This window comes from Nocardia vaccinii NBRC 15922 (genome assembly GCF_001613305.1).
Taxonomy (GTDB): Bacteria; Actinomycetota; Actinomycetes; order Mycobacteriales; family Mycobacteriaceae; genus Nocardia; species Nocardia vaccinii.
The window spans coordinates 1-57,671 of the sequence record NZ_BDCC01000077.1 but is presented as its reverse complement, the minus strand read 5'-3'; the positions used below and the strand labels follow the sequence as shown (position 1 = coordinate 57,671).

The window sequence follows — 57,671 nt, the reverse complement described above, 5'->3', positions numbered from 1 at the left end:
GGAAAGTTCCATCGGTTCATGCTTGCTTTCGCACCCGACTCGGTCATCGAGTTCCACGACGTCACCGCGATCGGTGGTCGCTTGTACGCCCAATGGGATTGGAGCGGCTCCTTCGCGGGCAAATTGCGCCTTCGCTCGGGCAAGATCGTGGATCCGGCCGGTGCGCGGTTCACGGTCCCCGGAGTAGCCGTTTGCCGCTACGACGAGTTCGGCTTGCTTACAAGCCACAGCGATTTCTGGGACCTCGGAACAGTCTTGAACCAGGCAGGCGTGTCGATCGGCTGACCATCTCGGTCGGCCGATCGAAACCCGGATCGCTACGACGTGTTACTGCCCCGGCTACTGCGCGATTCCGATTCAGGCCGATGCTGCGACGCGGTCAGCAGTGGACAGACCGACCAACTCCCTGTTTGCGCGGATCGTCATCAGACACATCGCCACAAGGAAGATGGCATAGGTAGTCAGGCGCCAACCAGAAGACGAACACGCCGTTCCACGCAAATGGCCCCGAAAAGAAGAAGTATGAGGTGCCCGAAGGTTCTCGGACAGTGCCCCAAAGTAGAATTGGGGTAACTGAACGGAGTTGTTTGTGGCACAGAAGAAGTCGCGTGATTCGACCCCGGAGTTTCGGGAGGCGGCGGCTCGTGAGGTGGTGGAGAAATCGCGGGAATTGGGTGAGGGAGTATCGGGCGGCTCGTGCCGATGGCGCGGGGTTGACCTCGGACGAGCGGAAGCGTTTGCGGGAGTTGGAAAAAGAGAACCGCAAGCTTCGCGAGCAGCTGGAATTCATGGGAAAATCGAGCGCCTTCTTCGCATCGAGATACCGGTGAGTGTCCGTTACGAGTTCATCGCCAGTGAAGAAGGCAATTATGACGTGGTCGACATGTGCCTGTGGTCGGGTGTATCCCGGTCTGGGTATTACGGCTGGAAAACGCGGAAACCATCCGCGACGGCGCAGCGACGCGAAACAGTCGAAGCGGAGGTGAAATTCGCATTCCAGCATTCCGACGGCACCTACGGGTACCGGCGCGTACACGCCTGGCTGGCCCGTCGCGGCACGGTGGTCTCCCCCGGAGACGGTTCGATCGATCATGCGTGAGCTGGGCCTTGTGCCGTGTCAGCCGCGCCCGTGGCGGCTGGTGACCACCGTCGCCGGTGACGCGGCCGATCTGCCGGACCTGATCCGTCGCGATTTCACCGCCGCTGCGCCGGCGACCAAACTCGTCGGCGATATCACCTATATCCGAACATGGGAAGGATGGTTGTATCTGGCGACCGTGCTGGACTGCTTCTCGAAGAAGGTAGTCGGCTACGCCATGGCTGAACATATGCGTGCGGAATTGGTTTCCGATGCCCCGCTCATGGCCGCAAGAGATCTTCCGTTCCGGCCCGATGAGACAATCTTCCACAGCGACCGCGGCGCGCAGTACCTTTCCGCTGAATTCGCTTCTGTCGCCAGGGAACTGGGCGTGAAACGTTCCGTTGGCCGCACCGGGGCATGCTTCGATAATGCGTGGGCGGAATCGTTCAACGGGACCCTGAAGAACGAGCGAGTCAACCGGACCGTGTACCCCACACGCGAACACGCGAAGAAGGACATCATCGCCTATATCGAGTTGCGGTACAACCAGATTCGACTTCACTCCGGAATTGACTACCGAACACCGAACGAAGTAGAGTCCGACTGGTTCGCCCGGAACAAGGCAGCATAAGAAAACAAAAACCCAGCTGTCCGAAATCTTTCCGGCCCCTCACATCGTCGGTCTCTACACGCAGCCACCGGTCGGGGCCACGGTAGTCTGCGCCGACGAGTTGGGTCCGGTCTCGCCCCGCACCTTCGGCCCCGCACCGGGGTGGTCGGTCGATGGAGATCGGATCAAGGCGCCGCTGGAGTACTCGCGAGGCCCGGACAAGATCTGGGTCTATGGATCGATCCGCGTCCGTGACGGCCAAGCCGTCACGCTCACCGCGTCATCCCGCAACAGCGTGAACTACCAGCGCTTTCTCGAGCTGGTAGAACAGGCCAACCCGAGCGGCGATATCTACGTCGTGACCGACAATCTCTCCAGCCACAACAGCAAATCCACCCGCGAATGGCTCGAAGACCACCCCAGGATCAAGCATGCGTTCATCCCCGTCGGCGCGTGCTGGCTCAACCTGCAAGAAGCATGGTGGCGGATCTTTCGGCGAGAAGCACTCGCCGGCCAGACCTTCGCCGACCACACCGAGATCGACCAGGCCACCCACCAAGCCACCACCGCCCTCAACGCCCGCGCACGACCATGGATTTGGGGCCGACCAGCACCGAAACCGAGGACCCTACGCCGCCGTTTTATCTACCACCTTTAAGGAACGCAGCACTAAGACCACCTCTTCCACCGCACCGAACAGTGTGAAAAACCCAGCCCGGCAAACCAAACCGACACCCCACCCATTGAACTGAGTTTTGAAAGGAGCCGTACCCTTCCTCGATAGCAATCTTCGGAGAATCTGCGCCCGCAGGGCTCGTCACACACGCTCGTTCTGCTACATGGAAACCTCATGGGCAGAGGACTGGCGGGGTTCGAATAATCGAGGCATGCCAACCGGTCAACATCCCATGCGCCAACCCGATCTTCGTCTCGACGACATCGCCGATCATGTGGGTGAGGAGTACGGGCCCGGAAACTGGATCACTCTCGATCAGCGGTTGATCGACGAATTTGCCACGGCGACAGGCGACGACGCCTGGTACCATGTCGACACCGGCCGCGCCCGTGACGAACTCCCCGATGGCGTAACCATCGCCCACGGGCTCCTGACTCTCTCGCTTGTACCAAAAGCTCTCACCACCGTACTAAAACTGCACTTTCCGACGCGCGCAGTGAACTACGGCTACGACAGAATCCGGTTCCCCGCTCCAGTCCAGGTCAACGACCGCATTCGATTCGTATTCCGACTGAACGATGTCGACGCACACCCGGGAGGCATCCTCATCCGGCTTGGGGTATCGGCAGAGATCGACGGGGATGAGCGGCCTGCGCTCGTCGCGACCCAGCTGATTCTCGCATTCGACAGTTCCCCTCTTCTGGGGAAATGACTATTCAGCGGTGTGCGAAGAATCCACACACACGGGGCTGCTGCATGGGCTCGTCCGGCGCGACGAATGCGTCGTCGGCGACGCCGTCGACGATCTCCTCGACCGATCGGTGGGGCAAGGGCACAGGATCAGGCCGGTGCGACCTGGAAGGCGTGGGTGGCGCGCAGTTCGAGTTCGGTCATGAGCTGGTCGAAGGTGATGCAGCCGTAGCAGGGCGGGATGCCAAGCGCGGACAGGGTCCGGATCGCCAGGGCGTTCTGCTCGCTGGTGGTTTCCTTGTTGAACCGGTTCAGGATCGAGGGGACGCCGCACTGTACACCGAACCGATCGACTTGCAGAGGACAACATGGAACGACGGTCGCTCCGCACTGCCACGCCCCAGTTTCGCCGCATGGAAATACCCGGCAACTCACGATCTGAATCGGCCTAGTCTGCGTCGACACTGCTCGCCCACCAAGGAGATCAGCATGGATCCCTGCTTGCAACCGGCCCGCGCTACGAAGGCAGCCGTGCTGCGATCGCCCGAGGGGCGGTTCGAGCTCGAGGAGGTCGCGCTCCCCGAACTCGGTATCGATGAGGTGCTCGTCCGGATCGCTGGCGCCGGCTTCTGCCACACCGACTTGCTGCCGAGAACCCGTGGCAGATTCGGCCAGCCACCGGTCATCCTCGGCCACGAGTCATCGGGGGTGGTTCAGAAAGTCGGCCCGCAGGTTACCGACCTTCGGGCGGGTGACCATGTCGTCGCCTCCTATCGTTCCTGCGGATCCTGCGTCCGATGCCGAAACGGGCGACTCCCCTATTGCGAGCGATTCTGGGAGCTGAACTTCAGCGGAGCGCCCCGAGGGGAGGCGGTCGCGCATGACACCGCCGGCGACTCCGTCGCGAGCCGGTGGTTCGGTCAGTCGTCGTTCGCCACCCATGCCGTAATCCGAGCAGAGTCGCTGGTGCGGGTCGACAACAATCTTCCACTCGAACTGCTGGCGCCCCTGGGCTGCAGCGTACTGACGGGCGCGGCGTCGATCCTCGAGGCGCTCGCGGTCGCACCAGGGATGTCGGTGGCTATTTTCGGCACCGGCGCGGTCGGCCTCGTCGCAGTTATGGCGGCCCGTATTGCCGGTGCGACCACGATTTGCGCCGTGGACGCCAACCGCCACAGGCTCACACGAGCTGAGCAGTACGGCGCGAACCTGACCGTGGATTCGCGGGCCGGCAACCTCGACACGCTCATGCGTAGGGCCACGCCAGCGGATGGATTCGATGTCTGTCTCGACACTACAGGTGCCGCCGACATAATCTCCTGCGCCGTCGACGCACTCAGCGTAGTGGGTGTATGCGGTCTGCTCGGCTCGCCTCGTGGGGACCTGCGGTTGGGAGCGACGGCACTGGCCAGTGGTCGAACCATCCGGGGCCTACTGTTCGGAGACGCCGTGCCGCGTCGTGATTTACCTCAGCTGATAGAGCTGTGGAAGGCTGGCCAACTCCCTTTCGATGAACTGGTCCAGAAGTACCCGCTGGCGGCGATAAACGAAGCCGAACAGGACTTTCGTTCCGGGCAGGTGATCAAACCCGTTCTGCTGCCGGACCATACCGCCAATCCTTAATGACATCGGACTCGTTGCCATGTGGTGGAAACCAGCGGCGTGCCGGACAGTTCGATTGGCGACGATGCGTGCAGGTCCGGCTAACTCGAGCCGGTACCGAGGAAGGAAGCCGCCATGATGACCGCGTCGTCCGGAACTGCCGGTACGCAGCTGATCTATCCCCGCGACCACCTCGACTATCCGCAGGTGCCGCTGTGGCATGCCCTAGCCGGGGCACGTCGCCGCTGGCCGGACCGGATCGCGTTCCAAGTGGACGAGGCTACGATCACCTGGCAGGAGCTGTGGGACAGCGCATGCCGGCTCGCCGCCGGATACCGCTCGAGCGGGCTGCGGCCCGGTATGGTCCTCGCGCTACAGTTGCGTAACAGCATCGACATGGCGGTCGCCTATTGGGCGAGTCAACTGGCAGGGCTCGTCATCAGCCCCGTCAACCCTGCGCAGCCACCGGACAGCATCGAGAACCAACTCTCCGATTGCGGCGCGACAGCGGTGATCTCCCGGAACACAACGGGTGTTGTCATCCTGACAATGCGCAGCGACGCCGCGGTGATTCCGCTCACTGAAGTCGCAGCAGCAGCCTCCGGCACCGAGAACCTCAGCCCGCACACCCCGTCGGACCTGAGTGCCGCGATTGCTCACATTTCCTATACAGGCGGCACGACCGGCACCCCGAAAGGAGTCGTCCTTTCACAACGGGCGCTGGTCTGCAACGCCCTGCAATTCTGCCATTGGATCAGCTCCTCCGTGCCCGACCGCGATGGCGACGGGGCCCTGACACTGTCGCAACCCGGTTCACCGCAGGAATGGCCCATTCGACTCGGAACCGGTGTCGTTATCGCCAGCGCACCGTGGTTCCACGCCATGGGCCTCGGCGGTGGCCTCATAGTGCCCGCGCTCCTCGGTAACCGCTCCCTCATCCTCAGCCGCTTCGATCCGGCGGTTTACCTCGACACCGTCGAGCGCGAGAATGTCACCTCTGTCAGTGGAGCCCCAGCGCTACTCGCCGGTCTCGTGCGGGAGCAAGAGACGAACCCCCGAGACGTGGCCAGCATCCGCCTTATCTCGTGCGGAGGTGGTCCGCTTTCCACAGTTCTCGCCGACCGCCTGGCCCGAGCGTTCCCACCAGCAGTCGTCACACAGGCCTACGGTCTCACCGAGGTGGCAATGGCGGCCATCGGATATCCGACGGCTACGACCGCCCCGCGCCGCACGGGACGAGTCGGACTTCCGCTGGCCGACACAGAGGTTCGCCTCGTCTCGGCAACTGAACACACCGGGCAGGGCGGCGAGATCTGGGTGCGGGGTCCCCAGCTGATGCTCGGCTACCATGGCCGACCAGCGGAAACAGCAGAGGTGCTGCGGGACGGCTGGCTGCGCACCGGCGACATCGGCATGCTCGACGAAGATGGCTTGCTGGCTGTGGTCGACCGTAGCAAGGATATGCTGATCTACAAGGGGTACAACGTATATCCCTCCGAGCTGGAGGCCCTGTTGCGAGAGCAGCCAGGTGTCCAGGATGCGGCCGTGGTCGGAGTCCCCGAGGCGGATGACGGTGAGTACCCGGTCGCGTTCGTCGTCGCGGAGGGCTCACCAGATCCGGACCTACTCCGCGAGGCGGTCAACACCAAAGTAGTTCACTACAAGCGGCTGCGGGCCATCTACTTGGTCGCCGAGCTGCCAACCTCGCCGTTGGGCAAGACCGTCAAGGACCCGCTGCGGAAGGAAGCCGCCCGGCTGACAGGAGCCGATCCGGTCGTGTCAGAACCCGCCGCGTCCACAACTCCCGTCCCCACTGATCCATTAGCGCGGCTGAACCAGCACAGTGGCGAGCTGGTGCGCGCAATGGGCATCGTCTTCGAACACGCTGACGCAACACGCGTCGTGGCTTCCATGCCCGTCGAAGGGAACCGGCAGGGCTACCACCTCCTGCACGGCGGCGCCAGCGTCGTGCTCGCTGAGACCGTCGGATCCGCTTTGGCCGTCCTCGCAACGGGCTTCGCCAAAAGCGCTGTCGGTTTGGAAGTGAACGCCACCCACCACCGTTCGGCACGAGACGGCCGAGTCACCGCAGTCGGTACGATCGCCTCCGTCGGCCGAACGACAGCGACGATCGAGATCACTGTCGCCGACGCCGAAGGCCGCCGCGTGTGCACCGCCCGCCTCACCTGTTCGCTGCGAGACCGGAAATGACCCGGTCACACCACGGTTCGAGAACCGTGGTGTGACCTTGATTCGGCGATTCTGTTTCTACGCAGTTTCGCGCATTTGTCCCCCGTCACTCCGGAGTTGACTCGATTCATCAAGCGACTCCGGAGGACGGAAAATGACTGAGATGCTCGAATGGCCAGCGGCGACGGTGAACGGCGCCACCGACCTGGGTGGTCCCAACGCGATCGAGAAGGCACTCGCGCTACTGGACGCGCTCGGAACCGGCCGGCCGGCCGAACCGCTCTCAGGTCTGGCCATCCGGACCAGCATGCCGAAGAGTACCGTGTGCCGAATCCTGAAGACGATGGAGCGGCAGGGCTTCGTCGCGCGGAAGGGGTCGCTGTACTGCCTCGGGCCGCGAATGTCCGAACTGGGGCGGCAGGCCGAACTGTCCCCTTACAACGACCTACGCAACCTCAGCGTCGGAACCCTCGAGCGGCTGTTCGCCGACGTCCGCGCAACCGTCCACTTAGCGGTCGCGACGCCCGGTGATGCGCTGCTGGTGGAGAAAATCACCGCTCCTGGCGCGGGCCGGGTCCCCACTCGGGTGGGGTTCACACTTCCGTCGGCCTGCACCGCTGTCGGCAAGGTGCTACTCGCCTTCGCCGACGCCCGCACGATCGAGAGCGCAATGCGCGCCATCTCGCCCGCTCCGACGCCGCACTCGGTGCGCGGTCACTCCGAATTGTCCGCACAGCTTCATGATGTGCGCCGCGTTGGCGTCGCGTTCGACAACGAGGAGTTCCGTGTCGGCGTGACATGCGTGGCCGCGCCGGTGCTGCTCGGGGGCCGGGCGATCGCCGCCGTCTCGTCTTGCAGCACACAGGGCCGCCGAACGACACAGCACACCCCGTATGTCGTGGCCGCGGCGCGGCGGCTCTCCGAGGTCGTCGAACGCAGGGCCGCTTTCGCCGAATGACGAAAGCGTTGTCCCTCGTTGGACCGGCCGCTCAGCGGCCGGTCCAACGAGGGACGCGCTTCTCAACGAACGCCTGAGCCCCTTCGGCCGCGTCGGCGGATCTGCGCACAGCCTCCACCAGTGGTTCCTGTAGTGCGAATGCTTCGTCGGGCCGCCAGCAGAGGCCGGCATCCAGGAGATGTTTGGCCGTTCGAAGTGCCAACGGTGCGTTGTCGGCCACCTTCCGTGCCAGCCTTTGCGCGGCGGCGAGCGCCTGACCGGGCTCAACGAGTTCGTTGACGAGACCCCAGCGCTCGGCGGTGGCACCGTCGATCGGATCGCCGGTCAACACCATGGCCATGGCACCGCTGCGAGAAATGCGCCGTGGGAGTCGCAGCACTCCCCCGGCCGCGGCCACCAGTCCCCGCTTCACCTCGGGTAGCCCGAATCGGGCCTCGCGGCCAGCGACAAGCAGGTCACAGGCGAGAACGATCTCGAAGCCGCCGCCGAGAGCGAGGCCCTCCACGGCCGCGACGAGAGGTTTGACCGGTGGACGATGAACGATCCCGAAAGCACCCCGGCCCGGTACGACGGGTCGTTCGCCTGTCGACGCAAAGGCTTTCAGGTCCATGCCCGCGCTGAACACCGGTCCTATGGCAGTGAGCACTCCGACAGCTAGGTCGTCACGATTATCGAGTTCGTCGAGCGCGTCCGCGATCTGCTGTGCCATCGCTCTATCGATCGCGTTACGGGCGGCGGGCCGATCGAGCGTGATAGTCGCGATGGGACCGTCGACGTCGAGCCGGACGGTACCTCCCGTCGTTCCTGGTGCGGCCGCCGCGGTCATAGCGGTGCCATCCGGATGGCACCGTCGAGCCGGATCGTCTCACCGTTGAGCATGCCGTTATCGATGATGGCCAGGGCGAGCCGGGCGAATTCGTCGGGCTCACCCAACCGAGCCGGGTGCGGTACCGCCTTCGCCAGCGACGCGCGGACCTCGTCGCGTAAACGGGCCAGCAGCGGTGTGTCGAACGTGCCGGGGGCAATGGTGTTGACCCGGATACGCTTTCGTGCGAGGTCGCGAGCAGCCACGATCGTCATGCCCGCGATCCCGGCCTTGGCGGAAGCGTAGGGAATCTGTCCGATCTGTCCTTCGAACGCAGCGACCGAACTGGTGAGGATACAAACGCCACGATCACCGTCGTCGGGCTCGTTGCGGGCCATGCTGGCTGCGGCCAACCGGAGCACGTTGAAGGTGCCGACAAGGTTGATGGAGACGATTTCGGTGTAGGTCTCGAGCGACCCGGGGGATCCGTCCTTCTCGACGAGCCGTACTGGGCCACCGCGTCCGGCGCAATGGACCAGAATCCGCAGCGGCCCTTCCTGCTCGGCCAGTCGGATCGCTGCCGCAAGGTCGTCCGGGCTTCGCACGTCAGCCGGCGCGAAGTGGACCCGGCCGAGTTCGTCGGCCAACTCGGCACCGGCCGAGCCGGGCAGGTCCGCGACCACGACGGCTTTCGCGCCCGCATCCACGAGGCGACGGACTGTGGCCAAGCCGAGGCCCGACGCTCCGCCGGTGACGAGAGCTACGCGCCCCTTGACGTCCATATCAGATCCTCTCGATGATCGTGGCGTTGGCCATACCGCCGGCCTCGCACACAGTTTGCAGCCCGTATCGTCCACCGCTCTCCTCCAAGCCGTTGACGAGCGAGGTGAGCAGCCGGGCACCGGAGGCGCCGAGCGGGTGGCCCAGTGCGATCGCGCCGCCACGGGGATTGAGCCGGGCGAGGTCGGCGGCGAAGTGACGCCGCCAGGCCAGCGGCACCGAGGCGAACGCCTCGTTCACCTCGTAGTGGTCGATTCGGTCGATCGTCAGACCGGTACGAGCGAGGACCTTTTCGGTAGCGGGCAGCGGCGCGGTAAGCATGGTCACCGGATCATCACCGGCGACGGCGAAGCCGCGGAACGCGGCGCGTGGCTGTAGCCCGAGTCGCTCGGCGCAATGGGCGCTCATAATCAGTACGGCAGCGGCGCCGTCGGTGATCTGTGAGGAGTTCCCCGCAGTGACCTTCCAGCTCAGCTCCGGAAACCGCGCCGCCAGCTCGTCGGTGCGGAACGACGATGGCAAGGTGGCCAGCCCCTCCACCGTGGTGCCTCGACGGATCGTCTCATCGGCAGCGACAGTGGTACCGTCCGGAAGTGTGACAGGCACGATCTCGCGAGAGAAGTCGGCGGCGGCGGCGCAGCGGTGCGACCTGGCGGCGTACTCGTCGAGCGCTTGGCGGTCGAGCTTCCAGCGGTGAGCGACGATCTCAGCGGAAACCCCCTGAGACACCAGCCCTGGCGCGTAACGGTCGGAAACCGACGGCCCGTACGGGTCCTGTCCGATCCGTGCCGAGAGCATCGGGATTCGACTCATCGATTCCACGCCCGCGACGACCACAATGTCGTATACACCGGCGATGATGCCCTGAGCCGCGAAATCTGCGGCCTGCTGGCTGGAGCCGCACGCCCGGTGCACCGTTGTGGACGGCACGTGGTCCGGCAGTCCCGCCCCCAGCCATGCCCATCGGCCAACTGGGCCGGACTGCTCGCCGACCTGACTGACACAACCGACGATGACGTCGTCGACTTGACCTGGATCGATACCGTTACGGTCGATCAGCGCACGCATCACCTGGCCCAGCAGCTCGACCGGGTGCAGTTCAGATAGTGCACCGCCGGGGCGGCCGTCTTTGGCGCGGCGGCCTTTGCCCAGCGGCGAGCGCACCGCGTCGATGATGACGGCAGTGCGGTTCATGGCGCGAGCCGGGTTTGTGGTGGTCATCCGTAGGCTCCGATTTCAGTGATGAATCCGTCAGGCCGAGATCCTGACCTCGACCGGAACGTTGCCGCGTACCGCATTGGAGTAGGGGCAGACCTGCTCCGTGGTCTCCACCAGTTCTCGCAGTGTGGGCTTGTCGAGACCGGGAACGGACACCTCGAGGACGACCGCGAGTTCGAAGCCACCGCGCTCGTTGGCACCGAGAGTCACCGCCGCCGCGACGGAGCTGCCCTCGACGTTCTGCTTGGCACGGCGCGCAACCAGGCGCAGCGCATTGTGGAAGCACGCGGCGAAGCCAGCGGCAAAGAAGATCTCGGGATTGGGCAAACCGCCGGCACCGTGCATCTCCTTCGGGACGGCCAAGTCGGTGTCGACCGTCTTGTCCAACGAACTGACGTGGCCGTCGCGGCCTGCGCCGGTGGCGACCGCGTTGGCTGTGTATAGAGGCTTGACCTGGTCTGACATTGCGCTCCTCGAAGAATGGACTGCTCGAATCGGTGTGGTACGGCTCACGCTACGGAGACCGCCCGGAGGGCCGCAGGACCGATACCGTCTGACGGAACCGAAATCACCGACTTGTTCGCTCGCATCGGCGAATACCTCACGGGGCCTAGCTATCTCGGCAAGGCCGTGGTGACACGGTCTCCCGAATCAGATTTCTATGAGACCGCGCGACGTGACTCGCAGGCCGCCGTCACGCTCCACATCCCAGGTGCTCTCGGAGTTCCCCTTGTCCCGAAGAACGAACTTTTGGACCTTCGTGGTCGGGTTCTTCGGGAGGGCGTCGATCAGTTCGTAATAGCGCGGCACCATAAAATGAGGAACATTCTGATGCAATCGCTTTACCAAGCCCACGAAATCGACCGTTGTTCCTTGCTCGGGCACGATCCACACCTTGATTTCGTCGTCGGCACCGACTTCGGAGGGATGCGCGACACCAGCGACCTCCTGGACCCCCGGGCACTTCAGCACAGCCTGTTCTATCTCGAAACAGGAGATATTGACCCCCCGCCGACGCACCGCGTCCTTGGAGCGGTCGACGAAATAGTAGTGGCCGCTCTCATCCTGCCTGAACAAATCGCCGGTATGGTACCAACCGTTTCGCCACGCTTGGGCGGTTGCCTCCGGATCGCCCACGTATTCGGTCGAGATCGCCCAGGGGTGGTCGTGCCGGAGCACCATCTCACCGACGGCGCCGAGGGCGACGGGAAAGTCGTGCTCATCCACGATGCGCGCGTGATAGCCAGGTATCAGGCTTCCGCAGCTGTTGGGGATCAATGGCTCACCTACCCGGTTGGTCATGACCGTGCAGGGCTCGGTGCCGCCGTAGGCGGTAACAAGTTCTGGGATGTTGAACCGCTTCTGAAACTGCTCGAGATCATTGGGCAGGGGAATTGCGATCAGGAATCGGATCCGATGGTCGGTGTCCGTGGGACTGGGCGCGCGCCCGAGCAGGAAACCGACCATCGAACTGATGAGCACAGCAGTGGTAGCGCCGGTCTCCTTCATCGTCTCCCAGTATCGGTTGAGATCCGGACCGCTGCGGACGCTGATAGGGGTACGGGTGCTGAGGCAACCGCCGACCATGCCGAGCGCGGCTGTGTGATAGAGCGGGAGGTCGATCAGGAATACGTCGCTCTCGTCCAGCCCGCGAAACACCGTTCCGTAAAGGCCCAAGTTGTGGAAGTGCAGGTGGGAGCACCTAGCAGCTTTGGAAGGGCCGGTCGTACCGCTTGTGAGCATGATGTGGTGGGTGTCCCACACCTCGATATCACGCTCGCGCGGCACTGCCCGATCAGCGCCGCCAGCGAGCTGCGTCGGCGCAATGAGCGGAACATCGCTGACTGCGCCGAGAGTGCTCGCGAACGGCTCGATGGTGACGACCACCTTCGGCATCGTCTTGGCCACAAGGCTGCCCAGCATCGTTCCCTTGAACGAGAGGTTCATCGGAACGAATACGGCACCGAGCGCCGCGATGCCGAGCCAGGCGGTGAGAAATTCCTTGCCGTTCGGGAGCAGCACGCCAACATGGTCGCCTTGGCGTACCCCCTGGTCGTACAGCGCGTTCGCGGCGCGGCGAGCTACCGACAACGCCTGGGCATAGGTCCAGGTGCTGCTGTCTTCGAAGGTCGCCATCAGCCCGTCGGCCGCCTCGGCGGCATTGCGTTCGAGCAAGTATGGCGTGACGATGTCCTCGCGACGTGCGATGTCCATGTCCGATCTCCAATCCCGCTTCACTGCGGATCAGCAATATTTCGTTCTGTAGCGGCTTGGGTCACAGCCGATCAGAAACATGACCTGAGTCACATCATGTGCGGGGTTCGGTCTCGAAACAATCGGCGATTCTGCCTGGTAGAACGGCGCTCCCATGATGAGACATCGCTCCTTGTGCCGACGCCGGGACCTGTTAGCGGGCCACCATCGAATCGGCGATTTTCTCGGCAACCATGACGCAGGTCAAATAAGTGTTGCCAGACGGGATTCGGGGCATCGCGGAGGCGTCGACGATGCGGAGACCATCGAGTCCGTGAACACAACAGAAGGGGTCTACGACAGCGGTCGACATATCGGCAGGCCCCATGGAGCAACTGCTGGTCAGGTGGGCGTAGCTGACCGGCGGTCGCAGCCAGACGGCGGTGGCGTCCGCGTCGGAAGATGGCGCGGCGGGCTCGACTCTCTGCAGACCAATCGATCGTGCGGCCGTGCTCTGCTCCCAGGCGCGGAGCACGTCGATCGCGGCGCGGTGAGCCTGGAACTCACGCTTGCCCGGACGCGGCAAGCGTATCAACGGTTTCCGGGCGGGATCAGCGGGATTCAGTGTCACGGAGCCCCCGACGTCTGGCCGCATCGAAAAGACCAGCACGGCAACGCGTCCTGGCAACGCGGTGCCCTCAGGACCGGGCAGGAGTACCGGAAAGACATGGGTGTCGGTGGCCGCTCCGCCGCCACCGCCGCCGATCCAAACGGTTTGAGCCGGACTGCCGCGCCCCACCCCTCGATCGTCGAGCCGGTAGTCGATCGCTGACCCGAGATGGTCCCGCAGACCCCGGCCCACGCCCGGCAAATGGTGGATGGGCTCGATCCCGATCGATGCCAACTCGTCCGCGGGGCCGATCCCCGACCGCAGCAGCAGCGCCGGGGACTCGACGGCACCGCAGGCGAGCACAATGTCGTCAGCGCGGACCAACGCGCCGTCATCGGTGCAGACACCGACTACACGACTGCCTTCGAACGCGAGGCTCACAACGCGGGTTTCGGTGTGTATGGCCAGATTAGGTCGTGCCCGGACCTCGTCGGTGAGGTATGCGCGGCTGACCGTCAGCCGGTCCCCCGCTGGCGTGAGGCTCGCTGGGAAGGCTCCGACGCCCGGCAGCGCCGCTGGATCGTTGAGATCGTCCGCGAGAGGAACGCCGATTTCGGCCAAGCCGTGGAGAAAAGCAGCCTGGGCAGGGGCAAAGGTGGACTCCGTCCATCGTCGCACTGTCAGCGGACCACGGTCGCCGTGCAGCGGATATCCGGGGTAGTCGAGATCGGTCTCGATCCGGCGGAACACCGGGAGCACATCGGCCCACGACCAGCCGGGATTGCCCAGGTCAGCCCATTTGTCATAGTCAGCGGGACATCCGCGGACTGCGGCAAGGTAGTTGACCGCCGACGTGCCCCCGAGCACGCGGCCGCGGGCAAGCGGGACAGCGATGTCATCGAGGTCGAGCACCAGGCTCTGGGCGAAGCGTTTGTCCCGTGCGACGTGCTGGCCTGCTGTGGGTGCGGTGACCGTGACGTCGTAAAAGGTGTCGTCGCGGCCCTCCTCGAGCAGCAACACCCGCCGTGCCGGATCTTCGCTCAGCCGGGCGGCGAGAACGCAGCCGCTCGTGCCGCCGCCGACGATGATCACATCCGCCGCCGACGGCTCGCCGGCGCGGATGCCAGGCTCGCGCACAGCCATCAGACCGGGATAGCGGCAAGATCGTGCGTGCGGGTGATCACCATCCGCTGGATGTTTCCCGTGCCTTCCCAGATGTCCTGGATCTTGATATCCCGATACCACTTTTCGACGAGGTATTCCTCGGAGTAGCCATCGGGACCCATCCATTGCAGAATCCGCCCGATGACCTTCTCTGCGAGAGGCGGGGCGTATGCCTTGGCCAGGGACGCTTCGCGGCCGTGCGGAAGGGCGTGGTCGACGCGCCATGCGGCGCGACGGGCGAGGTAGCGGCAAGTTTGGATCGCGGAGTCCATCCGGTCGAGCTCGTCGTCGAAGCGGCGGGCGCGCTGGATGCTGAAGGCGCTCCGATTCTCCGCGAGGTATTGCCGGCCCTGGTCGATCGAGGCCTGAGCGATGCCAGCGCACATCGCGGCGACGGATGCGCGAGTGGTGTCCAGGGTCTTCATCGCGCTCGCGAAGCCGCTGACATCCGGAGTCGGCCATCCGAGCATGTTCTCGACAGGAATCCGGACGTCATCCAGGCTCAGCTCACTGGTGATGAAAACGCGGCTGCCCATTTTGTTCTCGTTGGCTCGCACGATCGACAGCCCTGGCGTGCCCTTTGGGACGATGAACCCGCGGATGCCCTGGGAACGCCGGGTAGGGTCTACGGTAACGAAGACGACGATGAAGTCAGAGATGGCACCGCCAGTGCAGAACTGCTTGTGCCCATTGATCACCCACTCGTCGCCCTCGCGGACGGCGCGGGTTTTGAGCGCCGACGCATCGGATCCGCAGTGTGGTTCGGTGAGCGCGAATCCGGAGTAGGAGAACTCCCCGGCGTCGAGGCCGTCGGCCCAGTACGCGACCTGCTCGGGGTTGCCCATCAGTCGCACCACCTTGCCGCCGATGCCGTTGCCTTTCGCGAGAACCAGGCTGAGAACGTCGCCATAGACCATCTCCTCGGCACAGGCGTAGGCCAGCGCATAGCTGCCGTCCTTGCCCGTAGTGAGCATCGGGCCGAACCGCTCGGGGTATTCGATGCGCCCGCCGAAGGGGCTGGTCTGCAGTGGTGCGTTGGCCAGCGCTTTCTGCGCCGCCTCGGGAATAGCGTGCAGTCGATCGGTTTCGCGAGCGAGCGGGCGGATTTCGCTGATCGACCATTCACGCAGCTCGTTGAGCAGCGCTTTGGTCGGTGCGCTGAGATTGAGGTCCACGGGAGGTCTCCTAATCGGGTGGGTTAGATGGCGTCGAGGTCGCTGGCAAGCGGGTCGAAGTCGATGGCGGCGAGGGTCGCCACCGCGCGGTACCACCGTTCGACCGGGTGATCCATCAGGTAGCCGTGGCCGCCGAGCGAGTTGATACCGACACGGGTCGCGTCGAGGCAGTGCTTGAAGGTCCGATTGACCGCGAGGGTGGTACGGCGCTCTATCAACGCCGGGTCTTCGAGAGTCTCCACGTCGAGCACAAGTGCGAGCAGGTTGAGCCGGTTGGCCTCGAGCCCGGTCGCGACATCGGCCAGCGGGAACGCGACACCTTGGTATTCGATGATGTGCTTGCCGAAGGCGACCCGCTCCGCGGCGTAGGCACGCGCATATTCCTGGCTGGCGCGCGCGGCACCAAGCGCCAGGGCAGCGTGCTGGGCGCGCATGTGAGCGATCGCCCGAGCAAGGTCCAGCGGATTACCGGTGAGCCGACGGTCGCCCGGCACCCGGACACCGCCCAGCTCGACGACGCCAGTGCGAGCGGCCTTGATGCCGAGCTTGCCCGTGGCTTGATCGTCGCGCCACACCGTGAGCCTCTCGACCTCATGCCGTTCGAGGACGAAGGCGGCAGTGCCGCCCGCCGCCCGGGCGACGACGACTGCGACATCGCTGTCCTGGGGGCGGACCACGGCAATCTTACGACCGGACAGAATGTAGTCGTCGCCGTCGGCTGTCGCGGTGGCCTCCAGCTCCGAGGGACCGCGACCGAATCCCTCGTAATACAGCACCGAGGCGGCAGCTCCGTCAGCGAGCCGTGGCAGATATGCCACGCGCTGGGCGTGGTCGCCGACCCTGCGCAGCACCAGAGCCGCGTGGCTGGCAGCGAGCAATTCGTAGGCAACACCAGCATCGGCGTGGGCCAGCGCCTCGGCGACCAGGAGCGCGTCCTCCGGCTCCAGTTCGCCTTGGCCACCGTGCTCCTCCGAGACGCCCGGCACGACCCCGATCTGACGCAATCGGGCAGCCAGGCCAGGCTGCGGCTGCATTTGGATCTCAGCTTCTCCCGCTGACGGGCGGATCGCCTCCGCGCCGAAGCGGGTGATGACTTCGAGAAGACTCGTGGTCTCCTCGCGCACGGTCAAATCGACCATCGGTGCCTACTCTTTCGGTTGTGACTGCTTATCCATCGTGACGCGCACGGGTCAGCGATGGGGCTGACGTTCTTCGATGTGAAACCTGATTCAGGCCATACTCGATCCGCCATTGACACTGACGATCTGTCCGGTCACGAACGCTGCGTCGGGGCGAGCGAGAAAGGCGACCGCCGCGGCCACTTCGTCCGGAGTACCGGGACGGCCGATAGGGATGGAGTCGACCGCCTGCGTCAGGACACGCGTCATTTGTTCACTGACCGCACCGGCGTCGATCGCGTGTCGCACGGCGGATGTCATTACGTACGACGGTGCGACCACGTTGACAGTGATGCCGACATCGGCGAACTCACGAGCAAGTCCGGTGGTGAGTCCGTGCACACCCCCCTTGGCGGCGTTGTAAATCGCGTGGTCGAGCAAACCGTTGCGGACCGACTCGGCCCCGATGTTGACGATGCGGCCGTACCGGTGTTCACGCATGTGCGGCAGCAGAGCCAGGCAGCAGCGCACCGTGGTCCAGAGATTGTTATCGATCGTCGCTTGCAGAGTCCGCTCGGAATGTTCCAGCGTGGGCCGTATGACACCACCGCCGGCGTTGTTGACGAGCACCTCGACCGTCCCGAGCTGATCAACCGCGACCTCGAGCAGGTTCTGCACGTCCTCGGCCCGAGACAGATCGCCGACTACGCCACCGATCTCGAATCCCTCTGCGGCGAGCGCGGCGCGGCCCTGCTCCAGCTCGGCGTCGCGAAGTGCCGCAACCGTCACCCGGGCTCCATCGCGCAGCAAGCGCCGGGTGATCGCCAGCCCGATGCCTGTTGCGCCACCGGTAACGATCGCCCCTTGTCCCGAGAGGGGCCGCTCGGAGGGCCCGGTCACAGGACTATCGCGACGTCACCGACGCCCCGGAGCGTGGTCATCGCGAGTTCGACGCGCTTGGCCGCGATCCGGAGTGCGCCGTCGATAATGACCATCTGGTACTCGTAATGGCCGCAGTAGGCGCCACCGCGCTCACCGCGGTAGCGCCACACCGTGAACTCCGCCTTGACGGCGAGCCGTTCGCCGGACCACTCCCCCAGGCGGATGTTGGTGATCTGATGGCTGGTGCGGGAGTGCGGGTACTCGCGGTGCGCCATACGGCTCTTGAGCCGGTTGACCCGCGCCTGCATACGCGACCGATCATCGTCGATCAGGACCATGTCGTGGTCGGGGTTTCCCCCAGGAAGGTCGTTGGTGGGGACGACGTACGACGCATCCTCGGTATACAGTCCCAGCCACTCGTCGAGTTCCCAACGGTCGAGCAGCTCGGCCTCACGGTAAAGCAAGTCCTCGACATCGCCGCGCGTCACGATCGGCAAAGCCGTGTCCGAAATAGCGGTATTCATGCCCGCCCCTCCTGCATGGTCATCCGTCGGTGCCATTCGCGCCAGAATGCGCGAATCTGTTCCTCGTCGTCGTGACGGGCACGCCGCCCCATACCGCGGGAAATGTCGCTCCAGTCGACTCCGCCACTCGCGAAGCCCTGCTGGCACGATTCGAGGGCCTCGAGGTCATCGGGTGTCGCAAAGCCCCCGGGCCCGAGGAAAGTAAGGAAGTTGTCGAGTCGGCTGGCGCGGACCTCGGGTAGCTCGTCGGCCGGGGCAAGCTGCCAGGCATTGACCTCTAGCCGGTTGGGCCCGGCAGAGGTGAAAGTGCGGATGGTGACCGCCATGATGTCGTTGATGACAAGGTTCGGGAAGATGAGCAAGTTGCGGTTGGTCTCGGCCATCCGACGCCCCCGCTCTTCACCGAACCTGTTGATCAGGTCCGCTTTGATAGCGTCCAGTTCCTCCCGAGCGTCCTCGCCGAAAGCCGGCGCCCATTTTGCGATCGGGCGGCCCCATGAGGCGCCGTACTCGATGACCCCGTGCCCGTTGCCGAGGTCGTAGCCGGCGTTTCCGGACCCCGCCCCGCTCTTCAGATCCGTGCCCTGCGAAGCGAGGTACTTCACGTATGTGGCGTGGGTGGACGGCGCATGATAGCCGTCGATACTGTTCTCGACCAGCAACTTCCAGTTGGCATTCATCGCGTACTGGTTGCTGCCCCCGACGACCTCCGGGTCACGCATCGAGTCGACCACCAGGTCGAGATATGGGCGGGCATTGCCGAGGTACGCCTCCAGGTCGACGGCGTCGGCATCGAAGCAAGCGAAGACGAATCCGCGATATTCGGCGACTCGAGCGACCTGCTTCAGCGACAGCGCCTCCAGGTCGATGCCGTCGGCATAGGCGTCACGCCCGGGCACACCGGTCAGCGCACCTTCGCTGTTGAATGTCCACGCGTGGTAAAAGCACTGGAAGGCTCGGGCATTGCCAGCATCGGTGCGGCAGACGAGGGCACCTCGGTGTGGGCACGTGTTGTGAAATACCTTGATCTGATCGGACTGGTGGCCACGGACCATGAACACCGGTCGACCACCGACAACACGGCGCACATAGTCGCCGGGTCGGCGCACTTCCGAGGTATGCCCGACATATAGCCAGCAGGTGGAAAATATCCGATCGAGTTCCGCTTCGGCGATCTCCGGCGAAGTCATCGCTGACCGGTGCACGCGAAACACGTTGTTGTCGCGGTCCTCATGGATCACGTCACTGCCCTGCGTATTCTGCTCGAGGGTGGTCATATCCGGCCTCCTTTGGTGGTGTCGGTGCCTCGCGCGAAGAAGTCGCCCACGAGCCGGTTGAACTCGTCCGCATGCTCCAGCTGCGTCCAATGGCCACAGCGAGGGAACAGGTGAAGCTCTGCATCCGGTATCAGATTGGCCATGGTCCACGCGACTTCCGGCGAGACCACCCGGTCTTCCCTGCCATGCACGACTAGTGCGGGCGCATCGATGCCGCGTACCGCTTCGGCGGTGAGCGGTTGGTTGACCTTCGATACCTGGCCGCGGTGAATGGCGCGGTAGTTCTCCAGTTCGCCGGGAGCCGCACTGGCGTGGTACCTCGCCCGTATCAATTCGTCGGTGACAATCGCCGGATTGTAGGCAAAATGCTTGGTGAGCAGCTCGCGCATATTCTCGAGGGACGGTTCGTAGGCCCGCAGGGCTTTCAGTCCCTCGGTCATCGTCATGCCAACTCCGGGTGCGCCCATCAACACCATGCGCTCGATCCGCTCGGGGTAGCGCATCGCCAGCTGGAGCGTGACAACGCCGCCGAGGGAGTTGCCGACGAAACACGCCCGGTCAAGTCCGATCGCGTCGAGAAAGCCGATGACCTGGTCGACCCACATATCCATCGAATACTCCTGCCCCTCGAGGCGGGCTGTGCCACCGAAGCCCAACATCTCGGGGGCGAGTACGCGGAATCGTTGTGCCAACGCCGGTATCGTTCGCGACCAATTGGTCGCCGACGAGACACCGGGGCCCGAGCCGTGCAGGAGCACGATCGGCGCACCAGCACCGGCCTCCAGGTAGTGCGTCGAGTGACTACCGACCTCAACGGTCGCACTGGCCCACGTCGCCGAGGTCTCTACCGACATCACGCTGCCACCTCGTACACCGCGAAGCACTTGTTGGAATTGAAGATGCCGGTCTCGACGAAACTAGACCAGGTCAGTGGCTGATTCAGCTCTGTCATCGCACCCAGGAGGCAGAACCAATTGAGCATTTCCTGCTGCCCTGCGGCAACCAAGTCATCGGTAGTCGCCTGCAGCCACCTATCGATATCGCCGGCCACCAGGGCTTCGTAGTAGGCCCGATCCGATGCCGTATCGGGGTGCAGATGCCAGTCCTTGTCATTGAGGAACGCGTGCGACCAACTGGAGGATGCGATCAGCGCCACCCGATGCGACGACTGCCGCAGCGTGGCCGCAACGGCCCGCCCCAGTTCGAAGCAACGTCTCGGCGAGGGTGCCGGTGGGTCGAGCTGTTCGCCCGCCGCGATTCGCGCGAAGCTGACCACACCGCCGCGGCGTGCGACAACATGCGATCCGTAGCAGTTCACCGCGATTGGGACTACCGGGTAGTCGAAGGCGCTGCCGGCATTGTCGTAGTCGAGATAGAGCTGAGTGTTGGCGATGGCATGCGGGAAATGAATTCCTTCACGCGGCCGATAGGAGTACGACATATCGAACCCGCCTTCGAGGAGACCGGCCGCCAATTCCTTGCCGATCTGGGGGGCACCTCGCAGTGTGACCGTCGTGTCTGTCGGGAGTTCCCAAACGTTCGCACTGCCGAATTGGGCCAGCTCGGCAAGCGGCTGGATCTCTAGATCGGGGTAGGCGAGCACACAAAACGGAGGCACGATCTCCTCGCGGAAGTTCTCGTACTGGTCGTCGCCCCAGACCACCAGTACGTCAGGTTTGAAGGCGTCCAGCGCCTTGCGACAGTGGGCCAGGCCATCGCGAAGCTGTCGCCGGTGCGTTCCCGCAGCCGCGCGGCCCTTGTCATCCGACCACTCGGCGCGCATCGCCGCGGGCCAATTTTGAGGGTCCTTCTCACTTTGCGGGATGTCCGGATCCTTGAGTGTCATGCGGAGCAGTGACGACATGTGCTGGTCCTTGCCGGCCAGCATGGGATAGTGGGTCAGGCCGAGGCCGAGGATGTCACCCATGGATGCTCCTAACGGGTCGTGAGTCGGCCGCGCGGCTGACTCGGGGCGGTATTTGTCGCTGGTAGTCGTTGTTCGACATGCGCACTTCTGGGGAGTCCTGCGAAGGTGTCCACATGCGCGGGCGGTGGTAGAAACAGCGCGAGTGCGTTGTCGCGGCCGATTCGCTCGGCAGAGTCCGGCAGTCCATACAGGACCCGGCCGGGCGGACGCTCACGTGCGGGGAAGGGATAGTCGGTACCCAGCAGCACCCGGTCGCCACCGACGCGGTCGACGACAATTCGCAGCTGGGTGGCGTCGTAGGTGAGGGAATCGACGAACAGCGTCCGCACCCGTTCGCTGGACAAGTCTGTCGCGGCGCGGTCCTTCAGCCGCTCACCCACGTCAAGCCGGGGGAGCAGCCATGGCAACGTGCCCCCTGCATGAGCGAGGCAGATCTTCCCAGCCGAGCGCCGTCGCATGACGTCGCCGGCGAGTAACGACGCGCCGCTGATGCCGGTCTCGGTCGGCATACCAGCGCCGAAACCGAGTCCGAGACTGTGTAGGCGCGGATCGGTCTCATAATCGACTGGGTGGATGAATACAACCGCGCCGAGATCGGCTGCCATATCGAAGAACGGGTCGAACTCGGCGTCGGCGAGTGACCGTTCCCCCACGCGTGTGCCGATGGTGACACCCAGCAACCCGAGCTCGGCGACGCAGCGAGTCAACTCGTCGACCGCGGCAGCTACATCCTGCAGCGGCACGGCCCCGAACGCCTGGATCCGGCCGGGTGCTTGTTTGCATAATTCGGCCAGGAAGTCGTTCTGCGCCGCCGCTAGAATCCTCGCACCGGCAGCGTCGTTGCCGTGTAGCAAGGTGGCCGGCATCGGCGAAAGCACTTGGACCGCAACGCCGTCGGCGTCCATGTCAGCCAGCCTGCGCGGTATCGACCAACATCTGTCATCGACATCCCGATAGGGTCGGTCACCGATCGTGACCCGCGCACGCGAATTGTCGAGACGGGTCACCCGCGGCCAGTCGCCTGGGAAATGCCCATTCAAGTCAGGAATTTCGGGATCGAGCGCGTGAGTATGCACGTCGATCAGACCAGCGGGCAATGCGCCGACTGACGAACTCCGCTGATTCGTCATACCGTCTCCTTTGATGTGTCGGTCGATGAGTCCCAATATCTCCGCTACAGGCAGTCCTTACAGAGCTGATACCACCGGCTGGAACCGGATTCGGATCAGGTGTAAATCGATTTGGTCTGCTGGTAGCCGGCCAATGCCTCGGGCCCGAGTTCGCTGCCCAATCCACTCGCTTTGACGCCGCCGAACGGAGCGGCCGGATCGATCATGTAACCGTTGACGCCGACACTTCCGGTGTGTATCCGGCGGGCTACCGCCAATGCGCGCTCTTCGTCGGCGGACCACACGGTGCCCCCGAGTCCGTATCTGGAGTCGTTGGCGATTCGAACAGCATCGTCGACATCGTCGTAGGGAATGACTGCGAGGACCGGCCCGAAAATTTCCTCTTGTGCCAGCTGCGAAGAATTGTCGACATCGGCGAGAATCGTTGGTTCTACGAACCAGCCCCTATCGATCCCTGCCGGGCGGCCGCCACCTGCGGTGATCCGGGCACCGTCATCGACAGCTTTGCCGATAACGGCCTCGATCCGAGTGCGCTGGCGCTCGCTTACGACGGGTCCGATCTGGGTCTGCAAATCCAGCGGATCACCGATGACGAGCGATCGCGCCAAATCGGAGAAGATATCGACGACTTCGGCGTAACGTCTGCGCGACGCGAGTATACGAGTACTGATGTAACAGGTCTGGCCGTTGTTGACCAGGCAAGCGCCGAACAATTCTGCGGCGCGCTCAGCGAGGTCCGCATCATCGAGGACGATCGCAGCCGACTTGCCCCCCAGCTCCAGCGTGACCGGCCGGAGCAAGCTGCCGCAGAGAGCCCCGATCTCACGACCCGCCGAGGTCGAGCCGGTGAACGAGACCTTGTCCACACCAGGGTGCCCGACCAGGTGCATGCCGACTTCACGACCAGCCGGAACGATATTGACCACCCCAGGCGGCAGCCCTGCCTCCAGGACCGCCTCAGCCACCAGGTAAGCGTCTATCACGGTCTCTGGCGAGGGCTTCATCACGACGCTGCAGCCGGCGGCCAGTGCCGGCGCCAGTTTGAAGAAGGAAAGGCACTGGGGATAATTCAACGGCACGATCGCGGCAACCACTCCGATCGGAGAACGCACCACCCGCGTCACACCTCCCGCCAACGCGGCTCGCTCCTCTTCCAGCGGAGTGCTCCGTGCCAGTTCCGCGTAATAGCGCAGCAGGGTCGCCGGCAAGCGGCCCTCACTGCGGCGCCCGATCGCCGACGGCATGCCGTTCTGGCTGCTGACTGCCCGGACGATCTCGCCTGCCCGGCGGTCAAGTGCTTCGGCGAACCGCCGAAGCGCGTCCGCGCGGATGGCCGGGTCCCACGATGACCAGCCTGCCGGCTCGTCGAAGGCGCTGCGGGCTGCAGCGACCGCGGCATCGACATCCTGTGGCGCGGCCATCGGTACCGAACCGATCACCTGCTCACTCACTGGCGAGACAACCGAAATACGGCTGCCGCTGGCGGACGGCACCCACTGGCCGCCGATCAGCAAAGAGTCGTGGTGCATGAGATTCCTCTCTCGTCGGGTTCAACGGCAGGGCTAATGCGATAACGGCGTACACCGTCGGTCTGCGTAGCGATAAGGTCACCGCGCTCCACAAGCACGTCGAGGTGGCAGCCGATTTCGATGACCGCAAGCCCACGGTGGACGACGTCGAGGGCATCGATCTGTGTCTGCTTCCGGGTCCACCGCAGCCTGCCGGCAACCTCCCACGCACTTGTCGCGCCGCCGCGTACGCCCTCGAGGGATGCCCGCAGCCGGTCGGCATGATGGTCGAGCAACTCATGAACGCGCTCGTGCACGCTCGGAATTACCTGGCCGTGCGCGGGCAGGACCACGGCATCCGGCTGGCTGAGAAGCATTGTCAGTGAATTCAGGAAGGTCTGCACCTGCAGTTCCTCCGGCTCTCTCTCGAAACCGATCGACGGTGTTATGTGCGGCAGCACGTGGTCACCGGTGAACAACAACCCATGCTCGCGGTTGCGAAAGCAGACATGTCCGCGGGTATGTCCCGGGGTGGCGATCACCTCCAGACTGTGTTCGCGCAGAACGATCAGTTGTTCGTCCACCAGCCAGGCGTCGGGCTGATCCCAGGCCAGATCGACCGGTAGGCCACTGTCTTGGAGCCGGTCGACGAAAGACTCGACCTCGTGTTCCGCGCCATACAGACGTAGCTGGTCAGCTTGGGCCAGCGGAGTATCGGCGCGAGCGCCGGCGGTGAGGGACGGACGCTCTCCGACGCCGAGGTGGACCTTGCAGCCGTGCTGCCGGCGCAGCTGAAGCGCGAGCGAGTAGTGATCGTGGTGGAGGTGTGTGACGTAGATGTCGCTGATGTCTGCGGGCATAAGACCGAGCTCGCCCAGTCCCTCGCGTAGGGCTTGCGCGCAGCGCGGATCCGCCCACCCTCCATCGATCATCACCACCCCGTCAGCCGAGGCGAGGATGTAGACGTTGATCGCCCGCAACGCGGCATCCGGAATCGGCAATGCCAACCGGTGTACGCCTGGGGCCACCTCGTGGACACCCGGCTGATCCCATACCTTGGAGGTCTGCGACTTGGCTTCTCGACCAGCATGCGGCATGACGTGGAAGCTCCCCTTCGTTCGGCTACACCGAAGTTGACCATCTGTCGGCCGGTTGACGACCGCGCGGTTCCATCTCGTGGCACCGACCTGAAGGTGACGACCGACTGCCCTGCGCCAATCACAAAGCTCCTGGCCAGCGCGGTACGCGGACAGCTACGCCGTTGCGGCCTTGGAGATGACTGATGATCGAATCACGGGACGGGCGTCAAGCTGGGCCTCAGCATTGCCGGACCGGGCCTCGAGTCGATTCGATGTTGGCGAATCCACTCGCTCGACACGATGTGTACCGCTGCGCGGACGCCCTTGGTGTCGGCGGGCGAGTGCGCGCCTCGGTCCCGCTCCGGCCTGGTCAGCACTTGCCGCGATTCACGGCTTCGGACGCGCCGCCGAATTGACCACCGTCTGAGCATCGCCCAAGACGTCCGGTGGCAAGTGCTTTCTTACCCAGGCCGCGACATGGGTACGTGAATGGACGCTGAGCTTGACGAGGATGTTCTCGACGTGTCGCTCCGCAGTGCGCACAGAGATCACGAGTTGGGTTGCGATCTCCTTGTTACTGGAGCCATCCGCGACCAGTCGTGCGATCTGAACCTCGCGGCGAGTCAGGGCTGGCCGGCTGGCCGACTGGTCACTGCGTAATGGACGCACAGCCGGGCTGGCATGACTGTCACTGGGTTTGGGCGCTCGCCGAATCAGGTTCAGCACCTCCAGGTCACTCAGACGAGCGCCTTGATCGAGGGCTTGTGCCCACGCCTGTTCGCCGAGCCGTCGCTGAACTCGGGCCCGAATGTCTTTACCGACGAACTCGGCTATCGATCGGGCGATGAACAGCTTCGCGGCGCGCCACATCTTGTCAACGACGCCGAACAGTTGGGCAGCCCGCATATCCTCGCGTTGGTCAGCGGCCAGCCATCCCATGCTTTCGATCGCCGACGCGAGCATCGCACGCTCATCGAAGTCGACATAGATACCGATAGCCACGCTGATCCGCTCCTCGGCGCGTTTCGCATCGCCGGCGCGCCAGAGGTTGAGGCCGACTATCGAAAGCGCGATTGCGCGCAGCAGATTCGCCTCGCAGTTCTCGGTCATGGCCAGGAAACTGTCGGCGTACCGGCGTGCGGCCGGATCCTCGGCGCAAAACGCGAAAATCGAAAGTGCTGCCAGCGCCTGCGCCCGAACCCCCAGATCGGTCTCCGTGTTCGTGAGCTGGACCGCCGTCTCTGCCAGCCCGACAGCAACCTTCGGCCCCCTTGTCAGGAACTCGATCAGTGCGGTGTGCAGCCCGATTTGCGACCGCAACCCGTTGTCTGCCGTCTGTTGTAGCGCCCGGCACCGATCCAGCAGCTCGATCGCGGGACCGACCTCAGCCAACATCAGTGCCAGGTTCGTTGCGGCCGACAGCGTTTGCAGACGTTCCTCGGAAGGTTCCTCGTTCGCGTCCAGCGCACGGCGTAGCCACGTATAGCCCTCGCGCAAATAACCGGTATGTGTCCAGTACGGCGCCAGTTGGGAGGCTATGAGCATCGCGGAGTGCACCGTCTCCGGCCGGGAGAGTGCGAATTCCAAGGCTGCCCGGATGTTGGCATGCTCGGCGCGGACCAGCATTGTCCACTCACGGTCGCGGGGGCTGCAGTAGTCCGCTGTCCCGCGCTCCACCAACCGGGCGTAGTGACGCAGGTGCCGGGTGCGGAATTCCTGTTCCTCGCCGCTGTCCGCGAGGCGCTTCAAACCGAACTGCCGCAAAACCTCCGTCATCTGATGGCGGCCGCCGCGGCTACGGCGGGAGACGATGGACTTTTCCACCAAACCGGAAAGTGCGTCGAGTAGCTCGGTGGAGGCGATGTTGGCGGCGGCGCAGATTTGTTCGAGGGCATCGAGCGTAAAGCCCCCTGCGAACACCGACAGGCCACGCCACAACCGTTGCTCGGCGCCGGTCGAGAGCCGGTAACTCCAGTCGATCGTCGCTTCGATCCGGCGTTGCCGCTCCGGAAGGGTTCGCGGGCCGAGTTTCAGCAGCTCCAGCGCGTCGTCCAGTCGCTCGAGAATCTGTTGCTCGCTGAGCGCGCGCAGCCTGACCGCCGCCAGCTCGATCGCCAGTGGAACACCATCCAGCCGTCGACAAATCTCAGCCACCGTTGCCCAGTTCTCACCAGTGACCGCGAATTCGGGATTCGCGGCCCTACCACGTTCGGCGAACAGCGCCATGGCATCGGCGTCCGGTGGCGAACTCTCGTTGACGCGAGGCTGGAACGGCGATAGCGATAGCGGCGGTACGGGATAGACCTGTTCCCCAGGAACGCCGAGCACCTGTCGACTGGTCGCAAGCACGCGGACTCCAGGAGCAGCGCCGAGCAGTTCGACCAAGACCTTCGCGCACTGATCCAGGAGATGCTCGCAATTGTCGACGAGCAGCAGGAGTTGCTTGTCCACCAAGTAGTCGCGGAGTTGGACCATCGGATCGCCGGTGTCGTTGCGAAGACCAAGGGTGTCGGCGAGGCTCTGCGCGACGAAGCGGTCCTGCTGCAGATCTGCGAGTTCGACGATCCAGGTGCCGTCAGGGAAAGCTCGGCGAGTGTCCTCGGCCAGACGCTGGGCCAGTCTCGTCTTGCCGACACCTCCTGTGCCGGTGAGGGTGAGCAGCCGTGTTGCGCCGAGTAACTCGCGTGCCACCGCGAGTTCGCGGCGTCGCCCCACGAAGCTCGACACCTCGCTGGGAAGGTTGCCAGGTCGGGAACGCATAGCCAGGTGTTGCTACTTTCGGCTGTTCGGTACCCGCGATGATGGTTCCGCCGCAGATATGATGTCGAACACATTATCTAATAACACGCTCCCACGCGAGGTCATCCGCTGTCGCATTCCGCTCTGTGAAACGATGCCGACGCGTTCGAGGCATCAGTCCGCCACCAGTGACCACAAGCCGTCCCTTCCGGTTTCGCGCGAAAGGGTCGCGACCCGTTGGTCCCAGAAGCTGGTCGAGCCGAATTCCGAGCGCCATGCCGTGGCCGGGAGGGTGTATCGGTACAACTTGTGTTCCAACGTGGTCCCGATCGCGCCGTGCAACTGATGGGCGTTGCGGACAACGACAGAGGTCGCGTGCCCGCCGCAGGAGCGTGCCACGGCGGTGAGGAAGCCGAATCGCCTCGAGCCGTCGTCGGCAGCCCGAATCGCTGCGTCGACGGTCGCACGGGCGAGCGCGGACTCTGCGGATAGGTCTGCGACCATATGCTGCACCGCCTGGAACCGAGCCAGTGGCCGCCCGAATTGATTTCTCGAGACAACATGTTCACAGGTCAGCGTTACAATTCGCTCCAGCGCGCCTACTAGTTGAATCGCTCGGGCGAGACCGCCGCGTAGTTGGAGCTCCTCCAGTTCGGTTTCGTGCAATTCTGTTGTCGTCGTGTTCGCCAGAGCGGCGACATCGACTGCGACATCGTCGCGGGGTTCGCCGGCAATGTTGAGTCCCGGAGTGATCGTCACCGCGGACGTGGAGAGGTCGGCGACTCGCCAGGTACCGGATGAGCTGTATACGACGACTACCGATTCGGCATGCCGGGCCCACGGAACTGCCCGTGCTCGGCCAAATCGATCGAGCATTGCTACCGTGCGAAGCCGAGCGTCTGCGGGCAAGTTAGCCCGCCCCAGTAGCCAACCGGCCAGCAGATCGTGCTCAGCCAGCGGCAGCGCCACATCATGGCCTGCGGCCTCCGCCAGCACGACTGCCGCCTCGCGCCATCCGGCACCGCTTCCTCCAGTGGCCTCGGCGCCGGTGAGCCGAGCGAGGCCGAGGGCTTCGAGCTGGTCCCACAATGCCCTGTCGAAAGTCTTTCCTGTCGTGGGGTCGTGCCTCGAAGGAGCTCTCGACGACAACACACGCCGGATGGTGTCGACCAGTTCCGGGTCGGCGGCCACATGGTCAACACTGCTCATCGCAATCCCAGCTCTCTCGCGATCACGCCGCGGAGTACCTCATTCGTTCCGCCCCTCAGGGTGAAACCAGGCCGTTGCGCGACCGAGCGCGCGGTAAGTTCGCGTAAATTCGGGGCGCCGAAGTCATCGTTCGAAAGATCGGCAAGATCGGCGATATCGCCTTCCATCGCCGTCCCCAAGACTTTGACGACAGCGGCTGCGGCCGAGACGTCCTCATGCCGCTCCAGCGCGCCGGCGACCGCGAATGACATCTCGTGGAGTCCAGTGGTCCGGGCGACGTAGCGCCCCACATCGGAACAGCCGGCCGCGGTCAGCGCCGCCAGCAGCTGAAAGGTGGATAGGAACCGCTCAGGCCCGCTCCGTTCGTAGGACAACTCGGATGTCACTTGGCGCCAACCCTCGCCCACCGTGCCCAGCACCAACTCGTCCGGAACGAAAACCGACTCCATATGCACTTCATTGAAGTGATGGCCACCTGTCATCGATAGAATCGGACGGATCTCGACTCCGGGCGAGTCGAGATCGACAATGAACTGAGACAGGCCCGCGTGCCGCGATGCTGGGTCCGCGGGGGTGGTGCGCGCCAAGGCGAAGAAGGCATGCGCATTGTGGGCGCCTGAGGTCCACACTTTGGTGCCGGTGAGCCGCCATCCTCCGGGCTCCCGCTCGGCGCGGGCGCGGATCGAGGCAAGGTCCGACCCGGAGTCAGGTTCGCTCATACCGATTGCCCAGAACAGCTCCCCCCGGGCAATCCCCGGAAGATAGCGGCGTTTCTGTTGCTCAGTGCCGTAACGAAGCAACGACGGCGCCGCCTGTCGATCAGCTATCCAGTGGGCAGCGACGGGTGCTCCGGCCGCCAGCAATTCCTCGGTCACGACGAACCGCTCGAGGAATGACTTCCCATGCCCGCCGTACTCCGGTGGAATGATCATTCCCAGCCAGCCCCGGCTGGCAAGGGCACGACTGAAGCTCGGATCCCAACCGGTAAGCCAGGAGTCCACATCGGGTGTGAAGGCGCCCTCTGCGACCTGTTGCTGGACGAAAGCGCGTACCTGCGCTCGAAGTGCGACGAGCGCGTGCGTATTGGCGGCGGGGGGCGGGATCAAATAGGTCATTTGCCGGTGAACTCCGGAGTGCGCTTTTCCAGGAACGCCGATACTGCCTCCGCGTGGTCAACAGTTTCATGTAGCTCGGCCTGGAACGCCGCCGAACGATCCAACACCACATCGAGCGAAGCCATGGAGGAATCCCTGAACAGCTCCTTGGTGCGGCGCACGGCGATGGGCGGATTCGCCGCGATGCGGTGCGCCAGATCCCGAGCGGTCCCGAGCAGTTCCTCTGGTGGCACCACGCGCGAGACCACTCCCCACTCGAGGGCGGTTTCCGCGGAGATCCGGTCCCCTGTCAACGCAAGCTCGACCGCACGGGCGGCTCCGACGACACGGGGCAGGAAGAACGCGCCACCATCACCCGGGACCAAGCCGACCTTGACGAATGACTCTGCGAAGAATGCCGTCGACGACGCGATCCGCAGATCGCACATCAGCGCGAGATCGAACCCGGCGCCGACTGCAGGTCCGTTGACCGCAGCGATCAATGGAGTCGTACAGGAGAATAGCGCCCGAGCTATGCGCTGGATGCCGTCGCGGTAGCCAACCGCCAGATCGTCGGATGCGAACATGCCGGTCTTGCCGGCCATTGCCCGTAGGTCGCCGCCAGCGGAGAAGGCGGGTCCCATACCGGTGAGGACCACCGCCCGCACGGCAGGATCCGCGGACACTCGCATGGCTGCGGCGACCAAGGCGTCGATCATGTCGGCACCCGAGATGGGATTCCGCTCCTGTGGGATATTCAAAGTCCAGCTCTCGACATGCCCGTCTCGGGTGGTCATCAGCGGCTCGGCCATTGGTCTCCTGAGTGAGGTGGCAGGGTTGACTGGACGATAGCGGCATCCGATGTCGGCTCGAGCGCTGACTTTCACCAGATGGAACCGACCTCGGCCGCTGGTACCCGCATCGAGCTGGCCTGCGGTGTTCGTATGTCAAATGCTGGGCGCTGCAGGGGATCTCGGTGTCACGGTGGCAACGTGTCGAAATGTCGCCGCAAGGTCGTCGCCGCGACCGGACGGCCCAGCCGAGGTCGGCCGTAGCGGGCGGTCGATGGCGGATCTGGTGTGGAGTGTGGGCGAGCGGCGCAACTGACGTCGTGGACAGAGGATGAACGGTCGTTCTCGCACAGTAAGTTCCATATCTGTGCACGACGGCAAATGGGACCGCTGGCCGCTCGAGCACAGCAGCACTGACGGGACCGGGCTGATCAGGGCTCGAGGTAGAGCCGTTCGTTAGGTAGACGCGGAAGCCCGGTCGTGTCGCCGGGCAGCACCGCTACCGTACCGAGGCGGTAGCGGGCGTCCCAGTCCTGGACGAACACCAGCGCGGCGGTCGAACATGCAACGAAATCCATCCGCTGGTCGTGCAGGCACACCGACAGATGTACGTCGGTCTCCTCCGGACGCGGAGACCGAGCATGGCCGGTCATGATTGACGGCACTCGCGGCGCCACGGGCGAGGTCACCCCCACTCAAGGGTGGTTTCCGCACAGATCCGGTCCCCTCTCAGCACAAGCTCGACCGCGCGGGTGGCTCCGACGATACCGGGCAGGAACACGCCGCCATCACCTGGGAGATTCGAAGTCAGGGCGTCGACGTGCCCGTCGGTGGTCATCAGCGGCTCGACCATGGGTCTCCTGGGTAGGGGGCAGGTTGTCTGGACGATAGCGGCGTCGGACGTCGGCTAGAGCGGTGACTTTCATCAGATGGAACCGATGTCTACTGCTGGCTTGATCGAACGGGACTGGCAGCCGACACCTGGCTGCAGGTCAGCCCTCTAGGTAATTAGTTTGCTAGTAGGCAACGCGGAGATTTTGAGCGGGACCGGGATGCGGAGTTCCATATAGAAGGTCTATGGCCTGAACCTGTAGCACCGCGACTCGGATCGGGCGGCAGGGGAACGTTCCGGACGAAGGGACCCACAGTATGGTCGACCTCTCATGCCCGAGCTGTGACCGCGCAGATTGGATACGAAGCGTCCCGGCGCTGCACGCGACCGGGGTGTCCACCGTATCCGGCACCGACCGATATTCCGGTGTTGGTGTTTCCCCCACAGGCCACCTGATACCGGCAGTGGGTCACGTAGCGGTCAATCGGACAAGCACGACGAGCTTGGCGTACGCGACAATGCCTGCGCCGTCGCCGGTTTCGACCGCAGGAACGATAATGCTGGGGTCCTTCCTGTCGGTTCTGACGCTGCTGTGGCTGGCAGCCTCAGCGGCGGCAGTCATCGGGGAGTTCACTGCCAAGGATTCATCGATCGGCTCGATCATCGGAGTCACCCTTGTCGCGCTGGTATTCGCTGCGATCGCCGTCGCACCGCCGGTGCTCGTCTTCGCCGTGGCCGCAAACCGCTCCCGCCACAACCGCCAAGTGGAGCGTGGCCGCGGTGCCGCACACGCGGCTTGGGACTGTGGATGCTATTGCCACCGATGCGGCGTGTGCTTCTGGCCGATCCCTCCGGCACCCGGGGTAGCGGCCAGGTACCCGTTCTCGCCCGACGAGTTCCGGTGGGTGGTATGGAACATCGGCGGCTACGGTCGACATTTCAACGCTGCCTGAACGGGACCCATCGGCCCCGCGCCAGGCGCAAATGGGACAGGGTCAACAACCGTCATAGGTCGAATTTCGCTACGATCACCAGCTGACCCCGCGAAAACCGCAGGTCATCCCCGTTCCCATATTCGATGTGCCCCGCTCTAGGCACGGCGAACATGGGAACGAGAACGCATTCCTTCGGGCGGATCGCAATACTCAGACCGGGTACATACCCACGATGACCAGGCGTTTTCCGGTTGCCCATGTTTTGTGTGTCCTGCCGGGGGCACCAATCTGCGACAGTGTTTACACAGGTCAAGGCGATTTCTAGGCGCAAGATTTCCTGAACAGGCCAGCTTTGGGCAGTAAAATCCCAGGTCATCTGTCGCAGGTTCGCACCCTCCGGTCACGAACCTGCGGTGGGACACGGTCAGAAGACAACACCCGCGTCCTGCTCGATGATGGTGTCCAGGCAGCGTTCCGCGAGTGCCGCGATCGTCCAGGAGGGATTGCAGCCGCCGGTCGAGCCGGGGATGAGTGCACTGTCGGTCACGTAGAGCCCTCGGTAGCCGTGAACTCGTCCGACGTTGTCACAGGCGGTATCGAGAGTGGCTCCGCCCAGTGGGTGACCGGTGAACGGCACCAGCGGGCCGACGTTCACCGAATCGGTAGCGGCGCCCGAGAGCAATCGCAGTATTCCGCGGACCCGCCCGTCCAGGACGGGGTCGGTGATCGGGTCGAGGGCTCTGTCGAGGGCCGCGGACAGTTCCACACCGGCCGCGTCGGTTCCGGCGGCAATCCTTCGGATGAGATCGCGGGTCGCTGCCCGGTCCGCCGGTTCGACGCCGACCGGCCAGTATGCGCGGACCTCTCCGTTGGAGGAATCGAAGCGAAACTCCCCAGCAGGAGGGCAGATGCTCATGCCGAGCATGCCGACCATGTGCATCTCGGTGGGCAGCGGCAGGGCGGCGTTCTCCAGTGTTGCTGGCGCGGAGGGGTCGCGGTCGTCGCGGATCGCCGCGCTGATCCCACCGCCCTGCATGCCCGCGGTCGGACTCGCGGTCATCAGTTGTGCCCAGCCCTCGTCACCGTTACCTCCCCAATGCCGGCCGATCTCGTCGTTGAGATCGGCCAGTGCACCGGTTTCCCTGGCGGCCACGAGCAGTCTGGATGTTCCGGCCGATCCGGCCGCGCAGAACACCGCGTCGGCGACGACCCGCAACTGTTCGATGATCGCGCCCGTCTCGCTGGTGTGTTGCACATTGAGTTTGAATCGTCTTGTCTCGCTGTCGGTTCCAATGTCGAGCACCCGATGCAGCGGAGCGATGCTGACCTTGCCGGTACGTTCGCCCTGCGCGAGATATGTTTTATCGACCGAATTGCGGGCGCCGCTGTTGACTCCCATCAGATATTCGCCGACGCTGAGCGCAGGGACCCGGGTCCCGCGCAGTTCCTGCCTGACTATGTCCCAGTCGACGGTCTGTCGCACTCGTTCGGGTGTCATCCCGGCGTCTTCGCCCATCTTCAGGAATGCGCGCGCACCGGACCAGTTCGGGTGTGCCAGAACATCATCGGGAATGGGCGTGGCCCGCAACCGGCGAGCAGCGCGGGGATAGTACTCGCGGTCCATGCTGCCCCAGTCGACGGTGGGCAGCATCGCGGCGAAGACGGCTTCGCGCGGACGGATCGTGGCGCCGGCGTAGACGAGAGTGCCCCCACCCACGCCCACGCCGGATACCACCGCCAAACCGTCGCCGGGAAGAATCTCGAGGATGCCGGGATACGATCCTGTCGGTGAACCGAACTGCGGCAGAGCGGGATTCGCAGGCGCAACGTAGAGAGCTCGTTTGTCGATATTACGGATGGTGGCGAAGGCATTCCCGGCGGGACCGACATCCCAGCGCCTGCCCCGCTCGAGCACCAGCGTCTGCACCCCGGCTTCGGCCAGCCGGTACGCGGTCACCCCACCCGCCAGACCGGCACCGACAACCACTGCCCGGCAACGTATTTCGCGTACCGAGGCAGGCGCGGTCGCCGGGTCGGCGTGCGCGGACGTGTACCTGCTCACCGCAGCCCCGGCGACGCCCAGTGCTGCACCGGCGAGGACCTTGCGACGTGTGAGATCGGCCATTTTCGCCTGTCCTTCTCCTGATTTCCCCTGGGCAGCAAGTCATTTGACGACCCCGGGTATCGCCACGGCCATCGGCAGGTTTCCGGCGGGAATCGTCGCGACCTGATCGAAAGTTGCTGCGTCGTAGACACGGACGATCCCGCCGGGCCGCCACGCCTTCAGAAATGCCGGAATCGCGTAACCGAGCCCCAAGGGAGCGATCACCGTCCCCGGCGGAGTAGTCGCGGCGTAGACTCTGCTGCCGTCCCGGGAGAACGTGGTACCTATGCCCCAGCCGCCGGTGTCGTGAATACGAAGCACTTGCCCGTCGGCGATATCGATGACGGCGACCTGGCCGCTGAAGTAGGCCATCCACAAATGTTTTCCGTCCGGGCTGATCGCACCGTATGCGGGGGAACTCGGGGCTCCCGGCAGCACGACCCTGGCCCGAATGGTCCTCGATGCGGTGTCCACCAGCGAGATTCCGGTGCTGTCGGCCACGGCCAGCGTGGCCCCATCGGGAGTCAGCGCCATCTGTTGCGGCGCGGGGCCCCCGGTGAGAACGGGTGTCCCCTCGGTCGACGTCCCGGTGAGTCGGTCGATGTGATAGAGCAGATTCGGTAATGCGGTGACCCACAAGCCTTTTTCGCTCTCATCCCCGATCACGCCCGTGGGAACCGATGCGGCCGGGTAGGTTTCGCTCACCTTGTCCCGTTCGGTGTCGAGCACCAGTATCTGTCGGCGGAAGTAGGCCGCGGTGAACACTTCTCGGCCGTTCGCGGGAGCCGAACCGATAGCCAGCCCGGAAGTGGGTATCCGGTCGACGACAGCGTGGGTACAGGCGTCGACCACGGAGACGTTCGCGTAGGCCGGATCGGCGATCGGGACGTCGTCCACATACAGTTTGGCCCCGTCGGCAGTGACGTTGACGTTCCACGGATGCGAGAACCCGCCGATCGTTCCGATGACCCGGTCGGTCGGCAGGTCCACCACCGAGATCGTCCCGTCGCCCTGGTTGGAGAAGTAACCGCGGTTTCTCAGTACCTCCGGTGCGCAGGCTGATGCGGAACCGTCTGGTATGGCAACCGCCACCGGCATTGCCGGAGACACCAAGGCAGTTGAGAACAGGACGGCCATCGCAGCGGCAATTGTCGGCACGGCACTCGATCGCACAACGATCCCCTCGAATTCGACCGCGCCGGAGCACACCGCCTCCGGGTGCCCCCGACGTTGGTCGCAGAGCCTTCACATACAGCTGTATGCGACATGCGACTGTATCCGAGCCGCTCTTCGGATGGCAATAGGGTGTCGTCCGTGAACGATGAATCCCCTCCCCTCGGTCCGACAGCGGCGCGCCGTGCGGCGCAGGCCGAAAGCACCCGGGCGTCGCTGGTTGCCGCAGCACGAAAGCTGTTCGTGAACAAGGGATTCGATGCGACCAGCACCGAAGAGATCGTCGCCGCGGCTGAGGTCGGTACCCGCGGAGCTCTTTACCACCACTTCGCGGACAAGAGAGCCCTCTTCGAAGCCGTCGTTCTGGATATCGAACAGGAGCTACTCGCCACCATGGCCGCCGAATTCGCCGCGGCAGACAGCATCGCAGCCCTGGACCTGCTCAGGCGAGAGATACACGCATTCCTGGATGCCTGCCTGGGGCGAGACGTCCAGCGAATTCTGTTGATCGACGGCCGAGCCGTACTCGGCTGGCAACGCTGGCGGGAGATCGAGAGCCGCCACGGAATCACCGCCATGCGCTCGCTACTCGACCGGGCCGTCGCGGAACACGCGATGGCACCGGACGCCCCGACCGACGCCATCGCACACATGCTGCTGGCCGCACTCGACGAAGCGACGCTCTACATCGCAGCCGCCGACGGCACCGCCGACGCTCACGACAACGCCCTACGCGCGATGAACACGATCCTCGACGGCCTCGAACGTCGATGAACTTCCGGACAAGCCATCAGGCACGCGCGCCCCGAGAACTCGCCGATGTCGCGACGCAGCGCGCCGTAAGTACCGTCGGCACTCTGTTCCGCCCCGCGCGGTAACCCGATGGGACGCAAACCATTAGCGAGCCACACCGATGACGCTGATGTGCAGCCGATCAGGGAGCTTCCCACCGGATAACTGAGACTGATCCCGGCCGGGACCAAGCGCTGTCACAAGTCTCGAGTAGCCCTCTTATCCAGCAGTTCCCGCCGTTCACAGTCGGCGCGGCAGATTCGGCGAGACGATCAGCTTCCAAGACGACGGCTGCCCGTCTGACAACCCAGCCATCATCGGGTCGACGGATGTAGACAAAACACGCATCAATCCGGCTTCTGGTGGTCATATCCAGCATAAATCGTCAGCGTTCCCCAGCAAACCAGTGCTCAGTGGAGGTTCCATCACCGACGGCCGGCCGCTGCGAGGGTGCGCAATCCCCGCCCAGGCCGTGGACCGATCCACGGGGTCCCATCAGTAGCCCACCCCGTCCGGTGAAATAATCCACGATGTCTGGGCGTTCGTCACCTGACGGGAACCCCGGCGCGGAACCTGTTCGTGTAGACCGAGCCACCGAGCAGTTCCTCGCCGAGGCGCCACCGTTCAGCACCGCCGAAAACGGCCCACTAGTTCTTTTCGAGGGCACCTGTAGCGGCGGAGTCAGGGGCTGCGGTCGTTGTCTCCGCGTGGTGCGAAGAAACGGCGGGCCGACGCCAGCGGATCGCGGCCAACACGATCAGTCCGATACCGACGACGGCGAAGCCGATCGGCAGCCAGAAACTCAAAATCGAGAGTATTTGTCCGTTCTTCGACAACTTATGTGCGAGCGAGGGGATCTCGGCGGCGGCGGTGTGCAGTTTCACCGTCGACAACGGCAGGACCGGAACAGACTGCCCATTTACCGGTATCGCGGCGGCCATACGTTGAATTTGTTCGACTCGAAGCGGTGCTCCGAATTCCTTGTCGACGGAGATGTCGATCAGGTTCGAACTGACGTAGCTGATATCGAGCAGGTCGGGCATGGCAGCGAGGTTGGCTTGCAGGGTCGCCACAGAACCTGCCGGAACGATTCCTGCCTGCAACAAACCAGCTACGACCGCCTTCGGGAGCCGACTGGGAAAATCTTTGAACTGCGCCAGGACAGCGGGGCTTTTGACCGGACCGGTAGCGTCGATCCTGTAGTTGTACACCTCACGACCTTCGAGGTTTCCCTCAGCGGTGAACTGTGCCGGCTGCGCCGACTGGGTAACGGAGTCGTAGAGCGCCGTCCCGTCCTTCGGTGGGTTCATCGGCCAGCTGAACGCGATTCCTTGATGGGGTTCGAAACTCGCTCGAACATTGTCGGGTACAAGATGGTCCCGCCGGTCCGAACTCAGAGACACCGGCGAGAAATCCACGCGGCTTACCGCATAGCTGTGCTCGTCGTTCGCGGTGGTGCCGCCCGGCATGGCGATGGCGACCTTACTGGTCACTATTGCGGTGTCGCCGTCGGTGGCATCGACGGCGAGCGATCGTTGCGCGGTGATCGGGGCTTCCGGCGATATCAGGTGCGGGAGATCATTCGTCGCGAACGCGTGCGGGTTGAGGGCGGTGATAGTTCCTTCAAATCTTTGACTCTCATCGAAGTGGGTGGGCAGTTTCGTCATGACCGGAACGACGATCCTGATCGCCGCCACGGCGGCAATCAGGATGACACCCAGAGTCAACCATACGACCGAGGATTTACGAATTGTCGACATTGACATACTCAAGTTCCTTGAATTGTGGAATGGTATTCAGTTTTAAGAATGCACAATTCCCCCGGATGCGCGCGAAATGGTTTACATTCAGCAGTTCTACGAGGACTGTTCCGAGGTCCGCGCCGAGCACCTCCTGGTCGAATCGAAAAATATTCGCACGTGACTGTCACCGCTTGCAGTTGCGTGTGTGCGGTACACGGGCTTGGTCTCGGACATCGTTACTTCCTGGCTGTCGTGGCCGACGGTCGCGAGCCTGGGAACTTGGCTCGGTGTGGTTCTGGGTCGTTGCCGCGGTACGGAACCGGATTCGCGACCGACGAAGACTGGAGCCTTTCGGTTGGTGAGTGTGTTCAGAGGGTCCGCGTGTTGATGACGCGCTGTTCGGTGAAGGCGAGGAGGCCTTCCACGCCCATCTCGGTACCGAGCCCGGATTGCTTGATTCCGCCGAACGGCACCCGCGGGTCCATAGCGAACAAGCCGTGATTGTTGACGTGAACGGTACCGGCTTCGATTTCAGCTGCGACTCGCGCACCTCGTTCGACATCGGACGTCCAGACCGATGCACTCAGACCCAGATCCGTTGCATTCACGAGCTCGAGGGCTTCTTCGAGCGTGTCATAGGGCTGGATCGGAAGCGCGGGGCCGAACTGCTCGGTCTGCACCAAGTCGTGGGACTCGGGTGTACCCGTGAGGATTGCCGGGAGCAGGAAGTGGCCGCGTTCGGTGTCAGCTCCCATCACGCCCCGGCGGTGCACCTCGGCGCCCGCTCGCTCGGCAGAATCAACCAGGCCGGTGACAATTTCCTTCTGCCGGGCGGTGGTGAGAGGACCCATCGTGGTCTCGGAGTCGAGACCGTTGCCAACGACTGTCGTTTCCAGCTCGGTCAGGAGTCCCTCGACGAGGGTTTCGTACATGGCCCGAGGCACGTAGACGCGTTTGATCGCGACACAGACCTGTCCGGAGGTGGGGAATGCACCCGAAAGGAGCGATGCGCAAAGATCCCCGTCGATCTCGGCGTCGTCCAAGACGAGGGCCGCGTCGTTACCGCCGAGTTCGAGGGTGACGTTCTTCAACGTTGCCGCTGAGGCGCTGACCGCGATCCGACCCGTCGCGGTGGAGCCCGTGAGGCTGATCTTCCGCACTCCGGGATGTGCGAGCAGCGGGGCTGAGACCTCTTCGTCACTGCCGATCACCACGTTCAGGACACCAGGAGGGAAGACGCCGGCAATCGCCCCGAATGCCTTCAGAGTCGTGAGTGGCGTAACCGGGGAGGGTTTGAGGATCACAGCGCAGCCGGCCATCAGCGCAGGGATGACCTTCAGCGCAGCAAGGGCGAACGGATAGTTCCACGGCGCGATAGCAGCCACCACGCCAACAGGGCGACGCAGCACCGTCGCCGTTCCGAGCGTGTCGTCAATGATCGGAGCAGGGTCGTCGAGCGCCGACGCAAAGGACCCGTAGGCGTCGGCGATCGCCTCGTAGTAGCCGATCTCGAAGCTCGACTCCCACATCACCTTCCCTTGCTCCCGGGTCAGCAGTTCCGGAAGACCTTCGATCTTCGTCAGCGCTACCGCGCTTTCCTGGACGATTCGGACCCGTTCCGCGATCGGCACCTTGCGCCACTTCTTCTGGGCGCGAGTTGCGGCTTCGACAGCGCGGTCGAGATCTGCCCTCGTGAGCAAGGGGTAGGTACCAACGACCTCATCGACGTCGGCCGGGTTGCGGACCTCGCCGCGGGCCGTGCCATCGACGAACTCGCCGTCGATGAGAGCCCGACCGTAAATCTGGGTCTGGCCGGCTTCTGTTGGGACTGTCATGAATCGACTCCTTAATCGAAGAGGACGACCGCGCGGCCGGCCGGAAGGTGGACGTCGGGATCCAGAAGGCGCGGCGCGTCGTCGAGGCCGACCGTCTCGGTGATCAGGAGGTCGAGTGGCAGACGGCCCTGCTTGTACAATGCGAGTGCCCCGGGGATGTCGATCTGCGGCCGCAGTGAACCTGCGAAGGTGCCACTCAGGCGCTTCTGCATCAGCAGGCTGTACAGGTCGACGGTTACTTCAGTCGTTGCATCAGCGATCCCGATGGTGACCACGTCTCCACCTGGGCGCACCGCCTGGAAACCGAGCATCGTGCTTCCCTCGACTCCAGCGGCGTCGTAGGCGAAGTCTGCGCCCCGGCCGTCGGTAAGCGCGCCGATTTCACGTAGTGCACGTGTGGCCGTCGGGTCGATGGTGTGGGTGGCGCCAACCTTCTCGGCCAAGGCACGGGCCTCAGCACTCGGGTCGATCCCGATGATCGTGGTCGCACCTTGTACTCGAAGCGCCATGATCGAGGAGAGCCCGACGCCGCCGCAACCAATCACGACAGCGCTCGCACCGGGGAACACAACCGTGCGATTCGTGACGGCACCGAAACCGGTTCCCGCTCCACAGGCAAGCAGCGACGCGATCTGGAATGGAATCTCGTTGTCGAAAGCCACTGCAGACGTTGCAGGCACGACGGCGTACTCGGCCAGAGACGACTGGCACAACAGAGAGTGCAAGTCCTCTTGGTCCTTGGTAAGCCGGGTCGTCCCGTCGAGCATCAGACCGCCGGGAGACATCACCGCTCCGACCTCGCAGATCGAACGGTTTCCCAACGAGCACTGGTAGCAGGTTCCGCACGAGGCAACGATGCTGAGAACGACATGGTCCCCGACGACGCTCTGTGCGCCTTCGCCAACCTCCTCGACGACGCCGGCGCCCTCGTGGCCCATCACCATCGGGACAGGTGCCGGGATTCCGCCGGCAACGAAGGACTTGTCGGTGTGGCAGATTCCGGTCGCCTTGAGCCTGACCAGGACCTCACCCATACCGGGTGTGGGCCGGTCGATCTCCTCAACGGAGACCGAGCCCGGCTCTCGCAGAACGACTGCGCGCAACGCCTCAGCCCTTCTCGAGCAGGTCGGTGCGACCGGTCGCCCGCAGTTCCTTCTTGTAGGCTGCGAAGAGCGGCTTGGTGAGCGGGAGCAGTTTCAGGGCCTTGGCCATGGAACCTTCCATCCGAACCTTCCTGCGGGCCATTGCGACCGGGAAGTTGAGGTTTCCCAACCAAAAGGCGTGCGCGTCGTCTGATGCCATGTACAGATCCACGGTTACGTTGGCGGCAGCCTCAGCAGCCTTGCCGTACTGGACCTTCTGCCCCGGGAAATCGATGAGCATCACACAATCAGGGTCGCTGTAGTTCAGCCGCAGAACCAGACCGGATCCCTTGGTAGCAGCAACGAAATCGGGGTCAACGACGACGACCTCGAACATCTTGCCGATGTACTTCTCGACTTCATTGGAATCAGCGAAGACCGTCATTTGGTTTGCTTCTTTCTCGATGGGCCGGAGTTACCAGCTGATGGGAAGGTAGGTAGATAGCAAGGCGGTTCTGCCCACCGCCCAAGATGGGTGCATCGGCATCGGTGATCTTGAAGTTGGTGCAACTTCGGCGTTCACCTCGAGTAGGTACGGCGTGACGACGTCCTCGCGACAGGGAGGGGACATTTGGCTTTCCTCCAGGGCGCAGGGTGAGCTGATGAGTACTGATTCGTCAAGGGAGTAACCTCCGTCACATTTTGTGTGCGGTTCATTTTCGGAACAACCGATCGTTCCGTCAGGCGGAACCCGGGTCTGCAAATGAAGTCGGCGACCCGCTCGGCGACCATGACGCAGGTCAGGTAGGTGTTCCCGGCAGGGATCGCCGGGAGAACTGATGCGTCGGCAAGGCGTATGCCGTCGATTCCGTGTACCCGATATTCGTTGTCGACGGCCGTCGATGTATAGTCGAAATCGATGGCGCAACTTGCCGATACACTTCTCGACTTCGCTGAATCGTTGAAGACCGTCATTTGACTTGCTTCTTTCTCGATGGGCCGGAGTAAGGATCTCGCGCCCGTTCGGTAGGAGTACGCTCACGTGGTCGCCTTGGTGTATTCCCTGGTCGTGGAGGCTGTTCGCGGCTCGGCACGCAACTGAGAGCGCCTCGGATCAGGTCCAAATCCCGCGGCGGGTCCGGTGACCATTTCGTGCGGCCTGCGGGGGGCGGCCGATCAGCGTCAGATGAAGGCGGCGAAGCCCACTCGTACCCTGATCGGGATCGTCACTCCCTTTGTCGTTGGATTCATCTGCCCTGTGCGGTACTCAGCCCGCGAGTGCACGGGCAGTATCCGCCCACTTTCGGTGAGAACCGAGGATATTGATGATCGGTCGGACGCCGGCGACCTCGACATACTCGTCTAGACGAGCACGGCATTCCGACGGTGTTCCATATACCAGAAGGTCCTCGAAGATCGCGTCCGGCAACGCGTCCATCGCCGCGGCCTTTCCGTACCGTTCCCGGGCCGTCCACATAGGTTCGAGTGCCTCACCGCGTCCTAATCGGATTTGGTGCGCCCGATATCCGGGAGCGCAAAGTTGGTCGGTGACGAACGCGCGGCCGATCCGGCGCACCTCCTTTGGGTCCGAATGGAGGCAGACAGACACAACACTTGTAACCAGTTCGGGTTCAGGCAACCCCTTCATTCGATTCAGGTCGTTAGGTGTACACCAGTTGACCGTCAACCCATCGGCTTCCTCGCGGGCTAACTTCATACCCAGTTCGCCGACGCTGGCGACCATAATCTGCGGCGGGGTTGGCGGAGGAACGATCAGTTTGAAGTGCCGAATTGAAAACGTGTCATAATCCCGGTCTATCTTCTCCCCGTTGAGAGCTGCTATGAGGAATCTTACGACGTCACGCAGCCGGGAGAAAGGCTTTTCGTAAGGGATTCCGTTCCAACTCGTGACGAGGGCCGGCGTCGAGGTTGCTATCGAGAAGCCGACCCGCGAACCGAACGAAGCCGAGAGCTGGGCCGCAGTCAGCGCCAGGACTGCTGGGCCTCGGGTGAACGCCGAGAGAGTGGCCGTGATTGGTACCGAGTCGGTGGAAACACCCGTGACGGTCGCGGCGGAAACTACGTCGAAGCCACCAGCCTCGACGGCGCGCAGCTCGCCGTAACCGAGTTCCTCCAGCTCGCGCGTCAGTGTCGCGAGCTGACCTATTGTCTTGCCCGATACGGGCAGGGTCAGGCCCCACCGCCGGGCTGGTTGATCGTTCATCGGTCACCTCGTGTCAGTACGACGTCGTTGTGCTCTCCGACATGCGGCGCTCGGCTTTTCAGCTGCCACGGAGTTCGAGAGAAGCGGTAGGGTGCACCAGGATAAGTCGCCGCGATCTGCAGATCCTCGTGATCGACCCGGACCAAGAATTCGCGTGCCTCGAGGTGCTTGTCCTTCATGACTTCCTCGGGTTGGTGAGCGATACCGCAGGCAATCTTGCGAGTTTGCGCTCCGAGGAAGAACTCGTCAGCCGACAGTTTCGTTGCGATGAAGCTGATCGCGCCGCGGCCAGCGGCGAAGATTTCGGTCGCTATGACGTCATCTGCCGGGTCCATTTCGGCTCCGTCACGCCCTGCTCCCATCTCCAGGAAGAAGGTATCTGGAAATTCGTCCAGTAAGCCCAGTTCACCGAGCCACTCCAACAAGGTCTCGAATTCTTGTTGACTGCGAGGGGAAACGAACGGGCACACTTCCCGTCCATCGGCAGACATGACCAGAACCTCTGCCGTCGGCCGGGGCGTCGCATGACGGCCCCGCTGTCGATGGTTCCACCTGCCGTCGGCGAAGTACTGGTAAGTGCCACCTTCGGTCGTGACGTTGGATGCAGCGCTTATGGAGACGTCAACGAGTTGACCGCGCCCTGACCGCCTGCGCTCGTGCAGAGCGATGAGCGCACCGTTAGCTGCCCACACCGCGGCCAACTGGAGCGTTTGACCACCGGCCGGACGAACCGGGGGCGTGGAGCGCTCGTCATAACCACAGCTCCAGACCGGGCCCGTCCCAGCAGCGACGAGCAGGTCCGACGGCTCGGCAATCGTGCCAGGAGTCGCCCGGCCGAATTCGGTCAGCGACACCCAGATGACAGCAGGACTGCGTGCCGCGGTTGCCTCGTAGCTGAACTGCTGGTCGGTAAGCAATGGCGAGCTGCCCGGATCGAGGACGATGTCGGCTCCGTCGAGAAGCCCACGGAGAGCGGCGCGGCCCTCCGCGGACGCGACATCGATCGTGACACCCATCTTCGAGGTGTTGAAGTAGAGCCACGGCAGGCTCCGGTCCGGGCCTTCGACACCACCGACAAACGGACCTCGTAGGCGCGAGTCGTCGCCGGTTGGGGGCTCGACGAGGATCACCTCAGCACCGAGGTCAGCGAACAGCTTCCCGGTGAGAGACATATGCCGGCTGGCGAGTTCGATCACTCGCACGCCGGTCAGGGGGCCGTTGGTCATATCACGGACTCCTCGCGCAACGAGATGATCTCGTCCTTGCTGAGGCCCAGAATCTGGCCGAAGACGTAGTCATTGTCCTCGCCTATCAGGGGTGCGCTTCGCTCGATCTGCCAGTCTGTCCTGGACAGATGAAGCGGCAATCCGTCGACTCGGATATCGCCGATCTCAGGGTGCTGGACGGTCGGCCACAATCCCCAGTCGCTTGTGTGTGGGTGCTTCTCGATGCGTTCCGGCGGGGTGGCAACTGCGGTACACGGGACACCGGCAGGCACCAGAGAGTCGACGAGCGCACTTCTTTCCCAACGTGATGTCCACATGGCGAGCAGGGTGTCCAGTTCATCGGCGTGGTCAAGTCGGCCGGCAAGCGTCTCGAAGCGCGCCTCGGTTGCCCAATGTTCGTCTATGACGGCGCCCAAAGCCTTCCAATCGAGGTCGTGACGACACGCAATCGCCACCCATGTGTCTTCATCACGGCAGGGGTAGACACGGTGCGGAGCCATGGACTGCGATTGCGAGCGGTTCACATCGAACTGCTCGTCATCGCGGAAACGCCGGCCGTTGACGCTCGCTTCGAGCATCTCCGGCCCGAGCAGACCGGCTCCGACCTCCATACCGGCAACATCGATCAGCTGGCCCTCTCCGGTCTCTTCCCGGTGCCATAGCGCGGAAAGTAGGGCGAAGACGATGTAGTTGGCGGCGGCATAGTCCATGTACGAGTACCCGATTCCCGCCGCGCTTCGTCCGGGAGACCGGGTCATCGCAGTGAGCCCACACATTGCCTGCGTGATCGGGGCCCAGGCATGGAAGGACGCATAGGGGCCGCTCCGTCCGAAGCCGGTGTGTGATACATAAATGAGGTCCGGCCGTTGCTGACTCAGACGTTCGTATCCGAGCCCAAGCCGGTCGAGGACACCGGCGGAGAAGTTCTCTGTCACCACACCGGACTGCAGGGCGAGCTTGCGGGCAAGCTCGCGTCCTCGTTCCGTTCGGAGGTTGAGGGTGATGGCGCGCTTGCCGACGTTGTGGTTGTTGAACGCTACACCGAGTTCGATGCCCCGGCGTTCGTCCCGGTAGGGTGGTCCGCCGCGCAGAATGTCCCACCGCCCGCTGCGTACCGGATCCTCGATGCGGATCACTTCTGCGCCGAACGCCGCGAGCACACGCGTAGAGCCAGCACCTGCGATCTGTCCTGAGAAGTCACAGATGAGGAGCCCGCTCAGCGCCCCCACTACTGGCTTCTCTTCATGTCGGCCCATGCCACATCCCTGTCGAGGCGGGGTTCAGCGGGCAAACCAAGGACCCGTTCTCCCACCAACGTCCTCAGCACTTCGCCGGTACCGCCCTCGATCGTGTTCGCCCGGCACCGCAGGAAGAACCGCTGCAGGTCGTCGCTCTTGTCTACGTTGAATCCGGTGACCGCGTCGGATTGACGCATCTCATAGCTGCTATAGAGCATGCCCTCGGCACCTAGCAGGTCGATTATGAACTCGCTGATAGCTTTGTTCAGCTCTGCGGCCCGCAGCTTCCCGGCCGGGCCGTCGGGCCCCGGAATCCCGAGTTTGATCGCCTCGGACGCGCGCGCCTTCGTCAGCCGGGTGCATTCGGCGCGGACCCACAGATCCATCAGGCGGTCGCGAGTGACGGGATCTCCGTCTCCGTGAGTACTCCATGCGTCGAGCGCGATCCCAATTGGTCCGGTGCCACGCCGGGCCTGCCCTCGGCCGAGAGCACTTCGCTCGTTGGAGAGTGTGGTGCGTGCGACCTGCCAGCCGTTGTTGAGCTCACCCACCCTGCTGTCCGAGGAAAGCCGGACATCGGTGAGATAGACCTCGTTGAACTCCGCGTCCCCCGTCATCAGGCGGAGCGGTCGCACGTCCACGCCAGGGGCGTGCATGTCGACCACGAAAACGGTGATTCCCTTGTTCTTCGGCACCGAGGGATCGGTGCGCGCCATCAGAAGACCGAGATTTGCTCGGTGGGCGAACGTCGTCCAAACCTTTTGGCCGTTGACCACCCAGCCGCCCTCACAGTCCTCGGCGCGGGTACTGAGCGAGGCAAGATCCGATCCAGCTCCTGGCTCGGAGAACAGCTGACACCAAATCTCGTCACCGACGAACAGCGGCCGAAGATAGCGTGACTGCTGTTCGACAGTACCGTGCCGCATGAGCGTGGGTGCACAGAGGCCGTACCCAATTGGGTTCTGCGGGGCCATATTCGGAAATCCGTGCGAGAACAACTCTTTGTTGACGATTTTCTGCAGGTTCGCCGAAATCCCGAGGCCACCGAGACCAATGGGTTGATGTACCCATGCCAAGCCGAGGTCGAACTGCCGGCCGAGTTTGTCCGCGTCGGTGATGTTCGCGCCGGCAACCTCGTCGAGGAGTTGTCGGGTCAGCCGCTCGATCATCTCTTCCGGCGTCTGCTTCGTTTCGTCCACAGTCACGTGCGCCGTCATAGGTCTGCTCCGAACACTGGATCCCGACGATCCCGGAAGGCGCGAAGCGCCTCGCGGACGTTCTTGCTGCCTAGCGCAATGTGCTGAGCGCGGGCCTCACCCTCGAGTGCTTGTTCCAATGAGTGGGAGAAGGATTCGTCGAGAAGTCGCTTCGTCAATGACAGGGCAAGGGGTGAGCCCTGGGCAAGGCGCAGCGCCAGTTCATTCGCGGCCTGGTCGAGAGTGTCGTCGGGAACCACACGGAGGACGAGTCCGTACGCCTCCGCCTCGGTCGCCGAGATCGTGTCGCCGAGCAGTGTGAGTTCGCGAGCCTTCTGCATGCCGACCAGACGCGGAAGCAGCCACGATCCTCCGAGATCGACGGACATTCCGCGCTTCGCGAATGCCTGACTGAACGACGCTCCAGCGCCCGCGATGACGAAGTCGCATCCGAGCGCGAGGTTCCACCCGGCCCCGATTGCGGGTCCAGCCACCGCGGCGACGGTGGGCTGCGGTAGCGCTCTGAGCTCGGTCATCAGCCGACCCATTCCGCGCATCATCGTCAAGACTGCTCGATCGTGGACCTCTGTGAGGTCACCACCCGAGCAGAACGAATCTCCTTCGCCGCGGATGACGACGACCCGGTCTTCAGGGTTGAGCCCAATCGACCGAAAGTTGTCGACGAGCGCTGACGACATCGCTGAGTTCAGCGCATTCTTGCGTCTGGGGCGGTTCAGCGTGATGGTGACAACACCATTGGTGCGATCAATCCTGATCGGCTTTTCCTCGGTCATTGCTGCTTCGGCAACTGCGGTCACGGCCTAACCTCCTGGTTTATCGCGACTGCGATGTCGGGATCGTTGCGGTGTTCATCGAGTAGCGGGGCACGGCCAAGTTCCCACCACTGATGGTTGATCCGGAAAGGCGCACCCGGGCGTCTGTACTTTCTGCCCGAACTGCCCACCGCATCCGAGAAGTAGTTCACGCTGCGCAAATGGTTGTCCTCCACCAGGTCAGCGATGCTGTACAGCGGCGTCACTGCGATGCGCCTGCGTTGCCCCTCATGAAACAGAGACTGGCGATCGCCGGCCATGGTCACCTTCTCTGTCCACTCGTCGACGACGTCCATGAACTGTGCGCGAACACTCATCTGACGGAAGGTGTCATCCAGGAAGGCGTCGTTGCCGGTCGTGTCGGCTATCCACTGAGCCATTGCAGTCCAGTGCCCCGGCTGCATGATGGTGATGCTGACGTAACCGTCGGAACAGGGATACAGCCCGTACGGCCTCGTCACCGCTCGGCGCACGCCGTCCCGCCTACGCGAGATCCGGTCATCGAGATACACGGGAAACCCTGCTTCGGCTGCGACGTTGAGCAGGCACTCCTGCACCGCGATGTCGATGAGCTGACCCGTTCCGGAGCGTCGCTGGACCCGCATCGCCATCAGCGTCGCAGAGGTCGCCTGCAGCCCGGCAAGTTGATAGGCGACCTGTGCCGGGCCGGCAGGGACGACTGGTGGCGCGTCGGGGTAGCCGATGATGCTCAGCGCGCCCGACGAGGCCCAGGCAGTGAGATTGGTGCCGGCCCAGTCCCGGTGCGGCCCGTTTGCACCGAATGGGGTTATTCGCACCCACACCACGCCGGGGTGGGCCGCACGGACGTCAGCTCGGGTATCGGGCACCGACGCGTCGAACACCACGTCGGCAAGGCTGAGGAGCGCGTTGAGCTGACTTTGGCCGTCGTCGGTGAACTCGTCGATGACGACGCTCCGCTTGCCCTGCGCAAGATATGTGAACCACACGCTGTTATCGGGCGGCGCGACCTCTGGCAGAAATGGCGGCATGAATCGCAACGGCCCACCACCAGGGGGTTCAACGACGATCACGTCCGCTCCCAGCCCGGCGAGCAGCATCGATCCGTAGGCGCCGGACAGGCCGGCCAGGTCGACCACGGTAAGCCCTGCCAACGGGCCGCTCATGACCATGCCCCCGGGACGCCGAGAATCAGGTCGACATAGTCGTCGTAAGGTCTGCGCAGAGTCATATCGAGTTGTTGCGGCAGATACACAGCGCCTTCCTCTGCGAGTGCGGCGACCTCCTCCGGCTGGTAGCCGAGTTCGGCCAGCAGGTCTTGTGTGTGTTCGGCCAGGATCGGCCCCGCGGCATCCGCGCGCCCCGGCGTCGCAGTCAGGTTTTGCGGGTTGCCGCCGAACAGATCCCGACCGAACCGCGTGCTGGGAGCGAGGCGATACCATCCTCGGTACTTGATCTGGGGGTCGTCGGCCAACTCTTCGACGGTCGACACCACATGCGCAGCCACACCCGCGTTCTGCAACATCGTTGTGAGTTCGAATGCATCGTGATCGGCGGTCCACGCCCCAAGCCCGACATCGAGCGCGTCGAGATCGGCACGCCGACCAGCCTCGGTGACATAGCGGCGGTCAGTGCTCCACGAAGGAGCGCCCATCACCTCGACGAGAGCGCTCCACGCGGCGTCGTCAACGACGCTGATCGCGATCCACCGGTCTTCGCCCCGACACTGGTAGACCCCTTCCGGTGCCGCGGCGTCGGACCTGTTGCCTGATCGCTCGCGGCTGATACCGGTGGCGTCCACCTCGAGGATTAGCGGGCCGAGCATGCTGACGGTCGCCTCGAACTGGCTTACGTCGATCATCGTGCCCTCGCCGGTGCGCTCACGATGCTCGAGAGCGGCGAGCGTGGCGATGAATCCATGCAGTGCCGAGCTGTAGTCCGATATCGCAACTTTCGATGCGCCGGCCGGTGGGCGATCGGTCGTGCCGGTGAGGTAATCGATTCCGACGAGCGGTGACTGGTTCGGCCCAAAGGATAAATAGTCGGAGTACGGCCCGCTGGTGTCGCTGCCGAAACCCGGAAGAGAAACATAGATGATGTCCGGCTGGACCGCGGACACACTTTCGTAGGTCAGCCCGAGCGAGCGGACAGCGCGAGGAGAGAAATTCGTCACGAACACGTCGCACGTCGCGATCAACCGATCGAGGGCGTCTCGCCCCTTCGGGTTCTTCATATTCAAACCGACGCTGCGTTTTCCGGCCGACCACTCGCTCACGTACGGGCTCAGGTCAAGCCATGCACCCTTAGGTTCGATGTCGTCACGCCCGTTAGCCCATGAGGCACCGAAGAGGCGGCAGACATCGGGTTGGTCGGGAGTGTCGATCTTGATTACGTCAGCGCCGTGGTAGGCCATGTACGCGGGGCCCAGCGGACCCGCAACCGAAGTGCCGAGGTCGAGTACCCGCACACCTTCCATAGCGCGGCCGTCGCGCGCAGCAGTTGCGACCTGGCCTTCGCTGTCGTTCTCGGCGCTCATGGCGCTCCCTCGATCTTGATTCGTGACATCAATTTTTGTTGTGCCCAGGCGTACAGGGACACGAGGATCTGCTGCTCTAGTCGCTGGACGGCAGCGGCTTTGCCTGCATCAGCTCGAGCGGGCGGCCGTCGATCTCGAGGGATCCAGCGCCGGCCTTCGTGCAGAGAACCTCGAGCTTCGAGACCGCGTCGAAGTAACGTTTTCCGACGAGTACGCCGAGGCCGGCAGCCCCAACAGTTGGCGCCTGTGACGGTGCGTTCGAGGCCGGAACCATCGCGGCGCCACCGCAGGTGAGTTCGATATCCGTGTCCGGTGCCCGGACGACGATGACCTGCACGGCTGACGTAGCACTCGAAAGACGGTTGCCCGCTTGATAAGTCATGATGGGATGCCCTTCCAGGCCCAGAGTGGTCGACCCGAGCCGAATATAACTTAGACACACATACTAGCAATGTCTATTTGTCAATAGTAGTGATCGGGCCCGCGAAATCAAGCGTCGCTGGACACCAGAGGCTGATCAGGTCCCGCCCTGCAGGATCATCCCGCTCGTGGGCTGGGCCGTTCCGCCGGTGACGAGAACGTTGTCCACGTTTGCCACCTGGTTTGCCGACTCGCCTCGGATCTGGCGGACTGCCTCGATCATTCCGTTGAAACCGTGAACGTAGGCCTCCGACATCATTCCGCCGTTCGTATTCACCGGCAGCCGACCGTCGATGCGGGTGTTTCCCTCTGCAATGAACGCGCAGCCTTTGCCGGGTTCACTGAATCCGAAGCTTTCCAGCACCATCGGTATCACCGGGCTGAAGTTGTCGTACAGCATCGCCACGTCGATGTCATTTGCACCCAGGGTCGACTGCGCCCAAAGCTGGGCGGCGACCGCCTGCAGATCGGGGAGAGCCAACATGTCGTCTCGGTAGTACGACTGCAGGACGGAGCTGCCCGGCCCCATCCCCCGTGCGGCGGCCCGCACTGTCGCGGGCCGCTTTGTCAAAGACCTGGCGATGTCTTCGCGGGCGACGACGATCGCGGCACCGGCATCAGTTTCCAGGCAGCAGTCCGCGACCCGGAGCACTGGTTCCACCACCCAACGTGATGCGTGGTAGTCCTCAACTGTGAGCGGTTTGCTGAAGAAATGGGCCCGCGGGTTGGTCGATCCGTAGTCGCGATTGGTGCACGCGACGACGGCCAGGTCCTCGTTTGTGAGGCCGTGTTCGTACATCCACCGGTGGAATACCAGCGAACTGGAGATCGCGGGCGTCACCAATCCGTAGCTCTTTGTGAGACCCCAGGATTGCGGTGCGGGTGCAGCGTTGGGCCCTCCTGGCCGACCAAATCGGGCACCCGATCGCAGGTTCGCGCCGCGGTAGATGACAATCACGTCGGCCAATCCTGCTGAGATGGCGAGCGCGGCGTCCTGTACGGAACCGCAGCACGCCCCGCCGCCGTATGGCAGCGACGAGTACCAACTGAGTGGGCCGAGAGCCAGTGCTGTAGACACTGCTGTCGGTTGGCTGGCGTCCGCTTGCAGAGTGACGAGACCATCGATGTCCGACATCGACAAGCCAGCGTCTGTGATGGCAGCGCGTATCGCCTCTACCGTCAGCGCCAGGTCGCTCTTACCAGACGCCGACATGAACTCGGTATGGGCGATCCCGACGATCGCTGCTCCGCCCCCGGTCATGCGAGCACAAACAACGGCAGCTGGAGTGCCGATGTTCCGGTCGGGTCCGAGACCGTCTGCCAGATAACCTCAACTTCCATGCCGAAGTCGATCATGCTCGGCGTCACGTGGAGAACATTGCTCGGGAACCGTAAGCCCTCTTCGAGCGAGATCACCGCCACGGCAGCGTCATCCGGGAGGTAATTGACCCGAGGACGCCGCACGAAGGAGTACGAGAACACTGTTCCGCGGCCGCTCGAAGCCCAGGGTCGCCAGGCGAACGACCCACAGAACCGGCAAGCGTCCGAGACCGGAAACCGCGGCAGGTCGCAGTCGGAGCATCGCTGGAAACGCAACTCACCTTCGCGTGCGCCTTCCCAGAAGAAGTCGTACTCAGGCCCGAGCGTAGGAATCAGTCGAGGCTCGACCGCCGGAGAATTCTCAGCGGACAACACCATTCTCCTTCAACGTAGCGATCTCATCCCAGCTGAGCCCCATGTCGAGGAGGATGAGTTCCGAATGTTCGGCATGTTCCGGAGCCCGGTGCGGGACCGGACTGCGCTCGTCGAACTGGACTGGAGAGGCGACCAGGTACGGCGGCGACGTCGAACCCTCCGCGTCCTGCACCCCAATGATGTAGTCGTTCGCCAGTATCTGCGGGTCGGTCGCCACCTCGCCCGGTTGTTGGAACACGTCCCAGACGAAGTCAGCGCCCATCAGCCTCTGCTTCCACTCAGCCAGCGTGCGGGTACTGAATACGGCGTCAAGTTCGGCTATCAGTGCGGGGGCGTGGCTCAGCCGGCCAGCTGCGTCGGCGAAGCGCGGATCCTCGCGCAGTTGGGGTGCGTCCAGGCGCGCACTGAATTCAGGCCAGTCTCGGTCCGACTGCAGCAACACGATCGCGAGGAAGCGGCGATCTGAGGTACGGAATACGTTCGTGAGCGGATTGCGCCGCTTGTCCCGGTCGAGTGTGGGGATCGGCGCGTACGGTTCCCCGGCAGCCGAGGTGACGATGTCTGCGGCGATACTCCACGCGCCGACGCCGAGAAGCGAGACGTCTACGACCGGCGCTGCCCCGGTCCGCTCGCGCTCCACCAGAGCCGCCGCGATACCTCCAGCGAGCACCGTGGCACTGATCAGGTCGCCGAACTGGGCGTTGCCGGCGAGCGGATAGTCCAGATCCGGGTGGTGATATACGGACGCGACCCCCGACCGTGCCCAGAAGTGTGAGAAGTCGTATCCGCCTGAGGCCGACTCGGGACCACGGGGGCCCACACCGGACCCGCGGGCGTAGATGATCCGCTGGTTGGCCTTCTGGAGATCGTCAACGTCTATGCCAAGTTTTTTTCGGGCATCCGGAAGGAAGTTCGTCAAGAAGACATCACTGGACTCCGCCATCCGCAGCAGAAGTTCACGACCTTCGGGCTCCTTGAGGTCGATTCCGATGCTGCGCTTGCCGCGGTTAGTGTTGTGGATGACGTTGCGGTACTTCATCGAAGCCTTGTCTGGGTAAAGGCCGCGGATCGCGTCGCCCTGCGTCGCGTGCTCGACCTTCACGACATCGGCGCCCCAGTCAGCAAGGATGCCGCCAGCCCCTGGGACGAACACCCACTGCGCGACTTCCAGGACACGGATACCGGCCAGCGGACCGGCCGTCTTCGGCACCGTCGTGCCGTCGTTCTCGATGGCGGTCACAGCGCGTAGATCCGTTGCTCTAGGGCAGCGAGTGAAACGTTACTGACATTGTCGTCCAACGAAATTCTCCATTGTTCTAGAACTATTAGAGGATCGGCCACTCCGGACACGACCGCTTCGACTTGCTGCTCGACCAGTACCACGGCCACGAAAACGAGCCGACCTGGAGATCATGCCGATCTCACCGCCCCTCCCCGAACAAGCCGACCGGTCCGGTCACCTGGGTGATTGCGAGAACGCCGAAAACGACGATTGCGGCGTAATCGATGTTCAAATTAATCAATCCCACCTGGTACTGGGAACAGCTGCATGAACTGTCGGTTCGTCGGTCGTGGCGAACGGTGACGTAGCAGGAGCAAAAATTGTTCCGGCTGCGGCGGATCGTGATGCGGGTATCAACGCGGCTCAGCTGGGCTCGAGTCGAACGGGCAGATGCACGATCGTGGAGACCAGCGTGGAACCCAGACGATCCGGCTCCCCCACCAACTGGTATTCAGGGAAACGGGCAAGCAACTCTTCAAAGACGATTCGCGCCTCCAATCGTGCCAGGTGCGCCCCGAGGCAGACGTGCTTCCCCCACCCGAAGGCGAGGTGCGTGGGCGAGAACGTGCGCTGAACATCGAATACCTCGGGACCTTCGAAAATATCCTCGTCCATGTTGGCACTCGGATAGACGAGCACCACGTGGTCGCCTTCCTTGATGGTCTTGCCACGGAATACGACGTCCTGCGTGGCATATCTGACGAAATGAATAACCGGCGTAACCCAACGCAGGATCTCACTGACCGCCGAACCGATCAGCTCGGGGTCCTCGACCAGAATGCTGCGCTGGTCGGGATGTTGAGCAAGAGCGATCGTTCCGCCCGACATCAGGTTCCGCGTAGTTTCGTTACCGCCAACCAGCAGCGCACTGCACAGCATCTGCAGCATCCCCAGGTCGAAACGTTCGCCATCGACTTCGGCGGCTCCGAGCAGGGAGATCAAGTCGTCTCCTGGGTTGGCTCGGCGCTCAGCGATCAACGCCCCGAAGTACTCCCACATTTCGACCCGGCACCGTTGCAATGCTGCCAGGTCCTCGGGCTTCGCTGACGATGTCGCAATGACAGCATCCGACCAGCGCTTGAAGTCGGCCCACCGATCACGCGGCACACCGAGCAGCTGGGCAATGACGTACATCGGTACCGGCACGAATAGCTTGTCGACGAGGTCAATGTCGACCGAGGGATCCAATGAGTCGAGAATCTCGCACGTCAACTCGCGGACGAAGACCTCCAACTGCGCGACCACACGCGGCGTAAAGGTCATAGCGACGAGGCGACGCACCTTCGCGTGATCGGGGCCATCCATCGCGAGGATTGGCACGATCCCACCAGGGTACGTCGCGACCGATTTCTTCGCCGCGACATCAACGATGACCATTCCGCGGGCGTTGGAGAAAGCATCTGATGTCTCGACTCGTCTGATGTCCTCGTACTTGGTCAACAACCACGCGCCATCACGCTCTGACCAGAAGACAGGATCCTCGTTCCTGATTCGTGCGTAGATCTCACGAGTCGACCCAAGATGGAACGACTTGTCCTGGAAGTTGACAAGTTCTTGCAGAGCCGTGGTCATGGTTCGATTCGCTCCTCCGCTGTGGTCGATCGGGTTTCTCAGATCAACGGCGCGCGCCCACCAACGGCGGACGGGCGCCGAGTACCGTCCCGACGACTGTGTTGCGGAACACAATACGACATCTAATGTCTATTTGTCTACCAGTCGATCCCTGGAGGAATGGAACGTGCCCACCCCGGGTGTCAGGCTCCCGCACTCCGATCCCACGGGAAAATCTTGGCAGCGTTGCCCCCGAGAAACGCCTCTTTGCCTTCGTCGCTGATGTCCAGTGCCCGTGCCGATTTCACGGATCCTTCCACCGACAGCATGGGGAAGTCCGACGCCCACAGCAGTCGATCTCTCCCGCGCGAGGAGTCCATGAAGGAGACCACAGACGGCTCCATGTACTTCGCCAGGTACGCGGAGTTCATCAGATACAGGTTCTCGTACTTCATCATCAGCCGGATCAACAGGCTTTCCCATGGGTGACCCATATGGGAAGCGACGATCGTCAGCTTTGGGAAGTCGATGCATACGTCGTCGAGATCCATTGGATCCTGGCATCGGCCGCGGACCTTGGGGCCCGGTATTCCAACGTTGATCGACACCGGGATGCCGAGGGCCTCGCAGCGCTCGTAGATCGGGTAGTGCATACGGCTGTTGATCGGCTCTTGCGTGAACAGCGGCACGATGCGAAAGCACACGACACGGGGGTCCTTCGCCGCCTGCTCGAGTGCGTCGACCATCACCCGAACCGATGGGAATGGCGCAAGGGTGAATGCCGCGCGGAAACGATCCGGAAAGCTGTCGCACGCAGCGATCGGATCATCCACAGGAGCTTCACCTCGGCTGTAGCGGCCACCCTGTAGCAGCGGCGCGGTGATGATGCCCCTGTCGACGCCTGCGGCATCCATCATGGCCACGATCGCATCGAAGGGAATGCCGTCGGTGACCTTGACCGACTCCCCGAAGAACTTCGCGACGCCGGCCAGAACCGGGTTCTTCGCGAATTGTGCCGCAGTCTTCGCCGGCAGCGTGTTGATCCACGCATCAATTACCTGCATCTGGTTTGGTCCTCACTGTTGTCGTGCGTCGATGACCAGCACCGCAAAGCGGCACACCGCAGCGAAAGACGGTAGCTGATCAGGGTCCACCGGCTCACTCCCCGTCGGCACACGTATAGACATTTACCGTCTTGATGTCTACCGCAGTAGTCGCCAAAAGAGAAGCCCCACCTGGCCCCACCTGGCCTTGCAGGGCCAGACGGAGTGCAGTGGGGCTCATGGCGACGTCGAGAACCGGAACAACGCCGCCTGGTGTGAGCGTGCAGCCATCGTGTCGTGCGATGGCGGTGTTCTCGGCCTTTCCGGACTCCTCGCTATCGCGACGGCCGCCGCATCTGCCATCGCCGAACCAATTGCCGGCGGGTGCGGATTCGGATGAGAGTGCAGGCGCCGAAGCACATGGAGCCAGTCTCGATCACACGACCGTTCTCATGCTGCTCAGGTCGTGGATCACGTCCGGAAGAACACCGCGAGCTGAACAGCCGCGGCTCCGATACCCAGTCCTAAAGCCGCGAGCGCGGCTCGATCGCCACGCAGCCCCTTGTCGAGGCCGAGGGCCCGGTCAACACTCCACCGGCCTGGCCCCGATCCAGCAAGCGCCACTGATGCAACCGCCAGGTTCGTGACGTATTCCCAGCCTTCGGAGGTGATGAAGAAGCCATTCGCGACATGAACTGATCGAGCGGCGACAGCCATTGTTCCGACGACTGCTGCAGCCGCGACTGGTGTTGCCGCCCCTGCGATCAGGGCCACCCCTGCGCCTACCTCAACCACCACGCTTGCCTGGGCCTGCAAGCGTGGTTCGCGGAATCCAATCGATTCGAACCAGCCTGCCGTCCCATCGATACTGCGCCCGTGCTTGATACCGTGCGCGACCAGTGTGCCGCCGATGATCGTCCGTG

General features: G+C 63.6%; 52 protein-coding genes and 1 pseudogene (1 of these 53 running past the window's edge). 9 read left to right on the top strand and 44 right to left on the bottom strand.

Annotated elements, in window-relative coordinates:
• From NV1_RS37805 to NV1_RS37765, 8 genes and pseudogenes are all read left to right on the top strand, one after another.
• A protein-coding gene (locus NV1_RS37805; RefSeq protein WP_067903087.1) for a nuclear transport factor 2 family protein crosses the window boundary here: on the top strand, nucleotides 1-285 show its 3' portion. 156 nt of this gene lie to the left of the window's left edge; 285 of the gene's 441 nt are visible here — the last part of the coding sequence; the start codon falls outside the window, past its left edge; the stop codon is at nucleotides 283-285.
• Nucleotides 286-589: 304 nt separating this feature from the next.
• Entirely contained in the window at nucleotides 590-1,099 is a 510-nt protein-coding gene (locus NV1_RS47140; RefSeq protein WP_373864706.1) for an IS3 family transposase, read from the top strand.
• On the top strand, nucleotides 1,092-1,712 hold the full coding sequence (locus tag NV1_RS47135) for an IS3 family transposase (protein WP_373864705.1): 621 nt from the start codon (nucleotides 1,092-1,094) through the stop codon (nucleotides 1,710-1,712). Before NV1_RS47140 ends, NV1_RS47135 begins: the two co-directional genes overlap by 8 nt.
• 13 nt (nucleotides 1,713-1,725) lie before the next feature.
• Nucleotides 1,726-2,349, top strand: a pseudogene (locus NV1_RS37790) (IS630 family transposase); the annotation flags it as partial.
• A 229-nt stretch (nucleotides 2,350-2,578) separates the two neighbouring features.
• Entirely contained in the window at nucleotides 2,579-3,079 is a 501-nt protein-coding gene (locus NV1_RS37785; RefSeq protein WP_218027337.1) for a MaoC family dehydratase, read from the top strand.
• 44 nt (nucleotides 3,080-3,123) lie between these two features.
• Nucleotides 3,124-4,680, top strand: a complete 1,557-nt coding sequence (locus NV1_RS37775) for an NAD(P)-dependent alcohol dehydrogenase (protein WP_245714138.1) — start codon at nucleotides 3,124-3,126, stop codon at nucleotides 4,678-4,680.
• 114 nt (nucleotides 4,681-4,794) lie between these two features.
• Nucleotides 4,795-6,870 carry an AMP-binding protein gene (locus NV1_RS37770; protein WP_067903070.1) on the top strand — a complete coding sequence of 692 codons (2,076 nt, stop codon included), beginning with the start codon at nucleotides 4,795-4,797 and terminating at the stop codon, nucleotides 6,868-6,870.
• Nucleotides 6,871-7,003: 133 nt separating this feature from the next.
• A complete protein-coding gene (locus tag NV1_RS37765; protein WP_067903067.1) occupies nucleotides 7,004-7,807 on the top strand; it encodes an IclR family transcriptional regulator in 804 nt (267 codons plus the stop codon).
• 31 nt (nucleotides 7,808-7,838) lie between these two features.
• Here NV1_RS37765 and NV1_RS37760 read toward each other — a convergent pair whose 3' ends face one another.
• The 25 genes from NV1_RS37760 to NV1_RS37645 form a co-directional block, all read right to left on the bottom strand.
• Nucleotides 7,839-8,633: a crotonase/enoyl-CoA hydratase family protein gene (locus NV1_RS37760; RefSeq protein ID WP_067903064.1), complete on the bottom strand. Its 795-nt coding sequence runs from the start codon at nucleotides 8,631-8,633 to the stop codon at nucleotides 7,839-7,841.
• The gene (locus NV1_RS37755; protein ID WP_067903060.1) at nucleotides 8,630-9,394 is read right to left on the bottom strand and encodes an SDR family NAD(P)-dependent oxidoreductase; all 765 of its coding nucleotides are present in this window, start codon (nucleotides 9,392-9,394) and stop codon (nucleotides 8,630-8,632) included. The genes NV1_RS37760 and NV1_RS37755 overlap by 4 nt, the downstream gene beginning before the upstream one ends.
• Before the next feature lies 1 nt (nucleotide 9,395).
• Nucleotides 9,396-10,586 carry a thiolase family protein gene (locus NV1_RS37750; RefSeq protein WP_067903102.1) on the bottom strand — a complete coding sequence of 397 codons (1,191 nt, stop codon included), beginning with the start codon at nucleotides 10,584-10,586 and terminating at the stop codon, nucleotides 9,396-9,398.
• A gap of 57 nt (nucleotides 10,587-10,643) precedes the next feature.
• Nucleotides 10,644-11,075: an Ohr family peroxiredoxin gene (locus NV1_RS37745; protein ID WP_067903057.1), complete on the bottom strand. Its 432-nt coding sequence runs from the start codon at nucleotides 11,073-11,075 to the stop codon at nucleotides 10,644-10,646.
• Between the two features lie 186 nt (nucleotides 11,076-11,261).
• The gene (locus tag NV1_RS37740; protein ID WP_067903055.1) at nucleotides 11,262-12,824 is read right to left on the bottom strand and encodes an AMP-binding protein; all 1,563 of its coding nucleotides are present in this window, start codon (nucleotides 12,822-12,824) and stop codon (nucleotides 11,262-11,264) included.
• A gap of 193 nt (nucleotides 12,825-13,017) precedes the next feature.
• Nucleotides 13,018-14,556 carry a GMC family oxidoreductase gene (locus NV1_RS37735; RefSeq protein ID WP_067903053.1) on the bottom strand — a complete coding sequence of 513 codons (1,539 nt, stop codon included), beginning with the start codon at nucleotides 14,554-14,556 and terminating at the stop codon, nucleotides 13,018-13,020.
• Nucleotides 14,556-15,752, bottom strand: coding sequence for an acyl-CoA dehydrogenase family protein (locus NV1_RS37730; RefSeq protein ID WP_067903050.1), 1,197 nt, complete (start codon nucleotides 15,750-15,752; stop codon nucleotides 14,556-14,558). Before NV1_RS37730 ends, NV1_RS37735 begins: the two co-directional genes overlap by 1 nt.
• 23 nt (nucleotides 15,753-15,775) lie before the next feature.
• Nucleotides 15,776-16,891, bottom strand: a complete 1,116-nt coding sequence (locus NV1_RS37725) for an acyl-CoA dehydrogenase family protein (RefSeq protein WP_067903047.1) — start codon at nucleotides 16,889-16,891, stop codon at nucleotides 15,776-15,778.
• Between the two features lie 90 nt (nucleotides 16,892-16,981).
• Nucleotides 16,982-17,770, bottom strand: a complete 789-nt coding sequence (locus tag NV1_RS37720) for an SDR family NAD(P)-dependent oxidoreductase (RefSeq protein WP_067903044.1) — start codon at nucleotides 17,768-17,770, stop codon at nucleotides 16,982-16,984.
• Entirely contained in the window at nucleotides 17,767-18,276 is a 510-nt protein-coding gene (locus NV1_RS37715) for an aromatic-ring-hydroxylating dioxygenase subunit beta (protein WP_067903042.1), read from the bottom strand. The genes NV1_RS37720 and NV1_RS37715 overlap by 4 nt, the downstream gene beginning before the upstream one ends.
• Nucleotides 18,273-19,553, bottom strand: coding sequence for an aromatic ring-hydroxylating oxygenase subunit alpha (locus tag NV1_RS37710; protein WP_067903039.1), 1,281 nt, complete (start codon nucleotides 19,551-19,553; stop codon nucleotides 18,273-18,275). The genes NV1_RS37715 and NV1_RS37710 overlap by 4 nt, the downstream gene beginning before the upstream one ends.
• Nucleotides 19,550-20,407, bottom strand: a complete 858-nt coding sequence (locus NV1_RS37705) for an alpha/beta fold hydrolase (protein WP_067903036.1) — start codon at nucleotides 20,405-20,407, stop codon at nucleotides 19,550-19,552. Before NV1_RS37705 ends, NV1_RS37710 begins: the two co-directional genes overlap by 4 nt.
• Nucleotides 20,407-21,480 carry a DODA-type extradiol aromatic ring-opening family dioxygenase gene (locus NV1_RS37700; RefSeq protein ID WP_067903033.1) on the bottom strand — a complete coding sequence of 358 codons (1,074 nt, stop codon included), beginning with the start codon at nucleotides 21,478-21,480 and terminating at the stop codon, nucleotides 20,407-20,409. The genes NV1_RS37705 and NV1_RS37700 overlap by 1 nt, the downstream gene beginning before the upstream one ends.
• A gap of 8 nt (nucleotides 21,481-21,488) precedes the next feature.
• A complete protein-coding gene (locus NV1_RS37695; protein WP_067903029.1) occupies nucleotides 21,489-22,610 on the bottom strand; it encodes an amidohydrolase family protein in 1,122 nt (373 codons plus the stop codon).
• A gap of 95 nt (nucleotides 22,611-22,705) precedes the next feature.
• Complete coding sequence (locus tag NV1_RS37690) at nucleotides 22,706-24,139, bottom strand: aldehyde dehydrogenase (protein WP_067903026.1); 1,434 nt, start codon at nucleotides 24,137-24,139, stop codon at nucleotides 22,706-22,708.
• A complete protein-coding gene (locus tag NV1_RS37685; RefSeq protein ID WP_169813512.1) occupies nucleotides 24,118-25,125 on the bottom strand; it encodes an MBL fold metallo-hydrolase in 1,008 nt (335 codons plus the stop codon). The genes NV1_RS37690 and NV1_RS37685 overlap by 22 nt, the downstream gene beginning before the upstream one ends.
• Nucleotides 25,126-25,584: 459 nt before the next feature.
• The gene (locus NV1_RS37680) at nucleotides 25,585-27,924 is read right to left on the bottom strand and encodes a LuxR C-terminal-related transcriptional regulator (RefSeq protein WP_169813511.1); all 2,340 of its coding nucleotides are present in this window, start codon (nucleotides 27,922-27,924) and stop codon (nucleotides 25,585-25,587) included.
• A gap of 186 nt (nucleotides 27,925-28,110) precedes the next feature.
• Entirely contained in the window at nucleotides 28,111-29,145 is a 1,035-nt protein-coding gene (locus NV1_RS37675) for an acyl-CoA dehydrogenase family protein (protein ID WP_067903016.1), read from the bottom strand.
• Complete coding sequence (locus NV1_RS37670; RefSeq protein ID WP_067903013.1) at nucleotides 29,142-30,260, bottom strand: acyl-CoA dehydrogenase family protein; 1,119 nt, start codon at nucleotides 30,258-30,260, stop codon at nucleotides 29,142-29,144. The genes NV1_RS37675 and NV1_RS37670 overlap by 4 nt, the downstream gene beginning before the upstream one ends.
• Nucleotides 30,257-31,051: a crotonase/enoyl-CoA hydratase family protein gene (locus NV1_RS37665; protein WP_067903010.1), complete on the bottom strand. Its 795-nt coding sequence runs from the start codon at nucleotides 31,049-31,051 to the stop codon at nucleotides 30,257-30,259. The genes NV1_RS37670 and NV1_RS37665 overlap by 4 nt, the downstream gene beginning before the upstream one ends.
• A 410-nt stretch (nucleotides 31,052-31,461) precedes the next feature.
• The gene (locus NV1_RS37660) at nucleotides 31,462-31,683 is read right to left on the bottom strand and encodes a hypothetical protein (RefSeq protein WP_157117636.1); all 222 of its coding nucleotides are present in this window, start codon (nucleotides 31,681-31,683) and stop codon (nucleotides 31,462-31,464) included.
• Between the two features lie 32 nt (nucleotides 31,684-31,715).
• Nucleotides 31,716-31,883, bottom strand: coding sequence for a hypothetical protein (locus tag NV1_RS44185; RefSeq protein WP_157117635.1), 168 nt, complete (start codon nucleotides 31,881-31,883; stop codon nucleotides 31,716-31,718).
• Between the two features lie 448 nt (nucleotides 31,884-32,331).
• Nucleotides 32,332-32,526 (bottom strand): hypothetical protein, encoded by a 195-nt coding sequence (locus NV1_RS44180; RefSeq protein ID WP_157117634.1) that lies wholly within the window; start codon nucleotides 32,524-32,526, stop codon nucleotides 32,332-32,334.
• A 695-nt stretch (nucleotides 32,527-33,221) separates the two neighbouring features.
• The gene (locus NV1_RS37650) at nucleotides 33,222-34,922 is read right to left on the bottom strand and encodes a GMC oxidoreductase (RefSeq protein WP_067903001.1); all 1,701 of its coding nucleotides are present in this window, start codon (nucleotides 34,920-34,922) and stop codon (nucleotides 33,222-33,224) included.
• Nucleotides 34,923-34,961: 39 nt separating this feature from the next.
• Complete coding sequence (locus NV1_RS37645) at nucleotides 34,962-35,891, bottom strand: YncE family protein (RefSeq protein WP_157117633.1); 930 nt, start codon at nucleotides 35,889-35,891, stop codon at nucleotides 34,962-34,964.
• 324 nt (nucleotides 35,892-36,215) lie between these two features.
• Here NV1_RS37645 and NV1_RS37640 point away from each other — a divergent pair, with 324 nt between their 5' ends.
• Nucleotides 36,216-36,848: a TetR/AcrR family transcriptional regulator gene (locus NV1_RS37640; RefSeq protein WP_067902994.1), complete on the top strand. Its 633-nt coding sequence runs from the start codon at nucleotides 36,216-36,218 to the stop codon at nucleotides 36,846-36,848.
• Between the two features lie 665 nt (nucleotides 36,849-37,513).
• On the opposite strand, the gene NV1_RS37635 is transcribed toward NV1_RS37640, so the two are convergent.
• The 19 genes from NV1_RS37635 to NV1_RS37550 form a co-directional block, all read right to left on the bottom strand.
• Nucleotides 37,514-38,632 carry a porin PorA family protein gene (locus NV1_RS37635; protein WP_245714137.1) on the bottom strand — a complete coding sequence of 373 codons (1,119 nt, stop codon included), beginning with the start codon at nucleotides 38,630-38,632 and terminating at the stop codon, nucleotides 37,514-37,516.
• Between the two features lie 344 nt (nucleotides 38,633-38,976).
• Complete coding sequence (locus NV1_RS37630; RefSeq protein ID WP_084526469.1) at nucleotides 38,977-40,443, bottom strand: aldehyde dehydrogenase family protein; 1,467 nt, start codon at nucleotides 40,441-40,443, stop codon at nucleotides 38,977-38,979.
• A gap of 11 nt (nucleotides 40,444-40,454) precedes the next feature.
• Nucleotides 40,455-41,477: a zinc-binding dehydrogenase gene (locus NV1_RS37625; RefSeq protein WP_218027336.1), complete on the bottom strand. Its 1,023-nt coding sequence runs from the start codon at nucleotides 41,475-41,477 to the stop codon at nucleotides 40,455-40,457.
• A gap of 73 nt (nucleotides 41,478-41,550) precedes the next feature.
• Nucleotides 41,551-41,970, bottom strand: a complete 420-nt coding sequence (locus NV1_RS37620) for an SCP2 sterol-binding domain-containing protein (protein WP_067902986.1) — start codon at nucleotides 41,968-41,970, stop codon at nucleotides 41,551-41,553.
• 134 nt (nucleotides 41,971-42,104) lie between these two features.
• Nucleotides 42,105-42,500, bottom strand: a complete 396-nt coding sequence (locus tag NV1_RS47130) for a GMC oxidoreductase (RefSeq protein ID WP_084526467.1) — start codon at nucleotides 42,498-42,500, stop codon at nucleotides 42,105-42,107.
• A gap of 292 nt (nucleotides 42,501-42,792) precedes the next feature.
• Complete coding sequence (locus tag NV1_RS37615; protein WP_067902984.1) at nucleotides 42,793-43,749, bottom strand: LLM class flavin-dependent oxidoreductase; 957 nt, start codon at nucleotides 43,747-43,749, stop codon at nucleotides 42,793-42,795.
• Nucleotides 43,746-44,975 (bottom strand): CoA transferase, encoded by a 1,230-nt coding sequence (locus NV1_RS37610; RefSeq protein WP_084526465.1) that lies wholly within the window; start codon nucleotides 44,973-44,975, stop codon nucleotides 43,746-43,748. Before NV1_RS37610 ends, NV1_RS37615 begins: the two co-directional genes overlap by 4 nt.
• Nucleotides 44,972-46,231: a CaiB/BaiF CoA transferase family protein gene (locus NV1_RS37605; RefSeq protein ID WP_067902979.1), complete on the bottom strand. Its 1,260-nt coding sequence runs from the start codon at nucleotides 46,229-46,231 to the stop codon at nucleotides 44,972-44,974. The genes NV1_RS37610 and NV1_RS37605 overlap by 4 nt, the downstream gene beginning before the upstream one ends.
• Nucleotides 46,204-47,418: an acyl-CoA dehydrogenase family protein gene (locus tag NV1_RS37600; protein ID WP_245714136.1), complete on the bottom strand. Its 1,215-nt coding sequence runs from the start codon at nucleotides 47,416-47,418 to the stop codon at nucleotides 46,204-46,206. Before NV1_RS37600 ends, NV1_RS37605 begins: the two co-directional genes overlap by 28 nt.
• Before the next feature lie 8 nt (nucleotides 47,419-47,426).
• The gene (locus tag NV1_RS37595) at nucleotides 47,427-48,227 is read right to left on the bottom strand and encodes an enoyl-CoA hydratase/isomerase family protein (protein ID WP_157117632.1); all 801 of its coding nucleotides are present in this window, start codon (nucleotides 48,225-48,227) and stop codon (nucleotides 47,427-47,429) included.
• Entirely contained in the window at nucleotides 48,224-49,387 is a 1,164-nt protein-coding gene (locus NV1_RS37590; protein ID WP_169813509.1) for a CaiB/BaiF CoA transferase family protein, read from the bottom strand. The genes NV1_RS37595 and NV1_RS37590 overlap by 4 nt, the downstream gene beginning before the upstream one ends.
• Nucleotides 49,384-50,757 (bottom strand): CaiB/BaiF CoA transferase family protein, encoded by a 1,374-nt coding sequence (locus NV1_RS37585; protein ID WP_067902970.1) that lies wholly within the window; start codon nucleotides 50,755-50,757, stop codon nucleotides 49,384-49,386. The genes NV1_RS37590 and NV1_RS37585 overlap by 4 nt, the downstream gene beginning before the upstream one ends.
• Nucleotides 50,758-50,833: 76 nt before the next feature.
• A complete protein-coding gene (locus tag NV1_RS37580; RefSeq protein WP_067902968.1) occupies nucleotides 50,834-51,139 on the bottom strand; it encodes a hypothetical protein in 306 nt (101 codons plus the stop codon).
• A gap of 135 nt (nucleotides 51,140-51,274) precedes the next feature.
• Nucleotides 51,275-52,438, bottom strand: coding sequence for a thiolase C-terminal domain-containing protein (locus NV1_RS37575; RefSeq protein WP_067902965.1), 1,164 nt, complete (start codon nucleotides 52,436-52,438; stop codon nucleotides 51,275-51,277).
• Nucleotides 52,435-52,869: a Zn-ribbon domain-containing OB-fold protein gene (locus NV1_RS42870; RefSeq protein WP_169813508.1), complete on the bottom strand. Its 435-nt coding sequence runs from the start codon at nucleotides 52,867-52,869 to the stop codon at nucleotides 52,435-52,437. Before NV1_RS42870 ends, NV1_RS37575 begins: the two co-directional genes overlap by 4 nt.
• Entirely contained in the window at nucleotides 52,859-54,112 is a 1,254-nt protein-coding gene (locus tag NV1_RS37565; RefSeq protein ID WP_084526461.1) for a CaiB/BaiF CoA transferase family protein, read from the bottom strand. Before NV1_RS37565 ends, NV1_RS42870 begins: the two co-directional genes overlap by 11 nt.
• Nucleotides 54,113-54,517: 405 nt before the next feature.
• The gene (locus tag NV1_RS37560; RefSeq protein ID WP_084526459.1) at nucleotides 54,518-55,726 is read right to left on the bottom strand and encodes a cytochrome P450; all 1,209 of its coding nucleotides are present in this window, start codon (nucleotides 55,724-55,726) and stop codon (nucleotides 54,518-54,520) included.
• A gap of 182 nt (nucleotides 55,727-55,908) precedes the next feature.
• Nucleotides 55,909-56,769, bottom strand: coding sequence for an amidohydrolase family protein (locus tag NV1_RS37555; protein WP_067902960.1), 861 nt, complete (start codon nucleotides 56,767-56,769; stop codon nucleotides 55,909-55,911).
• A gap of 450 nt (nucleotides 56,770-57,219) precedes the next feature.
• Nucleotides 57,220-57,671: DoxX family protein (locus tag NV1_RS37550; protein ID WP_067902957.1), on the bottom strand; the 452-nt coding region annotated here is incomplete at its 5' end.

Bases quoted from the DNA above. Each gene is read 5' to 3' on its own strand.
- NV1_RS47135 (WP_373864705.1), top strand. From the start codon at position 1,092: ATGCGTGAGCTGGGCCTTGTGCCGTGTCAGCCGCGCCCGTGGCGGCTG.
- NV1_RS37785 (WP_218027337.1), top strand. From the start codon at position 2,579: ATGCCAACCGGTCAACATCCCATGCGCCAACCCGATCTTCGTCTCGAC.
- NV1_RS37775 (WP_245714138.1), top strand. From the start codon at position 3,124: ATGGGCTCGTCCGGCGCGACGAATGCGTCGTCGGCGACGCCGTCGACG.
- NV1_RS37770 (WP_067903070.1), top strand. From the start codon at position 4,795: ATGATGACCGCGTCGTCCGGAACTGCCGGTACGCAGCTGATCTATCCC.
- NV1_RS37765 (WP_067903067.1), top strand. From the start codon at position 7,004: ATGACTGAGATGCTCGAATGGCCAGCGGCGACGGTGAACGGCGCCACC.
- NV1_RS37760 (WP_067903064.1), bottom strand. From the start codon at position 8,633: ATGACCGCGGCGGCCGCACCAGGAACGACGGGAGGTACCGTCCGGCTC.
- NV1_RS37755 (WP_067903060.1), bottom strand. From the start codon at position 9,394: ATGGACGTCAAGGGGCGCGTAGCTCTCGTCACCGGCGGAGCGTCGGGC.
- NV1_RS37750 (WP_067903102.1), bottom strand. From the start codon at position 10,586: ATGAACCGCACTGCCGTCATCATCGACGCGGTGCGCTCGCCGCTGGGC.
- NV1_RS37745 (WP_067903057.1), bottom strand. From the start codon at position 11,075: ATGTCAGACCAGGTCAAGCCTCTATACACAGCCAACGCGGTCGCCACC.
- NV1_RS37740 (WP_067903055.1), bottom strand. From the start codon at position 12,824: ATGGACATCGCACGTCGCGAGGACATCGTCACGCCATACTTGCTCGAA.
- NV1_RS37735 (WP_067903053.1), bottom strand. From the start codon at position 14,556: ATGGCTGTGCGCGAGCCTGGCATCCGCGCCGGCGAGCCGTCGGCGGCG.
- NV1_RS37725 (WP_067903047.1), bottom strand. From the start codon at position 16,891: ATGGTCGATTTGACCGTGCGCGAGGAGACCACGAGTCTTCTCGAAGTC.
- NV1_RS37715 (WP_067903042.1), bottom strand. From the start codon at position 18,276: ATGAATACCGCTATTTCGGACACGGCTTTGCCGATCGTGACGCGCGGC.
- NV1_RS37710 (WP_067903039.1), bottom strand. From the start codon at position 19,553: ATGACCACCCTCGAGCAGAATACGCAGGGCAGTGACGTGATCCATGAG.
- NV1_RS37705 (WP_067903036.1), bottom strand. From the start codon at position 20,407: ATGTCGGTAGAGACCTCGGCGACGTGGGCCAGTGCGACCGTTGAGGTC.
- NV1_RS37700 (WP_067903033.1), bottom strand. From the start codon at position 21,480: ATGGGTGACATCCTCGGCCTCGGCCTGACCCACTATCCCATGCTGGCC.
- NV1_RS37695 (WP_067903029.1), bottom strand. From the start codon at position 22,610: ATGACGAATCAGCGGAGTTCGTCAGTCGGCGCATTGCCCGCTGGTCTG.
- NV1_RS37690 (WP_067903026.1), bottom strand. From the start codon at position 24,139: ATGCACCACGACTCTTTGCTGATCGGCGGCCAGTGGGTGCCGTCCGCC.
- NV1_RS37675 (WP_067903016.1), bottom strand. From the start codon at position 29,145: ATGAGCAGTGTTGACCATGTGGCCGCCGACCCGGAACTGGTCGACACC.
- NV1_RS37670 (WP_067903013.1), bottom strand. From the start codon at position 30,260: ATGACCTATTTGATCCCGCCCCCCGCCGCCAATACGCACGCGCTCGTC.
- NV1_RS37665 (WP_067903010.1), bottom strand. From the start codon at position 31,051: ATGGCCGAGCCGCTGATGACCACCCGAGACGGGCATGTCGAGAGCTGG.
- NV1_RS37660 (WP_157117636.1), bottom strand. From the start codon at position 31,683: ATGACCGGCCATGCTCGGTCTCCGCGTCCGGAGGAGACCGACGTACAT.
- NV1_RS44185 (WP_157117635.1), bottom strand. From the start codon at position 31,883: ATGGTCGAGCCGCTGATGACCACCGACGGGCACGTCGACGCCCTGACT.
- NV1_RS44180 (WP_157117634.1), bottom strand. From the start codon at position 32,526: ATGATCGAGCCGATCGATGAATCCTTGGCAGTGAACTCCCCGATGACT.
- NV1_RS37650 (WP_067903001.1), bottom strand. From the start codon at position 34,922: ATGGCCGATCTCACACGTCGCAAGGTCCTCGCCGGTGCAGCACTGGGC.
- NV1_RS37635 (WP_245714137.1), bottom strand. From the start codon at position 38,632: ATGTCAATGTCGACAATTCGTAAATCCTCGGTCGTATGGTTGACTCTG.
- NV1_RS37630 (WP_084526469.1), bottom strand. From the start codon at position 40,443: ATGACAGTCCCAACAGAAGCCGGCCAGACCCAGATTTACGGTCGGGCT.
- NV1_RS37625 (WP_218027336.1), bottom strand. From the start codon at position 41,477: ATGGGTGAGGTCCTGGTCAGGCTCAAGGCGACCGGAATCTGCCACACC.
- NV1_RS37620 (WP_067902986.1), bottom strand. From the start codon at position 41,970: ATGACGGTCTTCGCTGATTCCAATGAAGTCGAGAAGTACATCGGCAAG.
- NV1_RS47130 (WP_084526467.1), bottom strand. From the start codon at position 42,500: ATGACGGTCTTCAACGATTCAGCGAAGTCGAGAAGTGTATCGGCAAGT.
- NV1_RS37615 (WP_067902984.1), bottom strand. From the start codon at position 43,749: ATGAACGATCAACCAGCCCGGCGGTGGGGCCTGACCCTGCCCGTATCG.
- NV1_RS37610 (WP_084526465.1), bottom strand. From the start codon at position 44,975: ATGACCAACGGCCCCCTGACCGGCGTGCGAGTGATCGAACTCGCCAGC.
- NV1_RS37605 (WP_067902979.1), bottom strand. From the start codon at position 46,231: ATGGGCCGACATGAAGAGAAGCCAGTAGTGGGGGCGCTGAGCGGGCTC.
- NV1_RS37590 (WP_169813509.1), bottom strand. From the start codon at position 49,387: ATGAGCGGCCCGTTGGCAGGGCTTACCGTGGTCGACCTGGCCGGCCTG.
- NV1_RS37585 (WP_067902970.1), bottom strand. From the start codon at position 50,757: ATGAGCGCCGAGAACGACAGCGAAGGCCAGGTCGCAACTGCTGCGCGC.
- NV1_RS37580 (WP_067902968.1), bottom strand. From the start codon at position 51,139: ATGACTTATCAAGCGGGCAACCGTCTTTCGAGTGCTACGTCAGCCGTG.
- NV1_RS37575 (WP_067902965.1), bottom strand. From the start codon at position 52,438: ATGACCGGGGGCGGAGCAGCGATCGTCGGGATCGCCCATACCGAGTTC.
- NV1_RS37560 (WP_084526459.1), bottom strand. From the start codon at position 55,726: ATGACCACGGCTCTGCAAGAACTTGTCAACTTCCAGGACAAGTCGTTC.
- NV1_RS37555 (WP_067902960.1), bottom strand. From the start codon at position 56,769: ATGCAGGTAATTGATGCGTGGATCAACACGCTGCCGGCGAAGACTGCG.